We start from the raw sequence: 56,937 nt of genomic DNA on the forward strand, positions 1-56,937 counted from the left end.
TCGCGGGCACGGGGGAGAACAGCCTGCCGATCGGCCGGATGCTCGACGCCCGGTCCTTCGTCAATGGCATCGTCGGCCTGTGCGCCACCGGCGGATCGACCAACCTGACCATCCACCTGATCGCCATGGCGCGCGCCGCCGGCCTCGTCGTCGACTGGGACGACTTCTCCGCTCTTTCAGGGGCGACGCCACTGTTGGTGCGCGCCTATCCGAACGGCAAGGCGGACGTCAACGGCTTCCGCGATGCCGGCGGCGTTCCCTTCCTGGTCCGGGAACTGCGCGGCGCCGGCCTGCTGCACGACGACGCCCTCACTATTCTAGGACAAGGCCTTGCCGCCTATGAGCGCACGCCTGAGCTCGATGCCGACGGCGAACTGGTGTTTGCCGAAACGCCGTTGGCCAGCGGCGACGAGACCGTCATTCGCGCGATCGGCTCGCCTTTCCAGCCAACGGGCGGAATCACGCTTCTTACCGGCAATCTCGGACGTGCGGTGATCAAGTCGTCCGCTGTCGCCACCGCGCACCAGGCGGTTGAGGCGCCTGCGTGCGTCTTCGCCTCCCAGGAAGACTTCCTTGCCGCCTTCAAGGCCGGACTCGACGAAGATTTCGTCGCCATCGTCCGGTTCCAGGGGCCACAGGCCAACGGCATGCCCGAGCTGCATAAACTGACCCCGGCGCTCGGCCTGTTGCAGGATCGCGGCCGCAAGGTGGCTCTCGTCACCGACGGGCGCATGTCAGGTGCCTCCGGCAAGGTGCCGGCAGCCATCCATGTGACGCCTGAGGCGTCGCGCGGCGGTCCCATCGGTCGCGTCCAAGATGGCGATCTGGTCAGGCTCGACGTGGCGACCGGCCGCCTTGACGTGCTCGTCCCCCTTGAAGAGTGGGAGACTCGCCGGCAAGCCATGGCGGAGCCCGGCATCGAAAGCAGCGACAGGCGCCTGTTCGGCGTGCTGCGGAGGGCCGTCGGTACGGCCGAAGAGGGGGCGACGGCTCTCGGCTGAAAGACAGCACGGCGAACAATCCCGGTTCTTGTCGGGCTGCCGCGCGGCGGCCTGTCGCGACCTGTTGACCTCAGGCGTCCAAGATGGAGCCTTTCAAGATCGGCAACACGTTCGCTTTGGGACCAACCAGACACGTCGCCAGACCGAAGCGACGGTGGGCGCTGGCTTCCTCCGGCTGGCCTGATACCCGAAGGTGCCCCTTGTCGGAGCGCGCATCAGCTGTAAGGTAGGTACCTATTAATACGAACATAGATGAGGCCACCATGTCTTTTAAGCCCAGGATCGCCCTTATCATCGGATCCACGCGCCCCACCCGCTTCGCCGACAAGCCGGCACAGTGGATGCTCAAGCAAGCCCAGGCCCGGGAAGACATGGAGGTCGAGCTTGTCGACCTGCGGGACTATGCGCTGCCGTTCTTTGCCGAGAAGGCATCGAACTTGTGGATGCCCAGCGAGGATCCGGCAGCGACCCGCTGGCAGCAGACCATCGCCCGTTTCGATGGCTATATTTTCGTCGTTGCCGAGTACAATCGTTCGATCACGGGCGCCCTCAAGAACGCTCTCGATCAGGCTTACATAGAGTGGAATCGCAAGCCGTTCACCGCCATCGGTTATGGTGGCCTGGGGGCAGCACGAGCCATCGAGCACCTGCGCCTGATTGGCATAGAGTTGCAGATGGTTCCGACCCGCAGCGCCGTTCATATCGGCGGCGGTGACTTCATGGCCGTATCGCCGATGGGAGCGAACAAGCCCATCGAGGATATCGAGGCCAACCTTTTGCCCTCCGCAAAGGCGGCGCTCGACGATTTGGTCTGGTGGGCCAAGGCAACAAAGGCGGCGAGAGCCGGCTGAGGCCCTGGCGCACCTGGAGATGATCCAGCCTTGGACGTACTCAAAAGCCACCGGCCGTCAGCTCGGCGGCCGGCAGCTTCGTTTTCCCATATCACCAATCAGTAGCCGAGGTCGTGCGACACGCTGGCACCGGTGATCTTCAACTGTTCGATGAACGACTTGAACTCGTCCAACGACACATTCTCGACAACCGTCGAAATGGAGATGGCGGCGACCAGCTTTCGGTCGTGGCCCCACACGGGAACGGCGGCGCAGCGGCACCCCCGGACGTTTTCCTGCTCATCGACGGCAAAGCCATCCGTGCGCACCTTGGCGAGCGCCGCTTCATACGCTCCGCGCTCGGTAATGGTGTTCTCGGTGGCGGTTGCGAAGTCGTAGCCATCGAGCGTCCTGCCGATGACGGCAGGCGACTGAAAGGCCAGCAGAACCTTGCCTATGGCCGTCGTGTGGATCGGCATGCGCCGGCCGATCCGCGAGTAGACGATGATCGAACGCGTGCCCTCGACCTTGTCGACGTAAACGCCCGACTTGCCGTCGAGCACGCCAAGATGAACCGTCTGGCCCGTTCTTTCCGACAGCTCTTCGAGGAAGGGCCGCGCAATGGCGATGAAGTCGCGGGAGCGCTGAACGAGGTAGCCGCGTTCGAGAAGCTTCACGCCAAGCCGATATGGGGCGTTGGACTCTGTCTGCTCGATATAGCCCTGGGCCTGCAGTGTCTTCAGAAGCGAGTGGAGGGTGCTCTTGTGCAGCCCGGTCAGCTGGCTGATCTCGGCAAGGTTGAGTTCAACCTTCTGCTCGCTGAAGAGGTCGAGAATGTTAAGGGCACGCTCCACGGCCTGAATCAACGGCATCTCACGGCAACTCCAGCGGCAGATCGCGGTCCTGCGATTCTTGATTTCAGTTCGATTAGTGCGCCTGCGACCACAATCCAAGCGCGGAAAACAGGCCAGGGCACCAGCCAGGCAGGTAGTACCGATGCCTTCTCCTGTGAGAGATTTCCGGAATTACCTTTCACATACAGCACCATAGCCGCTCGTCTCCATAGAAACCCATTGGATGCGGGTCTTTGCCTACACAGCATCCCGGATTTACCGACCCCGTAGCCATCGCTAACGTACGACATTATAAAACATCGTTCTATAATGTAGAACGCCTAGACATGAGGCTCAGGAGTTTCCGATGGCAGAGACGCGTTTCGAAGGCATCATTCCGCCGGTGTCGACCATCTTTACCGAGGCGGGCGTCTTTGACCCCAAGGGGCAGGCGCTGGTGATCGAGAAGCTGATCGCCGCCGGTGTGGATGGCCTCTTCATGTGCGGCACCGGCGGGGAGTTCTCCCAGATGTCGACCGCCGAGCGGAAGACTGTGGCGGAGTTCGCCGTGAAGCAGACCGCCGGCCGGGCCAAGGTGCTCATTGGCGTCGGCTCCAACAACCAGCGCGAAGCCGTCGAGCTCGCCGTCCACGCCGAATCCATCGGCGCCGATGGCATCGTCGCGGTCAATCCGTCCTACTGGAAAGTCACCGAGCCGCGCCTTCTCAACTACTTCACCGACATCGCCGGCGCCACCAAGCTGCCGGTTCTGCTCTACAACATCCCCTTCCTGACCGGTCAGGACTTGACGCCGGCGTTCGTGAAGTCGGTGGTCGAGGCCGCGCCCAATGTGGTCGGCATCAAGGAGACCATCGACTCCATCGGCCATATCCGCGAGATGATCAACGTCGTCGGCACCGTTCAGCCCGGCTTTCAGGTTCTCGCCGGCTATGACGACCACCTGCTGACCACACTGATGCTCGGCGGCGCCGGCGTCATCTCGGCCAGCGGCAACTTCGCGCCGGAGCTTTCCATCGGCATCTACAAGGCCTTCCGGGCCGGCGACTTCGCCAAGGCCGTCGAGCTGCACAGCCGCCTGATCCGCCTTCCGTCGATGTACGGTCTCGACACGCCCTTCGTGAACGTGGTCAAGGAAGCGATGCGCCTCACGGGCCTCGACATCTCCACCTACTGCCTGCCGCCCGCCGGTCCGCTGGCCGCCGACAAGCTGGCCCGCCTAGCCGATCTGCTGAAGCAGGCTGGCCTCGTCAAATAACCAACCAACCGTCGGAGGAAGGCCCAATGTCCATCAAGGAAATCTACGACGAGAGCAACGAGGCCGTCTATGTCGCGGCAACCAATGCTCCCGGCCCCGCCGGCAAATTGCCGCTGACGCCGGACATGCTGATCAACCGCCCGAGCGGCGACATTTTCGGCATGACCCTCAACGCCGGCATGGGTTGGGAACCGGAAAAGCTGAACGGCAAGGAAGTGCTGGTCATCGGCATTACCGGCGGCATCCGTGGCGCGGACGGCAAGCCGATCGCCCTCGGCCTGCACACCGGCCACTATGAGACACCGCTTCAGTTCGAGGCGGCGGCGCTCGAGGTGGCCAAGGCCGGCGGCGTTCCCTACGCCGCTTACGTCAGCGATCCCTGTGACGGCCGCACGCAAGGCACCACGGGCATGTTCGACTCCCTGCCCTACCGCAACGACGCAGCCATCGTCTTCCGTCGGCTGATCCGCTCGACGCCAGTGCGCAAGGCGGTCATCGGCCTTGCGGCCTGCGACAAGGGCCTGCCGGCACTGATGATGGCGTTGGCCGCCCAGCGCGACCTGCCCACCATCCTCGTTCCCGGCGGCGCCACGCTGATGCCGACCAAGGGCGAAGACGCGGGCAAGGTGCAGACTATCGGCGCCCGTTTCGCCAACGGCGAGCTGACGCTGGACGAAGCCAGCGAACTCGGCTGTCGCGCCTGCGCATCGGCCGGTGGCGGTTGCCAGTTCCTCGGCACGGCCGGCACGTCGCAGGTCATCTCCGAGGGTCTCGGCCTTGCCCTGCCGCACTCGGCTCTGTCTCCGTCCGGCCAGCCGGTGTGGCTGGAAGTTGCCCGCCAGTCCGCGCGAGCGGTGCTGCAGCTCGAGGAACGGGGCATCACGACCAAGGACATCGTGACGTCCAAGGCGATCGAGAACGCCATGGTGGTGCATGCCGCTTTCGGTGGCTCGACCAACCTGTTGCTGCATCTGCCGGCCATCGCTCATGCAGCTGGACTGCCCATGCCCACTGTCGAGGACTGGACGGCGGTGAACCGTCGCGTGCCGCGCCTCGTCAGTGTCATTCCCAACGGACCGGTCTATCATCCCACCGTTCGCGCCTTCATGGCCGGCGGCGTGCCGGAAGTAATGCTCCACCTGCGTGAACTCGGCCTGCTCAATCTCGACGTCCTCACCGTGACGGGCGAAACGCTGGGCGCCAACCTCGACTGGTGGCAAACGTCCGAACGCCGCCGCCGCTTCCGCGAAATGCTCGAAAAGCAGGACGGCGTTAGCCCAGACGACGTGATCATGCCGCCCGCCAAGGCGGCGGCCCGTGGCCTCACCTCCACCATCACCTTCCCGATCGGCAACATCGCGCCGGAAGGCTCGGTGATCAAGTCGACGGCCATCGATCCCTCGGTGATCGGCGAGGACGGCGTCTATCGGCACAAGGCCAAGGCGAAGGTTTTCGTCTCCGAGGTCGATGCCATCCACGCCATCAAGTCCGGCAAGATCGTCGCCGGCGATCTGATGGTGTTGATCGGCGCCGGGCCGTCCGGCACCGGCATGGAAGAGACCTACCAAGTCACTTCCGCGCTGAAGCACCTCTCCTACGGCAAGCACGTGGCGCTCGTCACCGACGCCCGCTTCTCCGGCGTGTCCACCGGCGCATGCATCGGCCATGTCGGACCGGAAGCGCTGGCCGGTGGCCCCATCGGCAAGCTGCGTGACGGCGACATCGTCGAGATGATCGTCGACTGCCGCAAGCTGACGGGCTCGCTGAACTTCCTCGGCACCGAGGAAGCGCCAGCCACCGCCGAGGAAGGCGCCGCCATCCTGGCCGCGCGTCAACCGCACCCGGATCTGGCGCCGCAGGCCGAACTGCCCGACGACACCCGTCTCTGGGCGGCGTTGCAGGCGGCAAGCGGCGGCACCTGGCAGGGCTGCGTCTACGACGCCGACAAGATCATCGAAGTGCTGGAAGCCGGTCGCGCCGCACTGGCCGCCAAGAACAGCTGACGAAAACCGGAGAAGAGGCGGCAGCGTCTCTTCTCCATAAAACTGCTGGCGCTATAGCCGGCATGTGGAGGGCACGGCGGCCGAGGGGGCTGGTCGTCCATCCGAACAACGCGACGGACCATAGGCACTGGAACGGCGACATGCCGATCCGGAGCGGGTGGACTGTTGTCTTCGCCGGCATGGCCGGTATCGCTAGCCAAACCAAGGGAAGAGAAATGCCTTTAGTCATCGTCGTGGCCGGCATTGTGCTGCTGCTGCTCCTGATCATGAAGCTGAAACTGAATACGTTCGTTTCGCTGATCATCGTCTCCTTCTGCGTCGCGCTTGCTCTTGGCCTGCCGCTCGACAAGGTGGTGAAGTCCATCGAGAGTGGCCTCGGCGGCACGCTCGGTCACATCGCCCTGATCTTCGGCCTCGGCGCCATGCTCGGCCGTCTGATCTCCGACGCCGGCGGCGCGCAGCGCATCGCCGTCACACTCATTGAGAAGTTCGGCGAGAAGAACGTGCAGTGGGCGGTGGTCGTCGCCTCGTTCATCATCGGCATCGCCCTGTTCTTCGAGGTCGGCCTGGTGCTTCTGGTGCCGATCGTCCTGACCATGGCCAAGCAGATGAAGCTGTCTCCGCTGCACCTCGGCGTGCCGATGTGCGCCGCGCTGCTGGCCACCCATGCCTTCCTGCCGCCGCACCCCGGCCCGACGGTCATCGCCGGCGAGTATGGCGCCGACATCGGCCAGGTTCTGGTCTACGGCATCATGATCGCCATTCCGGCGGTGATCATCGGCGGTCCGATCTACAACGCCATCGCCAAGCGGATCGTGCCGTCGGGCTTTGCCAAGAAAGCCGACCTCGACGCCATCGGGTCCTTCAAGAGCTTCGACCTCGAAAAGACGCCCGCCTTCGGCATCTCCGTGCTCACCGCCATGCTGCCGGTGATCATGATGTCGGCCGCGGCCATCATCGCCGTGATCCGCAGCGAGGCCGGCCTCGCCGACAACTCGGCCTTCGCAATCATCCGCCTCGTGGGCGACGCCTCCGTGGCGATGGTTGTGTCGCTCCTGTTCGCCATGTGGACCATGGGCGCTAGGCGCAACATCCCGGTCAAGGACATCATGGCGTCCTGCACCTCGGCGGCGAGCCACATCGGCATGATGCTGCTGATCATCGGTGGCGGCGGCGCCTTCAAGCAGGTGCTGATCGATGGCGGCGTCGGCAAGTATGTTGCCGAGCTGTTTGCCGGCACGAATGCTTCGCCGCTGATCTTCGCCTGGGGCGTCGCAGCACTTCTGCGCATCTCCCTCGGCTCAGCGACGGTCGCAGCCATCTCGACCGCAGGCTTGGTCATTCCCATGCTCGCGACGCACAACGTCAACCTCGCCCTGGTGACCCTCGCGACGGGTGCCGGATCGGCGGTCTGCAGCCACGTCAACGACGCCGGCTTCTGGATGTTCAAGGAGTATTTCGGCCTGTCGATGAAGGAGACCTTCGGGACGTGGACGGTTCTGTCCACCATTGTCTCTGTGCTCGGCCTGATCGGCGTTCTCCTCCTCGAAGGCTTCGTCGCCTGACCGCGAACGACGCCATCTGAACGCAAGGGCGGCCGCGACAAGCCAGTGTCGCGACCGCCGTTTCTTATTAGAGAACAGCCACTTAGACGGAGACGCGCGCCTCGCCGGGATAGACCACCCCGATCTGCCGTCTGATATCGTCGAGCGTCTCCATGATGGCAACGCTCTGTTCGAGCGGCAAGATGGGACTGGTCCGCTCGCCCGCAGCGACCAGTCGTTCCAGCTCCACGGCCTGGAAGTGCATGCCACGCCCCTTCATGTCGGCAGGCTTGAACTCCTCAAGCAGATTCTTCTGACTGTCATAGATCCGGAAGCTGGTCGGCGTGTACCAGACGCCGTCAATCTCGACATGGCCCTCGGTGCCGTTGATCTCGGCTCTGTTGGCGCCCGGCGCATCGCTGGCCGACACCGTTATGGAAGAGGCGCCATTCGGGTAGCGGAACATGGTCGACACTTCGGCGTCGGCGCCGGTGGACTTGAGGCGCCCCGAAGCAATAACCGTTGACGGTTGCCCCAACATGTCGAAGGCGAAGGAGATGGGGTAGATGCCGAGATCCAGCAGTGCGCCACCGCCGAGCTCCAGCGCATTGAGTCGGTGGCTCGGGTCGTCAGGCAAGTCCTGGGTATGGGTTGCCAGAAGCGTCCGGATCTCGCCGATCATGCCGCTGGCCAGCGCCTCGCGCAGCCGCACCATGTGAGGCAGGAAGCGGGTCCACATGGCTTCGAGCACGACGACGTCATGCTTGCGCGACAAGGCCAGCAAATGCCGCGCCTCGGCGCCATTCAGCGTGAAAGATTTCTCGATCAGGACATGCTTGCCCTCGGTAATACAGAGTTCGGCCGCGCTCGCGTGAAACGGATGCGGCGTCGCGATATAGACGACATCGACTTCCGGATCGGCGGCAAGCGCCTCGTAGCTGCCGTGCGAGCGGGGAATGCCGTGCTTGGTGGCGAAAGCGACCGCTTTCTCGATGGACCGCGAGCCGACCGCCACCACCTCCATGTCGTTGTCGAGGAGATCCTGCACAAAAAGATCGGCGATCCAGCCGGTTGCCAGAATGCCCCAACGTAACTTGGCCATGGACTGCCTCTCCCTTTCAGCTCCTCAGGGCGCATCGGCAGACCGATTGCCTTCACCGAACGCCATTCGGGTGAACCTCGCATTAATCTGACAAAAGGTCGAGGCCCGCGAGAAGGGCTACACGCCAATGTCGATCTCGACCGAAGCCGCCGAGCGGGGGGCTGCCCCCTGGAAGACGGCCTCGACGTTGTTGCCATCCGGATCGAACAGGAAGACTGCGTAATAGCCGGGGTGATACGACCTTATCCCTGGGCCGCCATTATCGCGGCCGCCGGCAGCGAGCCCTGCCTGATAGAACCGCTTGACCGCCTCCTGGTCGCCGGCCTGGAACGCCAGATGCACGTGCGTCGCCTCGCTCTCGTCCTCTCCCAAGGCGTCGATCCAGAGTTCGTCACAGGCGATATGCCAGTCGTCGTCCGCCAGAAGCGGGCAGTCGAGAGCCCCGAGCACTGCGCGGTAGAACTTCGCCGTTGCCGGAAAGTCCCTGGCCCTCAGCTGAACATGGTCGATCAGCCGGCCTCGATGCAGAATCATGCTTCGCTCCTCGCTTGGCACCGCCCTCCGTTCATGAGCGAAGCCCTTCTCCTCAGTTCCGAGACTATCGCATCATCCTGACGGCATCCGTCACCAGTTGCGCGTTGTCGCGGGCCATTTCGCCCGCAGCGCGGCGGCAACCGTCCTCCAGGCCGACGCGAGTGGACCACCGACGCCGCCGCGCCAGCTCGACGAAGTGCCAGACAGTTGCATCGACCCCATGGAGGAGGATCGGCCGGGCCACGCCCGCCTCGCCGAGAATCGCGACGATCCCATCGACCGCAGTCTCCCCTGTCTCGATTTCCTGCTCTTCGATTTCGATCAGGATGCGCAGAACGCGGCGACAGTCCCGCAGGGTAACGAACCGCTTGGCGTCATCGACGCTCGCCAGCCCAGCCTCGACGCCGACACCCATGCCGTGCAATAGGTCGATGATCGCCGGGGAATCCGGCTCGGACAGGTTGACCGAAGCGTAGTCCGGCAGCACCCGCCAGGCGGCGATGTAGTCTCGCGTCCGGCGCTGATCATTTTCGATCCAGGCGCCGGTGGACACGCCGAGGAGCGTCCCCGGACAGGCACGCCGCACGAGGCGGATCGTCTCATCGACAGCCGCGAGGCTTTCGCGACCGTCGGCGGCGCGGGCATGAAGGTGAATCTCGGCCGCTCCTGCGGCGACACAAGCGGCGCTGTCTCGCGCCATGGCCTCGACCGTCAGTGGCAAGGCCGGATGATAGTCGAAGGGGCGGGCTCCGTTGATGCAAGCCTGAACGATCATCGGGGTCTCCATTCTATCGAGACGGCAGGCTCGACATTTCAAACAGAAAATGTGACCTCAAATCGTCAGCAATGCCAGAAAGCTCACCGCCACCCCGGCGCAAGCCGGTATCCAGCGTGAGAACGACGCTCTTCGCCGGGACGAACGGTTGGCCGGCTTCCAGAGGAATCCAAACAAAAAAAGGGGCGGGAAGACGGTCCCGCCCCAGTCGGTCGATCAATCCATCAATTACTTGATGGCGCCCGACTTCTTGTGGATCTCGATGAACTCGGCCACGTTGTCCTTGGTCACCAGCGGACAGTCGATGTCGGTGTCGATCTGCTCGATCTTGCCGGTCAGCAGGTCGTGAGCGACGCTGATGTTCTTGGCAGCGAGGTCATAGGCGTTCTGCAGCGCCGTGGAGGTCATGCGACCTTCCTGGATCAGCAGCATGGCCTCGGCGGTGCCGTCGACGCCGTAGGCGAGCATCTTGTCGAACTTCGGATCGTCCTTGACGACTTCCAGGGCACCGGCGGCCATGTTGTCATTCATGGAAACGACGGCGTCGATCTTGTCGTTGGCCTGGACCCAGTCCTCCATGAAGCGCATGGCTTCTTCCTTGTTCCAGTGCGCGATCTGCTCGCCGACGATCTTCACGTCCGAACGCTTGTCGAAGAACTCCTTCTGCCAGGCATCGCGGCGCATGTCGGCGTGCATGTTGCCCGACGGGCCGTTCAGCACGACGACGCTGGCGCCCTGCGGGACCTGCTCGAGCGCCAGACGGGCGTTCACGGCAGCCTGCTCATACGGATCGGCGTCAACAGACGACGAGCCGGGGATGTCCTTGATGCGAGCGTTCGTCGTGATGACCTTGACGCCATCCTTGACGGCCTGCTCGACATAGGGACGCTGAGCTTCGCCGTTGTTCGGCTGGACGATGATCAGGTCGTACTTGTTGGCGACGGCGTTTTCGATGAACGCGTTCTCCTTGGCGTCGTCAGCCTGGGCGTCCATGACGTCGACCGTCATGTCCGGGTACTTCTTGACTTCGTCCATGATGCCGTTGGCCAGCCAGGCGGCAAAGGAGTCCGCCTGGGCGCGGGCGATGAAGGCAATCTTGTAGTTCTCAGCCTGAGCAACCGTCGTCGCGGCCAGACACAGGGCGGCCACAGCCGTAACGGTGCGGATGGATTTCATGAACTTCATTTGTATCTCCTCCAAGATATCTGCTTGATGGGGCGTCTATCGATCGACGTAAGCCCCGCGTTTCCTCCAAAGCGAACGCACTAAGCTTTTGCCTCCTTTCGCTCATTCGGTAGCTTGGCTGCACCCAGGGTCTTCCGGGTGCGATTGACCTTGGCCCACATGTCGTAACCGACAGCCAGGGCAATGATGCCGCCCTTGATGACTTGCTGCAGATACGAGTCGACGCCGGTCAAATTCATGATGTTGTTGAGGAAGCCGACGATGAACGCGCCAGCGAGGGTTCCACCGGCCGTTCCGAGGCCGCCGGAGAAGCTGGTTCCGCCGATGATGGCGGCGGTCAGCGCCTCGAACTCGTAGCCCTGACCCGCGTTGGGAGCGCCGACGTTGGTGCGGGCCATCAGCAGGATGCCGGCAAGGCCGACGAACGCGCCGTTGATGAGATAGGCGCCGATCTTGATCCGGCCGACGTTGATGCCGGAAGCCCGGGCTGCCTCTTCATTGCCGCCGACAGCGTAGAGCGAGCGGCCGAAGCTGGTGTGACCGAGGATGTACCAGGTCACGATGCCGACGATGATCATGAAGAAGACCGGCAGCGGAACGAAGCCGATCTTGCCCTGCCCGAACCAGACGTAATCGCCGATCTGGTAGAGGTTCTGGCCCTTGGTGAAGAGAAGCGCGATGCCGCGCGCCACCGTCATCATCGCCAGGGTGGCGATGAAGGCCGGAATATTGAAGCGTCGGACAAGGATGCCGTTGACGAAGTTGCAGAGCACGCCGACGATCAGACCGACGGCGAAGGCGAGAGACAGCGAGCCCGTTTCCTTGAAGACATAGACGGACAGGACGCCCGCCAGCGCCAGCACCGAGCCGCAGGAAAGGTCCAGGAGGCCGCCGATGATTAGGATCGTCTCTCCGAAGGCCAGAATCGTCGTCACGGAGATCTGAGCCGAGATATTCGAGAGGTTCCGCGGCGAGAGGAAGTTCTCGTTCAGCAGATTGCAGACGATGATCATCACGATAAGAACCAAGTAAATGGAGTATCGCGACTTGATGGTCTGCCACTTCTCCCTCGTCATCAGGTTGTTCATTTTCCGCCCCTTTTGCATCTCGTCGGCCAGTTAGCGATCAGACCGCTTTCCTGGTCATGTTCATCGCGTAGCGCATGATTGCTTCTTGAGAGAACTCGGCCCTGTCGAGCTCGCCTGTTATCCGCCCCTCTGCCATCACGTACATGCGGTCACACATGCCGATCAGTTCCGGGAGTTCGGAGGAAACCATGATGATCGACTTCCCCTCTTTGACGAGGTTGGTCATCAGCTTGTAGATCTCGAACTTCGCGCCGACGTCGATGCCGCGCGTCGGTTCGTCGAGGATGAGAATGTCCGGGTCCTGGAGCATCCACTTGGACAGGACGACCTTTTGCTGGTTTCCACCGCTCAAGGTGCTGACCTGTACATCGATGGATGCCATCTTCACGTTGATCTTCTTGCAGATCTCCTCGACCCGACTTCTCTCCTTGCTCGCGTTCAGGCGACCCTTCTGGAAGAACTGGTCCATTGAGGCCAGGGTCACGTTCTCCTTGACGTCGCGGATCGGAACGATGCCGTAACGCCGCCGATCCTCCGACAACATCACCACGCCATTGCGGATGCTGTCCTGGACGTTGCGAACCCTGACGGGAGCACCGTGCACCTTGACGGTTCCACCGAACCGCTCGTCGAGCCCGAACAGTGCCCGCATCACCTCGGTACGTCCGGCACCGACAAGGCCAGCGAAGCCGACGATTTCACCCTTCCTGACATTGAACGAGACGTCGCTGAAGCCCGTCGGTCCGCTGAAGCCATCCACTTCCAGCACGACGTCGCCGACCGGAAGCTCCTCCTTTGGATACCCTTGCCCGAGCGCGCGGCCGACCATCAGGGAGATGACCGAGTCGATGTCGAACTGATCCTTCGGCCGTGTCTCGATGACCTTGCCGTCGCGCAGGATCGAGATCTCGTCGGCGATACGGAAGATCTCGTCCATCTTGTGCGAGATGTAGACAATGCCTTTGCCGCGCGCGCGAAGATCGGCGATCTTCTCGAAGAGAATTTCGATTTCCTTGTTCGTGATGGACGACGTCGGTTCATCCATGATGATGATGTCGGCGTCTCGCGAAATCGCCTTCAGGATTTCCAGCATCTGAAGGTTGGAGATCGAAAGGTCCTTGAGCTTCATTTCCGGATCGTAGGGAAGGTTCTCCTGCTCCAGAAGCTTGAGCGTCCGCTGGCGGATGGCCTTCCAGTCGATCCGCCCGAAGCTCTTCTTCGGCCAGCGCCCGGCGAACAGGCTTTCCTCGATGGTCATTTCGGGCGTGTAGTTCAGCTCCTGAAAGATCATCGAAACGCCGAGTTCGCCGGCGCGGATGGGAGAGGTGATCTCCACCTTCTCACCCTTGATCAGCGTCTCGCCGCCATCGGGCTGGTAGATGCCGTTGATGATCTTCATCAAGGTCGACTTGCCGGCGCCGTTTTCGCCGCACAGCACGTGAACCGAGCCTTCCTTCACAGAAAAGCAGACGTCCTCGAGCGCTTTCACGCCCGGAAACGACTTGCTTATGTTTCTGACCTCAAGAAGAGTTTTCTGCATCGGATAGGTCCCTGATCGGCCGGGTGGCGAAATATGAGATCGGCTTGGCGTTCGTCAGTTGACGCCATGCACGTCGGCGAGCCTGGCCCGATAGAGCCCGAAAGCCTCGTCATAGGCGGCCTTGCGGCTCGCAACCGGCGTCGTCGTCTTGTCGGCATCGAGGCTGACGCAGCGATCGGCGATCGCGGCGATGTCCTCGCCGGCTCCCGTGGATCGGCCGTAAGCCCAGATCGCCTGGATAGCTGCGCCCAGGCACCCGGCCTCGTCGCCAGTGGGAACGACGATCTCGGCGCCCGTCATGTCGGCGACCATCTGGCGCCAAGGCTTGCTGCGCGCACCGCCGCCGATCATGAACACGCGCTCGGCGGCCTTGTCGCCACGGATGCGATGAAGTCCGGCCAGCACGCCGAAGGTGACGCCTTCGACCATGGCCCGCATCAGGTTTTCCGGCGTCATGTTGACGGCGGACAGGCCAAGGATGGTCCCGCGAGCGGTGGGCAGGTCAGGGGTGCGCTCGCCGTTGAGGAACGGCAGCATGGTGATGCCGCCGGCGCCCGGCGACGTGCCCTCCAGCGCTTCGGAGACAAACCCGATGTCGCGTCCGAGCAGATGGGCGCCGCCGGATGTGACGTTGGTAGCGTTCATCGTGCAAACCAGAGGCAGCCAACCGCCGCTCGACGAGCAGAAGGGAGCCACGGCGCCGCTCGGGTCGAGAACCGGCGTGTCGGAGTAGGAGAAGACCGTCGCCGACGTCCCAAGGCTGATGGTGACCACGCCCTCACGCACGTTGCCTGTCCCGATGGCGCCCATCATGTTGTCGCCACCGCCGGCTGCCACCAGACAGTCGGTGGTAAGGCCGAGCGCTTCGGCCGCAGCTGGGGTCAGCTGTCCAGCGATGGCATCGGGCGCGATGAGGTCGGGCAACGCGGCGGCGAGACGACCACTACCACGATCGATCAGCGACAGCGCTGCCGGCACCCAGGCACGCTTGCGGACATCGAAGAAACCGGTGCCCGAGGCGTCGCCATATTCGGCGACGAACCGACCGGTGAGCCAGTGGTTGAGATAGTCGTGCGGCAGCAGGATATGCGCGATGCGAGCGAAGTTGTCCGGCTCGCGATCGGCAAGGAAGGCCAGCTTGGAGATGGTATAGCCGGTGAGAGGGATGATGCCGACTTTCTCGAACCAGGCGGCCGGTCCTCCGAACGCATCAACGATCCGCTCGTTGTCGGGCGCCGTCTCGGTATCGCACCAGAGCTTGGCCGGACGGATCACCGCCCCATGGTCGTCGAGCACGGCGAGGCCATGCTGCTGACCGGAGACACCGAGGCATCGGATCGCTTCGGCGGGCAAGGCCGCCTCCTTGAGCGCCATGCGCACGGCGGCCACCATCGCGTCGACCCAGATCGACGGATATTGTTCGCGAGCGCCGCTGTCTCGCTCGATCAAGCCATGGGCGGCATGACCGCGGCCACGTACGCGTCCACTCTCGTCAATGACGAGCGCCTTGGTTCCCTGCGTCCCGCAGTCCACTCCAATGAACATTGCTTTCCCTCCCTACCCCCGGCGGGCAGCCGATCGACAGGCCGCACGATCGGCGGGCCTCCTCTGCCAGACTGCCGATTGCGGTCTTCCATCTCTCGCCACGACCGACTGCTCGTGAGCTGCCGGCGGATCACGCATTCAACGCGTTTCAATTCTCCTGATCGTTCGATTGAGCCCGAATGACCGATCTTCCCTTCGCCTACCGGGAGCGCCTAGCGGCGCGATAATTTCGAACGATTAAGGTTCCGCCCGCATCAGGCGGGCGAGACCATTTCGTCAACCGAGGCGCAAACCGCGCCCAGAGTTTTTCCGGTGAACTCGGGTTCGCCGGAAAACTCTATCTCCTTGTTAAGACGAAGTTCCGGACGCAAAACCGGTACCCACTTTTGCTGGAACTGCTCTAGCGTATCCGAAACAGAGGTCTGCATTCATCATGCATACCTTCTTCAGTCCTGCCCAGGCGGCGCCAAGCGCCGGCCTTGCTCAGAACGTGATCTGGACCTTGACGTCCGATGGGTTCTGCTGGGCGGCGCGTTCGAAGGCCTCGACCGACTTGTCGAAGGGATAACTCGCCGAAATCAGCGGCTTGACGTCGATCTTGCCCGAGCCAAGCAGCGCCAGCGTGCGATCCCACACGTTGGCATAGCGGAAGATGCCCGTCAGGCTGATCTCCTTGACCTCCAGCGCCACCACGTCGAGCGGCACACGGTCCTGCGGCATGCCGACCAGAACCACCCGGCCGCCCTGCGTCACAACGTCCAGCATGTCGTCGAAGGCCTTCGGAGCGCCGCTCGCCTCGAAGAACAGGTCGGCGCCCTTGCCGGCCGTCCGCGCCGCGACTACGTCGGCCAGCTTTTCCCTGGTGAGGTCGACGGCGATGACGCCGGGGACCTTGGCGATGATGTCGAGCTTGGCCTTGGCGACGTCGCTGACGATCACCTCCGAACAGCCCGACGCCAGCGCGGCGAAGGCCACCATCATGCCGATGGTGCCGGCGCCCGCCACAACGGCGATGTCACCGGGACGGATAGCGCCCTTGGCGGCGGCATAGACGCCGATCGCCAGCGGCTCGACCATGGCGCCCTCGGCAAAGGAGACGCTGTCGGGCAGCTTGTAGGTCAGCGCCGCCGGATGAACCACTTCCGGCGTCAGGCAGCCGTGGATCGGCGGCGTCGCCCAGAAGCGCACGGCCGGATCGAGGTTGTAGTGGCCCTCCAGCGTCTGGCGCGAGCCGAAATCGGGAATGCCGGGCTCCATGCAGACGCGATCGCCGACCTTGAGGTGGGACACCTTGGCGCCGACCGCCGTCACCACGCCCGAAGCTTCATGGCCAAGCACCATCGGCTCGTTGACGATGAAGTCGCCGATGCGGCCGTGCTTCAGATAGTGAACGTCGCTGCCGCAGATGCCCACGGCCTTGATGGCGACCCGAACCTCGCCGGCCGCCGGATCAAGAGATCCGGGAAGGTCGATATCGCGAAGACGAATGTCTCCAACACCCTCGAGAACGACGGCTTTTACCTTCATGGCTTTTCCTCCCGAACCGCTGCCCTGCATTCTCAGACGGGCTTACACGGGTCTTGATGGAGGAGAGTATGAACGCCAGAAGCTAATCCCGCTAAGCCAATTCAACAAATCTGTGTGCATTATTTTACATTTTGAAACCTAGACGGGTTCCAAACCAGCATGCAGCCAGATCCTCTCCAGGCCCGAGGCAAAAGCGCGCCCCCGCCGTTCAGTCGTCCTTCGCCTTCACGCAGGTGACAGGCGCCCCGCTCAGAAAAGGCAGGGCGCTTTTGCCGATCATGCCGGTAAGCCTCACCCGGACAGCCCGAGATCGCCAAGATCGGGTCCAAGCGGCACGATGCGCTGCGGGTTAAGCGCCTTCATCGAGTAGTAGCCGTGCTTGATGTGGTCGATGCTGACCGTCTCGCGAATGCCCGGATAGGCCAGAACGCGCTTCAGGTAGCCGCCGAGGCCGGGATAATCGGCGATGCGACGGAGATTGCATTTGAACAGGCCGTGATAGGCGGCATCGAAGCGGATCAGCGTGACGAACAGGCGGACGTCCGTTTCGGTGAAACGATCGTCGTGCAGATAGGGACGACCGTCGGCGAGGCGGACTTCCAACTCGTCGAGCATGCCGAACACATCGGCGAAGGCCTCCTCGTAGGCGACCTGCGTGGTGGCGAAACCCGCACGATAAACGCCATTGTTGAGACGCGGATAGATGCGGTCGTTGAGCGCATCTATCTCGGCAGCGAGGTCCGTCGGATAGAGATCTCGGTCCGAGCTCGCCAGATCGCCGAAGCCTGAGTTGAACATCCTCAGAATGTCGGCCGACTCGTTGTTGACGATCGTGCCACGCTTCTTGTCCCAGAGCACAGGTACGGTGGCGCGGCCGGTGAAATGGGGATCGGCCTTGGTATAGACCTGATGAAGGTAGGTAGCGCCGTTGACCGCGTCCTTGGTCGCGCCGGGATAGTCGCCGAAACGCCACCCCTCGTCAGTGATCGCAGGCTCGACGACCGACAACGATACGGCGTCCTCAAGGCCTTTCAACTTGCGACCGATCAGCGCTCTCGACGCCCAGGGGCAGATCAGCGCGACATAGAGGTGATAGCGGCCGCTCTCGGCGGCAAAGCCCCCTTCGCCAGTCGGGCCGGCCGAGCCGTCGGGTGTTACCCAGTTGCGAAAACTCGAGGTGGGACGAACGAACCCGCCCTTCTCGTCGGTCTTCTGAACCGGCTTCCACTCCGCCGTCCATTTGCCATCGACGAGCATGAAGATCTCCTGTCAGTTTGGGCCCATGGGCACGGGGCAGTTGCCGAAGCCATATGGTGACCATAACGGTTTGTCGCAACCGAGGTTCCACTGCAAGGCAGCTGCCTCGGACAGGCGAAGAGCCGGGAGCTGATGCCGCCCGTTCCAGAGGATTGCGTCGGTGGGATCATCGCCTCGTCCGGCACGCACACCGCCCTCCCCTCTTCCCTTGGTCGCCTGTCATCGGCCTGTAACGATCGCCGTCTATCGAAAGAGCCAAGACAGGACCAACTGCGGGGACGCTTGCACAGCTGTGCAACGCGCAAGATGAATGAGCGACGACGCCTATCTCAACCTTCGAGACCTCGACGCCGGCTATGGCCGGACGCGGGTGCTCGAGGGTATCGACCTCTCTATCGGCAAGGGTGAGTTCGTTGCCCTTCTCGGCGCCTCGGGCTGCGGCAAGACGACGCTGCTCCGCAGCATCGCCGGCTTTGCCCTGCCCAGCGCCGGCAGCATCCATGTCGGGAACCGCGACGTTACCCGTCTGCTGCCCGACAAGCGGGGCATGGCCATGGTGTTCCAGTCCTACGCGCTCTGGCCACACATGACCGCCGCGCGCAACATCGGCTATGGCCTTCGCCTCAAGGGGTGGCGGCGCGATGCGATCGCCGCCCGTGTCGCCGAGATGGAGGCGCTGCTCGGTCTAGAAGGGCTTGGCGCTCGCAAGCCGTCGGAGCTGTCCGGCGGCCAGCGCCAGCGTGTCGCGCTCGGCCGAGCCCTGGCGGTGGATCCGGACATCCTTCTGCTCGACGAGCCGCTGTCCAACCTCGACGCTCGCATCCGTCTGACGGTGCGTCACGAGATCCGCGCCCTGCAGCAGCGGCTCGGCATCACGACCATTCACGTCACCCACGACCGCGAGGAGGCCATGGTGATGGCCGATCGCATCGTCATCCTCGACAAGGGTCACATCGCCCAACTCGGCACGCCGCAAGCGATCTACACTCGGCCGGCATCGGCCTTCGTCGCCGCCTTCATGGGCGCCGAGAATGTCGTCCATCTCAACGCCACCTGCTCGGGCCACCGGGTCGACATCGCCGCCGGGCCGCTCAACAGGGCAGCCAGCCTGTTGCTGGACTGGCCGGCACCCCCCAGCGGCAGGCTCGAGGCACGATTCCGCTCCGAGCGGTTACATCTCCGACGCCTCGACGAGGTGCCCCAGGAAGATGCCAACGCCGTCGAGCTGATCGGCCGCGTCGAAGCCGTCGTCTACCCCGGCGGCGAGTGGCGCCACACCGTCCGCATCGGCGACGGCTCGGTACTCGTCGACGGTACCGAAGCCCTGGCTCCCGGCACCGAAGTGGTCGTCCGGGTCCCGACCAACGGCCTTTTTCTATTCGCCTCGCCGGTCGATGCGCCGACCGGCACCACGCCATCCGCAACCGACGCGCGTTCGCCGGTTCGGGAACGACTGACCGCCTGACAACCAGAATCCAACGATCGAAATCGGAGTCGCGTCATGAACAAGCTGTTGCTCAACTCCACGGTGGCGCTCGCCATCCTCGCCTCGCCGGCCGCCGCCGCCGAGCTGACCGTGATCACCGCCGGCGACCAGAACATGGTCGACTACATCAACGATTACCTGGCCCCGCTGTTCGAGCAGCAGAACCCGGGCAACACCGTCCGCGCCGTCGGCACCGGTCCGGGCGACGCCGGCTCGCAGAAGATCCTCGAGCGCTTCGACGCCCAGGCCAAGGCCGACGCCGCCACCTGGGACACCGACGTCGCCATCGTCCACGAGAAGTTTGCAGGCCCGATGGTCCAGGCTGGCTATCTCGAGGCCTATCGCGACAAGATCGCCACCGGCAAGCTGGTGACGCGCGCCAACGCCGACAATGCCCTGGGCACGGACGTCAAGGGCTACGTCATGCCCATGTTCAACAGCCAGACCGCCATCGCCTACAATCCGGCGCTCGTTCAGAACCCGCCCAAGAGCTACGCCGAGATCGCCGAGTGGGCGAAGGCCCATCCCGGCCAGTTCGGTTACAACGGCATCAAGGGCGGAGCCTCGGGAGTCAGCTTCGTGATGGGCTGGGTCTACGCCTTCTCGGGCAGCGATGCCAAGACGCTGATGTACGGCCCGTTCGACAAGGCCGAAGAAGCCAAGTGGGACGACGCGTTCGCCGGCCTCAAGGAGTTCACCAAGTCGGCCACGCTGACGCCGGGCAATGCCGGAACGCTGGACCTTCTGTCGCGCGGTGAGATCGCCCTCGGGCCGGTGTGGGTCGACATGTTCTACTCCTGGCAGGCTGACGGCCGCCTTCCGCCCGAGCTGAAGCTGGTGCTTCCCGCCCCCGGCATGCCCGGTCAGCCGATGCACTACGTGATCCCGGCCAAGGCCCCGAACAAGGAACTTGCCGAGAAGTTCGTCGAACTCGCCACCTCGCCGAAGGTGCAGGCCGAGGGCATCGTCAAGAAGTTCAACTGGTACCCCGGAATCGACGCCGACAAGGTCAAGGCCGAACTCGACGACGCCACGTGGAACAAGCTGTTCGTCGACATCACGCCGGCGGATCTGGCCGAGAAGGGCAAGCCTTTCCCGCTCGCCCCGTACAACACTGCCATTCTCGAGGCCTACGAGGCCAAGGTCGCCAACTGAGCGACCGATCCATGAGGGACCGCCCCACGGGGGCGGTCTCCTTCACCAAACGCTTTCCGGATAAGCCGATGGCACGTCTTCTCGGTCCGTTGCTGGTCTCGCCGGCTCTGATCATCATCCTCCTTCTCTTCATGCTGCCGCTCGCCGCATCGGTGATTGGCGCGTTCGAAGTGGAAGGAGCCTATGGCCTCGGCAACTTCACCAAAGCCTACGAGTTCTACACGCAGGACATCGTCTTCACGGCGGTGATCGTCGGCCTGTCGGCTCTCCTGACCGGTCTCCTCGCCATCGCCATCGGCGGTTATCTGACGCTGGGCGAGAATCCCACCGCCGTCGCCATTCTGCGCTGGCTCTATCGCTGGCCGATGTTCATTCCGTTCATCGTCGTCGGGCAGATCCTGCGCACCTTCCTGGCCAAAAGCGGTCTCTTCAACTCGACGCTCATCGCGCTCGGCCTCATCGACCCGCTGACCGCCACCAGCTATCTCGACTGGCGCGGGATCGTCATCGCCTTCGTCTGGAAGCAGACGCCCTTCGTGGCGCTGATGGTGGCCGGCGCCATGGCCTCGCTCGATCGCGGCACCATCGAGGCGGCCCGCAACCTCGGCGCTTCCCGCCTGCGCATCCTTGTCGAAATCATCGTGCCGCAGGTGACGACCACGCTGCTGGTCGGGCTCGTCCTGTCCTTCGTGACGATGATGGGCGTGCTGTCGGTCCCGTTGATGATCAACGCCCAGGCGCCGACCATGATCACCGCCGACATCGCCTTCCGTCTCAACACCTACCGCGACTACGGCGTCGCCAACGCGCTTGGCCTGATTTCGCTGGCCATCAGCGGCGTCGCGGCCTGGTTCTATCTCCGCGTCAACATGAGGCAGGGCCGATGAGCGCCGTATTTGCCGCCCCTCGCGATTTCTCCTCCCTGCGCAACTTCCTTTGGTGGGTACCTCGCGCAGCCATTCTTGGCGCGCTGGCTTTCGTCATCTTCGGACCGCTTCTCAACATGCTGGTCTGGACGGTGGCCGAACGCTGGTACTTTCCGCATACGCTGCCGATCGACTACGGCTTCAGCTACTGGGGCCGGGTGTTCTCACCGCGCGGCAACGCGTTGCAGTCGCTTGTCGCCTCGATCAGCATCGCACTGTTCACCGTCGCCGGTTCGCTGGCACTCGCCATCCCCGCCGGCTATGCGCTGGCGCGGTTGAAGCTGCCATTGAGAGGCATTGTGCTCCTCGCCTTCCTGCTGCCGCAGGCGTTTCCCAACCTGCCGGTCTATGTCAACATCGCGAGATTGTTCTACGAGATAGGCCTCAACGGCACGGTCCTCGGCGTCGTGCTGGTGCACGTGACGCATGGTCTCGTCTATGCCGTCTGGATTGCCTCGGCCGCGTTTTCCGCCGTCGACCGGGATCTTGAACTGGCCGCCCGCAACCTCGGCGCCTCCGGCCTCAAGGCTTTTGCCGACGTCACGCTGCCGCTGGCCGCCCCCGGCCTGATGGCCAGCGCGATCTTCGTTTTCCTGGAGTCGCTCGACGAGTTTACCGGCAGCTACTTCGTCGGTGCGCCAGACGTGACGACGCTTCCGCTCTTGCTCTACTCGGCGGGTGCCGGCGGCAACTATCAGATCGCTTCGATCACCGCGCTGCTGCTGCTCGTTCCGTCGATCGCCTTCATGCTGGTGGTGGAGAAATTCCTGCGGGCCGATGTGCTCGCCAAGGTCGGACAGTAGGCTTTCGCCATGACCGACGCGCTCAACGGCAAACCCCATCCCGCCCCGCGCTTCGTGAGCGCACGCGACGTCGCCGAACTCGCCGGCGTCTCGCGTTCGGCCGTCTCGCGCGCCTTTACGCCGGGCGCTTCCGTCGCGCCCGAAACGCGCGAAAAGATCATGGCCGCCGCCGCCCGCCTCGGCTATCAGGTCAACGACCTCGCCCGTGGGCTGCTCGCCAATCGCAGCCGCATCGTCGGTCTGGTTGCGACCAAGCCGGAGGTCGGCTTTCGCGCCCATCTGACGGCGGCGCTGGCCGCCGTGCTGATCCGTCGAGGCTCCGTCCCCGTGCTCATCAACGCCGGCGAGACGGATGAAGAGACCGAAGCCGCTCAGCGCACGCTGTTCGGCCACCGCGCCGAGGCCGTCATCGTCCTGTCGGGCTCGCCGCCCTCTTCTTTCATCGAGCTCGCCCGGTCGAACGGCCTGCCACTGGTCGCCATCGGGCGGGAGGCGACGGAAATCGACCTCATCCAGACCGACAATCCCGCCGCCGCGCGCGCGCTTGCCGGAGCCTTCATCGAGGCCGGACACAAGCGCCTGGCCTTCGCCGGATCGGAGAGCGGCACGCCGGCCATCGTCGAGCGCGAGCAGGCCTTCGTTGCCGAGGCAACCCGCCACGGCGCCGACGTCGCCGTGGCGCGCGGCCCCGATACGGATTACGCGGGCGGCCTTCGGGCGGCGGAGCGCCTGTTCGCGGCGGCCGAGAGACCGAGCGCCGTGTTTGCCGTCAACGATCTCGTCGCCTTTGCACTGATCGACCACCTGAAAGGCCGGCTCGGCCTGCGCATCCCCGAGGATGTGGCGGTGGTCGGGTTTGACGATCTGCCGGAGGCCGCCTGGCTCGGCTATCGCCTCACCACCTTCCGCCAAGACCCGCTTGATCTTGCCGAAAGGGCGGTGGCGCTCCTGGAGAGCCGCGCCGCCGACCCGTCCGCTGCGCCGGTGAGCCTGCGCATCGAAGCCCGGCTGATGATACGCGATACCTTCCGGCCGGTGGCCGATGGAGCACCCGCATCTTGAACACTCCCCATGACGTTCGCGTCCGTCTTGATCTCGCCCGTGACCTCGTTGGTAAGGCCGGCCGGCTGGCGCTCGGGCACTTTGCCGACCGTGCCCATCTCGGAATCGACGCCAAGCTCAATGGACAGGACGTCGTGTCCGCCGCCGACCGAGCGGTCGAGACGCTGATCCGCTCGTCCGTGGCCTCGGCCTTTCCCGACGATGGCTTTCTGGGCGAGGAGTACGGTCTTCAGGAAGGCCGGTCCGGCTGGCGCTGGACCGTCGATCCGATCGACGGCACCAGTTGCTTCGTGCATGGCCTGCCAAGCTGGTGCATTTCCGTCGCGCTGTCGGATACCCATGAACAGACATGCTTCGGTCTGATCCTGGCGCCTGTGACGGGAGAACTCTACGAAGCCGTCTCGGGCGAAGGCGCTCGCCTCAACGGCCAGCCGATCCGCATCGATGAGCAGGCAAGCCTCCAAACCGGTCTCGTCGGCCTTGGCGCCAGTCATCGGGTGACAGCGACCGACATATCTGAAGTGCTTCAGGCGCTGCTTGAGGTTGGCGGCATGTTCGTCCGCTCCGGATCCGGCGCGCTGTCGATCGCCGAGGTCGCTGCCGGACGCCTTTGCGCCTACTATGAGCCGCATATCAATGCCTGGGATTGTCTCGCCGCTCTGTTGATCGTTCGCGAGGCAGGCGGATTTACCGCCGAGTTCCCTGGCGAGGGACGCTCCCTTCTTCAAGGCGGCCCGGTTCTGGCCGCCGCGCCGCAGATCGCCGCACCGATCAACGAACTGATCGCCCATGCCCGCCAACGCACCTCCTGAGGAGCTGAGCATGAAACTGATCCAGGTCACCGATCCGCATCTGCGTGGGGATGGCCAGCCGATTTGCCGGCTGGACCCGGCTGCAAACCTCGCAAAGGCAGTCGCGGACATCAACCGCAATCATGCCGACGCTGATCTCGTCGTGTTCACCGGCGATCTCTCCGACGATGGTTCGCAAGCGTCCTATCGATTGCTCGCCGACCTTCTGGAGCCCTTGATTCCGCCGCCCCGCCTGATGCTCGGCAATCACGACAATCGCGGGGCCTTCCGCGCCGTGTTTCCGGACGCGCCGGCCGAGGACGGTTTCGTTCAGTCGATCCTGGACGCACAGGCCGCCCGGCTCGTGTTCCTCGACACGCTCGACGAGGGCGCCGTCGCCGGCCGGCTCTGCGACCGCCGCCTTGCCTGGCTCGATCGGCAGTTGGGCGAAGCCGACAGTCCGGTCCTCATCTTCATGCACCACCCGCCGTTCGATATCGGCATGCAGCCGCTCGATGGCGTGAAGCTTGCCGATCCCCGGGCCTTCGCCGACGTTCTTGCCCGCCACGGCAAGGTCCGCCACATCTTCGCCGGGCATGTGCATCGCCTTTGCGGCGGCACGTGGAACGGCATTGCCTTCAGCACCGGGCGCGGCACGAACCACCAGAGTGCGCCACTGTTCGGCTCCAAGGACTTCGCCCTCGGCTTCGAAACACCCGCCTACAACGTGATCCTCATCGACGGGCCGGACATTGTCGTTCACGCCCTGGAAGTCACGCAGGCCTGAGGCGGCGCTACTCCTCGGGCGACCAGTCGGGACCGGTGCTGCGCATCCAGGGATAGGCGAAGCTCGCGAACTTCTCCGCGACCTCGGGGGCGCCCGGCCGCTGGCGCGCCACGGCGGCGATCAGGGCCTCGATCAGCGAGAGAATCGCCGTATCGGATGGTGGATGCATGGAGTGATAGGCCGTCACGAATAGCGTCTGGTTGGCCAGTGGGACGAGCGGCGAGTCGAGAAAATCGGTGATGGCCAGGATAGGGATGCCGGCCCGCTTCGCGTAGCGCGTCATGATGATGGTGTCGCGCATGTAGAGCGAGAAGGCGATCGGGATCAGCAAGTCGTTGGGGCCGTATTTGAACAGTTGGCGCGCCACGCCGACCATGCCGCCTCCGTTCTCCGGACTGCGCGTTGGGATGCCCGTCATTTCCAGTCCGCAAGCCAGCATTCCCGATAGCTGGGCGGCATTCTCGAACCCCAGCACGAACACTTTTTCGGCACGGGCGATCATGTCCACGGCCCGCTCGGTCGTAGCCGGATCGAGGGACCGAAGCGTCGCTTCGATATTGGCGATATCCTCCTTGAGGGATGCTTCCAGTACTTCGAAGGCGCTGCCCGCCTCGGCCCGATGCCGCTTCATCGCATCGACGGGCTCGAACAGCTTCTCAAACCCTCGAATGAGCTCGGCACGAAACTCGGCATAGCCGGAAAAGCCGATGAGACGGGCGAAGCGATTGGCCGTGGCAACCGACACGTCGGCTCCCACGACAGCCTCGTGAATGCTCATGCGCGCGACCTTGAGAGGCTCGGCCTTCACGAGATCGGCGAACCGCCTCACGGCTCCGGTCATCTGGTCGTACTTACCGGCAATGCGTTGGGCGACGACCGTGGTGTCCGGCAACCGCCCCAGAGGACTTGATTGAATTTGTGGCATGGCTGCCTTTTCATCGTGCTTGGAATTCTAGTAACATATGCTAGCCTCGGATGTAACAATAACTACAATCGAACATCGACCGCCAGCCCGTCAGATTGGAAAGGACGCCTCCTCGATGCCTGTCGATCCCGTTTTCTCCCCGATGTTGAGCCGCCGCCAGCTCCTGCGCGCCTCGGCGGCCGCCGGCTTTGCCACCATGCTACCTGCCTCGCTGGCGTTTGCCGCCACACCGGTCAAGCTCGCCATGGGCTGGGTGCCCAATGTCGAGCATGCCGGCGTGTGGATCGCGTTGGAAAAGGGATACTTCGCCGCCGAGGGGGTCGATTTCAGCTACAGCCCGGGCGGGCCGAACGCACCCGATCCGTTGGTCGTACTGGAATCGGGCAAGGCCCAACTGGCCGCCAGCGACTGGCTGCCCTTCATGGACGCCTACCAGAAGAACAACGATCTCGTCATCCTGGCTTCGGCCTTCCCGACCAGCCCGGCCGCCCTGCTGTCACTCGCCAAGAAGCCGGTACGCGAGCCCAAGGATCTGGTGGGCGCCCGTATTCTCGGCCAGGGGCCCGGCAACAAGACAGTGGTCGAGATCATCCTCCGCACCGCCGGGCTGCCGCTCGAATACACCATGGTCCCAACCGGCTTCTCGCCGGAGCCGCTGCTTGCCGGCGACGGCGACGCCTATTTCTGTTTTGCCACCAACCAGCCCATCACCCTTGAGAAGATGGGGCTCGTCGAAGGCAAGGACTTCTTCGTCACATTGCAGGATACGCTCGGCTACAAGGCGCCGGGCGGCGTGCTGGTCGCCCACAAGTCCTTCGTCAAGGAGAACCGCGCCGCCCTCGTCAACTACTTCAAGGCCTACATCAAGGGCTGGAAGGAGAACGCCATCGATCCGAAGGTGGCCGCCGAACTGACGGTGAACAAGTTCGGCGCCGACCTCGGTCTCGATATCGACCAGCAGATCCGCCAGAACGAGCTGCAGATACCGCTGACCACCGCCGCCGGCTCGGACAAGCTGTTCTGGTTCGACCCGGCTCTGGTCGACGGACCGATGGCGGAAGTTGCCCGCCTTTCGGGCCACAAGGACGTGCCTCCTGCCAAGGATCTCATCGATCTCGGCCCGCTCGAAGAGGCGCTGGCCGCCACCTGAAGACAGATCCTCAACACCGCCTTCGTCGGCCAATCCCATGGGCCGACGACAGTCGTTCGCAGAACAGGCAGCCATGTCAGACACGCCCGCCATCCGCGTCGATCGCGTCAGCAAAACCTTCCACCTCGCCGATGGTCGCGAGCTGACAGCACTGACCGACATCGACCTGACGATCGCCCCAGGCGAGTTCGTCGCCTTGCTCGGCCCATCGGGCTGCGGCAAAAGCACGATCCTTCGCCTTGTGGCCGCGCTGGAAGAGGCGACGGCCGGTCGCGTCACCATCGAAGGTCGGGCGCCGGCCGAACTCTGTCACAGCCATAGGCTCGGCGTCGCCTTTCAGGACCACGCCCTACTGCCCTGGCTCGACATCGAAGCCAACGTTTCCCTGCCCTTTCACCTGGCCGGGCGGCCGGTGGACGGCCAGCGCGTCAAGGATCTGATCGCTCTCGTCGGCCTCGCCGGCTTCGAGAAGGCTCGCCCCAAGCAACTGTCGGGCGGCATGCGGCAAAGGGCATCCATTGCCCGCGCGCTCGTGCTGGAGCCTGAAGTACTGCTGCTCGACGAGCCGTTCGGCGCCCTCGACGCCGTCACACGTCGTCAGATGAACGTCGAACTGCAACGCATCTGGAGCCGCCACCGCATCACGACGCTGCTGGTCACCCATTCCGTCGATGAGGCGCTGTTCCTCGCCGACCGCGTGGTGGTGATGAGCGGGCGTCCAGGGCGGGTCATTCTCGATCTGCCGGCACCCTTCCCCCGGCCACGCGCCCCCGCCGTGATGCGCGAACCGACGTTCCACGACATGGTGGATCGGCTGACGGAAGCCTTGGAGCCGGAGGGCGCGCACGCATGATCTCCGCTCGCAGCCAGTCCTTCGTACTGGGTTTGATCGGCATATCGCTGTTTCTAGTCGCCTGGGAAGTGATCGGCACCTATCACCTTGCCGGCCTGACGTGGCCGCCCTTGTCGACCGTGCTTGCCTTCCTGACGACGCCGGCCAAGTTGCCGCTGTTCGGCCGAGCCGCCGCCGCAAGCTTCACCTCGGTGGCCATCGGCTATCTTTGCGGCGCCTTTGGCGGGCTTGCCCTGGCGCTTGTCAGTCACCTGGTAGCGCCGGTCCGCCCCGGTCTCGACCGGCTGGTGGCGGTCATCCACGCTATCCCATCGATCGCGCTGGCGCCCTTGCTGATCGTGCTGGCGAGCGCCGATGCGACACCGCCCGTCATTTCAGGCCTGGGCGTCGGCTACATCTTCTACGTCGCCGCCACCTCGGGGCTCGCAACGGCGAGCGCCTCGCATCGCGACCTGTTCGCCGTGCTGGGCGCAAGCCGGCTTTCGGTCACCCTGAGGCTCGATTTGCCATCGGCTTTTCCAGCCATTGCGTCGGCCATGAAGCTCTCTGTGCCGATCGCCTTCATCGGCGCCATCATCGGCGAGTGGTTCGGCGCCTCGCGAGGTCTCGGCCTCTTGATCGTCTCGGCCATGCAAAACTTCCAGATTCCGCTCCTCTGGAGCGCCGTGCTGATCACCGCCATCGCCTCGCTCACGTTGTTCGCCCTGTTCAGCCTTGCGGAGCGCCTGGTGCAGGAGCGCATGCGATGACCGCCACAGCAGCCTCCATCTCTCACCTGCTGAGACGATACTGGGCCGTGGCGCTGGTCGTCGCCGGCTGGCAGATCTGGGTTTCGGCGGCTGGACTGTCGTCGATCGTGCTCCCCGGCCCACTGGCCGTCGCGGCGGACTTCGCAAGCGATCCGCTGAGCTACGCCCAACCCGCCGCCCTTACGTTCGTCGTCGCCCTCGCCGGCCTGCTGTTCGGCTTTGCACTGGGCGCCGGTCTGGCGATACTCAGTTGGTCGTCGCGAATCCTGAATGGCCTGCTGACCCCGCTCGGCCTGATCTTCACCTCGATTCCGGTGGTGACGCTGATCCCCATCATCGCCCGCCTCCTCGGTTATGATCTTCGAACGGTCGTTGCCATCGTCTCGCTGATCTGCTTCTTCCCCGCCTTCGTTTACGTCGGCGCCGGTCTCAGGGCCTTGCCGCCGGGCAGCGACGACTTGTTCCGGGTATTCGGGGGCTCGAAGCTGCAAAAGTTCACGCGTCTGGTGCTGCCGTCGGCGGTGCCAAACCTGATGCTGGCCTTTCGCCTGACCGCGCCGGAGGCCGTGCTCGCAGCCGTCGTCGCCGAGTTTCTCATGGGCACCGACGGCCTCGGCTACATGTTCCGCAAGGCCGCTGGCGAGTTCGACACCGAGCGAGCTCTCGCCACCTCATTGATCGCCACCATAACGTCGGTGGCCTGTTTCGGCTTGGCGCTGGCTGCCGAGCGTCGCGTTCTCCGCCGCTGGACCTGAGCCAGCGCGACAAAAGATCATCCGGACACCGCTTTGACACAACGGGCGCTGGATCGAACCGCGGGCGGTTTGACCACCCGCATCAAGACAGTGAAAGGATAACAAGATGGTCAAGGTTCAACAGCCCCCCGATCCATGGCAGCGCACCACCACCGAGCACGGCTTCTTCGCCGACGAGGTCATCTCCGCCCTGCAGAAGTGCACGCGACGCGGCATGACCGACAACGTTCTGCTCCTCGGCTGGGAGATGTTCATCACCAGCCCGGAAATGGAGGAGATGATGTGGTCGCGCCTGTGCGTGATGGCGGTGGAGGATATCGGTCTCGGAAATCCCAACGCCCCCGTCCTCATCGAGACGCTCTACCAGCAGCACAAGCGCTATCCGCGCCCGGCCGGCGACCGCTTCCTGTTCGCCGCCCACGCCATCCGCGTCCTGACCAAGAGCGAGAAGGACCGCACCTCCGACGACATGGTCAACTGGGCCAAGCGCTCGATCGAACTTGGCGACAACCTGCCAGAGATCCCCGACGTGGCGCTCGACATGCATACCCGACGCGGCCAGGAGATGGGCCGCGACTACCTGTTCTTCATGTCGGAGGCTTCGAAGGTTGTTCCCGAGATCAAGGACAAGGAGCAGAAGTACAAGGACTGGATCATGAAGGCGCTCTCCGACGGGAGGCTGACATGAACCGGCCGCGCGCCTATCTTGCCGGACCCGAGGTGTTCCTCGCCGACGGCGCGGCGATCATCTCCGCCAAGAACGATCTCGCTCTCGCCTATGGCTTCCTGCCCAACGGCATCGCCGAGGACGAGCTCGATCCGACCGGGCTGTCGCTGTTCGAGTTCGGCCACCGCATCAGTCTTGCCAATGAGAAGGCCATGCGGGCGTCGGACCTGATCATTGCCAACCTGACGCCGTTCAGGGGGATTTCGGCCGACATCGGCACGGCCTTCGAGCTCGGCTTCATGTGCGCTCTCGGCCGGGCGGCCTATGGTTATACCAACACCGTGCGCCCCTATTTCGAACGGCTGAAGGACGATTATTACCAAGGAGCCATCGCCAAGGCAGTCGACGGTGCAACGCGCGGCCCCGACGGCATGATGGTTGAAGATCACGGGATGGCGGACAACCTGATGATCGACGGCGGCATCGAGACCCTCGGCGGCATCCTGGTACGGCGGCAGGTCCAGCCGGACCGACTCTGGTCCGATCTCGCCGCCTTCGAGGATTGTCTCCGCGCGGCGGCGGTACGCTTCGGGCTGGCTGTCCCCGCCTGATGAAACCGGTCGTGGCGGCGGCTTGTCGCCGTCACGCCCCCGCCAGTCGACGCAACTGGCGGATCTGTCCGACAAAGCCGGTGACGCCTATGGTGCCGGCGATATCGACGAGCATGCCGGCGTCGGCGAGCAGCCCTCGCCACAGGCCGCGCTTGTCCGACTTCGCCGGGCTCGCAACCTCCGGCCATCGCACGATACGGATCGGCCGCCCCTCTTCGACGAGAAGCTCGTTGAGGAACACCTCGAAGCCGAAGCGACGCAGACGGTCCAGCGCCTCCAGCCGATCGGCGATCAGCGCCGTTGGCAGAACGCGCTCGCCGGAAATGTAGTCGATGCCGATGCGCCGCCAGACCCAGGGCGCGTTGCCGCGCAAGGATACCGAGGCGTATGCAGCCCCCGCAGCGACCGGCGCGATCAGCGAACTGACGACGCCCGGCGTCAGCCCGACAAGGTCGGCATCGATCAGCACGACATGACTTGTGCTGACGGTCTCCAGACCCAGGCGTAGCGCGTGCGTCTTGCCGCCGTTGCAGGGAGTGCGCAGCAACTCGGCGCCGTGACGCAAGGCAACCTCACCGGTACCGTCGGTCGAACCGTCGTCGATTACAACGACCCTGTCGACACTCGGATGACCGACCACGGCGGCGAGCACACCAGGCAAACGCTCCGCCTCGTTGAACGCCGGAACAAGGCACGTGAATCTCGGACCGGTCATCGGCGAACCCGTCTGCGTTGAAGGTAGACCACGGTGAACAAGCCTAGCCCCAGAGCCAGCAAGACCAGAGCCGCCTCGCCCGACAGCCACTTGGCAATGGTTCCATAGGCGCTACCGAACAGGTAGCCGAGAACCAGGAAGAACAGGCTTTTCGGTATGCTCGCCAGCGTGTTGGCGACAAGAAACTCCACGAAGGGCATGCGGGCCGCGCCGGCGGCCGTCAGGGCGGCGAAACCGGCGGCGTGAGTCAGCTTGGCCGCCACGAGAATACGGGTGCCTTTGCGCCGGAAGCCACGCATCAGATAGAAAAGCCGCCGACGCGACAGGCCAAGCCGATCGCGCCAGGCCGGGCTGAGACCACCAAGCGCCAGACGGCCAACGAGATACAGCAGGCTGTCGCCCACGATGTCGGCGATCACGACACATGGAACGATCTGCCATGGACTGAGGATCGACAGACTTGCCAGATAGCCGGCGATGACCGTTACGATCGGCCCCTCGATCACGGCCAGTGGCGTCAGTACCCACAGGCCGTAGCTCGACAGCATCGAGATGAGCTCGCCATGCTCAATCATGATCCACCAGGGCCGGCGCCATGGGCTCGTCGGAGTCGTGTGGCGAAATGGCGTTGCCGCGCCATTCGATGTCGCGTTTCATGAAGGTTGCCAACCAAAGGGCCGGCAAAAGAATATCCCTGAGCGGCAAGGCCAGAACGTCTCGCCAGGACGATGGCCATCCTGCGCATCGCATCAGTATGAACTCGGCGCCATACCAGATGACCGCGACCGCCGGCAGCAGCACGGCCGACATGTCGAGCCCGTAGGCAGCGACCGCCACCAGGATGAACTGCACCATCGGTCCATTGAACGGCTCGGCGGCAAACAGAAGCGGGAAACCGTCGCGGCGGACGCGGCTCCAACGGAGCTGGCGGTTCCACACGTCTCGGAACCGGCGCCGACCGATCGGCTGGGCAAACGGCAGCGGCGTCAGCCGCACCTTGAGGCCAGCCCCGCGTACCAGTTTGGTCGCGTTGACATCCTCTGCGAGATAACGGCCGAGAGCTTCAAGCCCACCGGCGTCGTTCAGCATCTTGCGATTCCAGAACAACGTCTTGCCTTGAGCAAAACCGTTGCCGAGGCTGTCGGAAGCGAGCTGCAAGCGCGCCTGATTGCCGTTGAGAAAGGCGCATTCCAGCGAGCCCGCCAGGCCTTCGGGACGTTCGCCCACCGGTGGCGAAGAGACGAGGCCGGTCTCCTCGTCCCAGGACGCGACGACAGCGCCAAGATAATCGGGCGGAAGACGCAGGTTGCTGTCGGCCATGCAGACCCAATCGGTGTCGGCCGCCTGCCAGCCAGACCACAGATTGTTGAGCTTTGGATTGTGGGTGACCCGATGTTCGTCTGTGAAGAGGCGGGCTGGCCGGTTTGGATACTCGGCGATCAACTCGCGAAGCAGCGGCACGGACGGATCGTCATCAGAGGGAGCACAGAAGATCACTTCATAATCGGGATAATCCTGCTCGAACGAGCTTGCGAGTGTTTCCCGATCGAATGCCTCCCGGCCACAAACCGGGCGCAGCAGCGTCACCCTGGGCACGCCGATCGTACCTTCTTGCGGCAACCGTCGGCGCAGCCGAAAGAGATAGAGGCACACGGTGAGGATATGGGCGGCAAGCAAGGCTGCGGCAAGAACGATCAGGGCTTCTGTCATGCGTGGGCCACCTGGGCTTCAGTGAGGAGGCCAGCACCGAACGTCGACATGGCCCGGCCGTCGATCAGATGCAGGCGGCCATTGTAGTCCTCGGAAAGACAAGTCATACTTGTAACCCAGTCGCCACAGTTGGCATAGAGGAGCCCATATCGGTCGTGCAGACCGGCCATGTGGTAGTGGCCGCAGATCACGCCATCGACGTCGCGTTGGCGCGCGAGATCGACCAAGCGACGCTCATGCCCTCGCCCAAGATGAAGGGCGGCGTTCACCGCAGCGAAGGCGCTGTCGATCTTTCCACCCCAGGTGGGCGAACGATGTTCTTCGCGCGGCATGGCGACTGCGCAGAGCAAGCGAGCGAAACCTTCGAGATAAGTGCCGATCCGCGTCAGAAGATGGCTACGGATGAAGGCGCGATCCTGGTGATGGCCGTGAACCACCAGATAGCGCCGCCCGTCGGCCGCGACATGAACAACCTCATCGCGAGCTTCGACCGGTAAGCGTCGTCCACTCGGGACGAGGGACGGCTCCGGATCATGATTTCCGATGAGATAAATGAGCTTGGCTCCTTCCGAATGCCGACGGCGAAGATGCTCGACCACCGCGTCGCAGGCCGCGGCACGTCCCAGCGAGAACGGAACGCCGGCATCGAGGATGTCGCCGACAAGCATGTAGGTATCGGCCCGGTTCTGCTCAAGGAAGCGAAGAACCAGATCGGCGCGGGCGCCAATCGCGCCAAGATGCAGGTCGGAGAGAAAAAGGCTGCGATGGCGGCGGACTGGCGCCTTCTTCGGGGCGGGTTCGGACAAGACACTCTCCTTCAGTTCCTGAATCTTCTCCATGGACAGAAGATCGACTGATTACCCGCCCAAGAAACTTTGCAGGATGATGACGGTTCCGTCGAAATCGACAATCGACGTATCGGACCTCCGCTAAACTCACAGAAATATTCGCGTTGCTCGAGAGAATACAACTTCGCCGTCGTATACTCACGATGTTGTTCTCAGCAGCCGGTTTCTGCCCGAGCATAGGATTGTTACAATACGGTGACATTGCGGCACCGGCCCGATACGGCTCCTTCTTTCGATGAAATGGATGTGATCGTTCGACGGGAACGGTCCCTTGCCCTTCGAGCGAACATGATCTTTTCTGCGGCCCTGAATGAGATGGGAGCGCCGGCTTGGATATCTTCGAAATCAGGACCCGGCGTCTGCTTGATCTGATCGAAGCGCGCGACGAGCCTCTCATCCTAATTGAAGCGGCGGCCGGCATGGGGAAGTCTCGCCTGCTCGCCGATCTCGCTGCGGCAAGAAATGTGTCGGTCTCGCATGGGCCCCGCCCACCCGAGGCAACTGGTCGCCTTGGTCTTTGGGACGTTCCGTCCGGTTCGAGCATCGAGCGACTGGCCGACGTCGCCGGAATCGGAAAGCTGGTCCTCGCCAAGCGCCCGGAAACCCGGCTGCCCGGCCTCGACCGTCTGGCCGCCTTTGGCGCGGTTTACGTGTTGCCCGACGCAGCGTTGCTCTACGAACCCGATGAGCTCGCAGCCGCGTTCGGCAAGGTGAAGGGGTTGGAGATCGCCACTACGACCGGGGGGTGGCCGCTTCTGGTCGACAAGGCCGGTGTCCGCGCCATCGAGCCGGCGGTTCTTGAGCGCTTCATCGGCGATGAGATCCTGGCCGACCAGCCGGCCGAGACGCTTGTCCGCCTCACCATGATGCTTGCCGGGCGAAAGATGGCGACCGGTGCTCCGCCATTGCCGCTCGCCCGTCTCGACGCGTCTGGCGCCTGGACAATCGGCGGCACCTCCCTTGCCACCCCACTCGCCAACGCTCTTGCAGCAGAACAGAACCACCGCATCGCCGACCCTAAGCTTCGAACGGACCTAGCCGCCGCGAGCGTGAACCTGGGATCCGTCACCGATACCATCCTCGACATGCAGAAGGCGGGCGAGTTCGAGGCTGCCGAGCGCCTGCTGGAGGCGGAGCACAGCTGGTATTTCCTCTACTTTCACGGCACGGAAGCCTTTGACGCCGTCCTGGCCGGCTTTCCCGATGAAGCAAGTCGCCAAAGCGATACGGTTGCGTTCTGTCGAGCCTTGCAGGCGCTGAAGCATGGCGAGGTTTCCCTCGCCCGGCGTTTGCTGGCCGACCGCTTCGGCGGCGAGACACTCGACCCGGCTCGGGTCCTCGGAGATCGCAGGCGCTACTCCGTGGAGTTCCGCAGCTTTCGGCTCGTCATGCTGATCTACGAGGACATCCCTCTCACCGACGAACTCCTGCACCTCGCGTTTGCCATTCTAGCCGACCTGCCGATCGAGGCTCACCTGCTGAGAGGCAGCATCTACAACGCGATCCTCGAGTTTTATCTTCGCTCGCGACGGTTTGCCGAAGCTGACGACGTTGCCGAGCGAGCGCTGCGCCACTATCGCGTTGCCGGCGCCAGCCTGCTGGCCTTCTACATCTCGCTGCATCTGGCCATCATGCGTCTGATGGCGGGCGATGCGACCGCCGCCGGTCAGTGGGTGGCCGAAGCCGAGCGCGACATCTCCAGTCTCGGCTTCGACAGTCCGCATGACGGGCTCCTTCTCAAGCTTCTCAAGGGATGCGTTGGCTACGAGGAAGGCAATGACGAGGCGCTGATCCTGTTTCTCAATCAGGATCTCGAGCTGTTCTCGCATGGCGAGATCTGGCCAACCCTCATCGAGTTCGCGCTCCAATACGGCAGCCAGGCCCTGTCGCGGCGCTATTCGACCATCGCCGCCCGATCATTCCTTGACCGCTGGCGCGTGTATCAGGTTCAGAATCGCCAGTTCCAGATGATGATCGACAGCCGGGAGGTGATGGTGATGCAGAACGGCAACCGGTGGCGCGAAGCTGCCGACCGCCTCGCCCAGCTGCCGACGCCGGTGACGCAGGCCGTCGCCTCGAATGCCCGTCTGCTCGCTCGCCTCGGCGACCGTGACGAGATTGCCGTCGCGCTCTGTTGGCTACGGCACATGGTGTTCGAGACGCCGACACGAGCCGACCTGATCGAGTGCCTCGCCGCCATCGAAGCCAACCTCGCGCTCACTGCGCGCCAGCGGATCGGCGTCCAGATCTGGAGCGCCTATGTCCTCAAGCGGCAACGCGACCTTACGCGGGCGCGCGCCCAACTGCAGACGACCTTCGAAACGGCGGCGCGCAACGGCTGCGTCGGCTCCTTGTCGGAGGAACTGGTGTTCCTTGCTGACCTGCTCGCCAACCGCCGCATCGCCGACTTCCTGTCGACGGTGAGCGAGGCACGACAGGTGTTGCGCCGTCTGCGAGACTTCGGCCTCGGCAACTCGGGGCTCGGGTCGCGCAACGGCCTGTCGCGCCAGGAAACCAAGGTGCTGATCATGGTCACCGAAGGTGCTTCCAACAAGTTCGTCGCCAAGATGCTGCAAATCTCGGAGCCCACGGTGAAGTTCCACCTCGGCAACGTCTACCGCAAGCTCGGCTGCCGCCGACGCAAGGAAGCGATCGCCGCCGCCCGAGCCCTTGGGCTCGTCGGCTAGGGGATCGAAGCCAAGACCTATACCTTTTTGCGCAAAACCTATCCGTCAGGTCACTTGAGAACCGTTCTCGGCTTTCGCAACATCGTCACAAGACAAGAGACGAGAAACGTCCGAAACGACCGCGATCAAGGACGGGACCAACTTGCCCTGTCCGGCAACCAGCGGCGGCCCAAAACCAGCAAGAGGGGTCCCAGTCCATGAACCGCAAGTCTCGCCTTATTTCCGCACTTTTCGTTGCCGCGGCAGCCTCTGCGCTGACCGTCGGCGCAACCCAGGCAAAAACCGTCGTCACCATGAACACCGTGCAGATCTTCGGTTCGATCGATCCGGCCAAGATCTCCGACTACACCGACTACATGGCGGCGGTGAATCTCTACGACGGCCTCGTCAACGTCGACCCGGCCGGCAACCTCGTTCCCGAGCTCGCCGAGAGCTGGACGGTTTCCCCCGACACCAAGGAGGTCACCTTCAAGCTCCGTTCCGACGCCAAGTTCTCCGACGGAACGCCGGTTACCGCCGCCGATGTCGTCTATTCCGTCGAACGCCTGCTGCGGATCAATCAAGGGCCAGCAAACCTGTTCGCCGACGTGCTGAAACCGGGTGCGGTAACCGCCGTCGATGATCTCACGGTCAAGTTCACACTGTCGAAGACCTTCGCGCCGTTCCTGTCGACGGTGCCGGCGATCATGGTCGTCAACTCCAAGATCGTCGAGGCGAACCTCGGCGGCGATGACGGCCAGACCTATCTTGCCACCCATGTCGCCGGCGCCGGCGCCTACACGCTGACGAGCTGGGACCGCGGCTCGCAGATGACCATCGATCGCAATCCCGACTACTACAAGGGTTTCGGTTCCGGCCCGATCGACGAAGTGCGCTGGATCATCACCAACGACGAAGCCACCGTGCGCTCGCTCGCGGCGTCGGGCGAGCTGACCATGTCCTCGCAATACCAGTCGCCCGAGACCTACAAGGCTCTCGAAGCCATGGGGCGCTTCAAGATCGTCGCCGAGGACACGCCCACCGCCTTCTACCTCAAGCTCAACTCCCAGGTGGCGCCGACCGACGACGTGCACATCCGCAAGGCCATCGCGCTTGCGACCGATTACGCCACCATCCGGGAAGTCATCGTGCCGGGTGGCGAACTCAATGGCCCGCTGCCGAAGAACTTCGCCGATTTCTACGCCAGCGATCTTCCGGCTCCCCAGTACGACCTAGAAGCCGCCAAAGCTGAGATCGCCAAGTCCAAGTATGCCGGGCAAAATATCCCGATCACGCTCGGTTATGTCGCCGGCACCAAGTTCGAGGAAGAAATCAGCCTGCTGATGCAGGCCAATCTCGAACAAATCGGGTTTGTCGTGAAGCAGCAGGCCGATCCCTGGAACCGCATCACCGAGCTCGCGAGCAAGGTCGAGACGACTCCGGCGGTCAACCAGATCTTCTTCTCGCCGACCTACCCGTCGCCGGACTCGATGTTCTTCACCCAGTATCATTCCAAGTCCTCCGGCACCTGGGCGTCCATGGAATGGCTGCAGGACCCGGAAGTGGACAAGCTGATCGACGACGCGCGCGCCACCACCGACAAGGCGGAACAGGCGACGCTCTACAAGACGCTCCAGCACAAGCTGGTCGATCTGCAGGCCGACGTCTTCCTGCAGACCCAGACGGTTCAGCACGCCATGGACAAGTGCCTCGACGGGTTCAAGGCAGTGCCGATGCAGTCCTTCGACTACGACTTCACCAAGTATAGCTGGACCTGCCAGTAGGCCAACCGGGTAACCGGCGGGCGTTTGACGCCCGTCTTGTGAGTTCGCGGAAGTGCCCCCTGCTCCCGCGACCATTGGACCGGCGCGAAAGCCGAACCTCGCGCCGGTTCCCTTTCCCGAGGCCCCGGAGATCACTCCTTGGAATTCCTTCGCTTTCTCCTGCGGCGCGTCCTGTGGTCGCTGCTGGTTCTGATCGGGCTGTCGATAGTGATCTTCATCATCGCCCGCGCCGTCCCGGGCGATCCGGCCCGCATGGCTCTGGGACCGACGGCGACACAGGAGCAGGTTGCCGACCTTCAGCAGAAGCTCGGTCTCGATCGACCGATCGTCGAGCAGTATGGCCTGTTCATCGTCGGCCTCGCCCACGGTGACCTCGGCCGCTCCCTGCTGACCGAGCGGCCGGTCAATGACGACATTCGCGACACGTTCGCCGCGACGCTCGAACTGGTCCTGGCGACCATTTTCATCGCAGTTCTGATAGGCGTGCCGCTCGGCGTGGTCGCCGCCTACTGGAAGGATCGCTGGCCCGACAACGTAGTCCGCATAGTCGCCATCTTCTCGGCGGTGACTCCGAGCTTCTTCCTGGCTCTCCTTCTGCAAATCCTTGCCGGCTACGTGCTGCACATCCTGCCGACGACCGGCCGGCTCCCGCCCAACTTCGATTTTGCTCCATCCCACACCGGCTTGGTGCTGATCGATGCGCTGATCGCCGGCCGCCCGGATGCCTTCCTGGAAGGGTTGCGCTACCTGCTGCTGCCGGCCATTGCGTTGGCTGCCGCCACCATGGGGCAAATGGCGCGCATCACCCGCTCATCGATGATCGACGTGTCGAGCCAGGACTACATCGAGGCAAGCCGCGCCTTCGGCGTGCCCGAATGGATCCGCGTCTGCAAGTACATGCTGCGTCCGAGTTTCGTGCCGCCGCTCACCATTCTCGGCCTGGAGTTCGCGTCGCTGATCGGCAACGCCTTCGTGGTTGAGCTGGTATTCGCATGGCCCGGCATGGCCGCCTATGGCATCCGCACCATTCTCCAGAAGGATCTCAACGCCGTCATGGGCGTGGTGATGGTCTCAGGCGTGTTCTTCGTTCTGGTCAACCTCGTCATCGACCTACTGGTGGGCCTCGTCGATCCGCGCGTGCGCATTCGGGGGAGCCGGCAATGAGCGACGACATGGTTCTTCGCGACGACGCGCCGCGTCTCTCCAGCGCCTATCAGAGCTGGTACCGCTTTTCACGCAATCCCACGGCGATGATTGGCCTCGTCATCGTGACCGTCTGCGTCCTGGCCGCCCTGCTGGCGCCCTGGATCACGCCCTACCCCGATCACATCGGCGCCGTGGTCAACTTCCGCGCCCGCCATCTGCCACCGTCGGCAGACTACTGGTTCGGCACCGACAACGTCGGTCGCGACATCTTCACCCGCGTCATCTTCGGCTTCCGCGTGTCGCTGCTGCTGGCGGTGGTGGTGCTGGGAACGGCCATCCCCATCGGGACGATCCTCGGCCTCACCGCCGGCTACTTCGGGGGCTGGGTCGAGATCGTCATCATGCGGTTCACCGATATCGCCCTTGCCATCCCTCCTCTGGTCATGGCGCTGGCGGTCGCGGCCGTCCTGTCGCCGGACCTCGTCAACTCCATGCTGGCCATCGCCGCCCTGTGGTGGACCTGGCACACTCGCCTCATCTACTCGATCACGCGGCAGCTCAGGGCACGGGAGTTCGTGGAAGCGGCGGAAACGCTTGGCGCCAGCAAGTTCCACATCCTGTTCAGAGAGATCCTGCCCAACTGCGTGTCGGCCATCGCGGTGAAGACCTCGCTCGACTGCGGCTTCGTCATTCTGGTCGGCGCCTCTCTGTCCTTCCTCGGCCTAGGCATCCAGCCGCCGACCCCGGACCTCGGGACCATGGTCGCCTCCGGTTCGGCCTTCCTGCCCGACTACTGGTGGGAATCGGTACTGCCAGGCTGCGCCATCCTGTTCATCGCCCTCGGGTTCAACCTGCTCGGCGACGGCTTGCGAGACCTCTACGACGTGGAGAACGTGCGATGAGCGAGGCACTGCTCTCCGTCCGCGACCTGTCGGTCGAGTTCACGACCTATGGTCGCACGCTACCGGTCCTGCGCGGGGTCAATCTCGACGTCCCCGCCAGAAGCCACGTGGCGCTCGTCGGCGAAAGCGGGTCCGGCAAGACGGTGACCATGAAGTCGATCATGGGTCTCCTGCACATGCCGCCGGCCAGCATCAGCTCCGGGACCATCCTCTATGACGGCCGCGACCTCCTGACCATGTCCCGACGCGAGCGCCTGAAACTCACGGGCACCGACATGTCCATGGTGTTCCAGGACCCCATGAGCTCGCTCAATCCAGTCTTCACCATCGCCGACCAGATGTCGACCATCCTGAAATACGCCGACCGGCGGCTAGGACGATCTCGGTCGGGGCGCGAGCGCATGCAGCGCGTGCTGGAGGTGCTGGCCCAGGTGCGGATGCGGGAGCCTGAGCGGGTGGCCCGCTCCTATCCGATCATGCTGTCAGGTGGCATGCGTCAGCGTGTCCTGATCGCCATGGCACTGTTGTCGGAACCGCGCCTGCTGATCGCCGACGAGCCGGGCACGGCGCTCGACGTCACAACCCAGGCGCAGATCCTGAAGCTGCTCAAGGATCTCGTCGAAGAGCGGGGCCTCGCGCTGCTGATGATCACCCATAATCTCGGCGTGGTGCGCGAGACCTCCGACTATGTCTACGTCATGCACAAGGGCGTGGTGGTCGAGGAAGCGAAGACCGCCGACCTGTTCGCCTCGCCGAAGGTGGACTACACGCGGTCGCTGATCGACGCCGTGCCGCGGCTTACTGGTGCTCGACCAACCCTGCCGGTGGAGGCTGCGCCATGAACGCCAGGCAAAGCCCCCTTCTCGAGATCGTCGATCTCGTCAAGACCTTCCCCGTCTACAATGCCTTCGGCAGCCGGGCCGGAGAGGTGACCGCCGTCGACCATGTGTCGTTTTCCATCCGGCGCGGCGGCGTCTATGGCCTTGCCGGCGAGAGCGGATCGGGAAAGTCGACGATCGCCCGGCTGATCATGGGCCTTCTCACGCCCACTGGCGGGGATGTCCTGCTCTCCGGCAACAACATCACGGGAACGCTCGGCACCCGCGCCCATTCGCGGCAGGTGCAGATGGTGTTCCAGAACCCGGGTTCGTCGCTCAACCCGCGCCGGACCATCGGCCAGTCCATCGCCGTGCCGCTCGAAGCGCATAGCCATCCGAGAGCCGATCGGCGGCGACGCATCTCCGAGCTCCTCGAAATGGTGCAACTGCCGGCCAACTTCGCCGAGCGCTATCCGCACGAGTTGTCCGGCGGCCAGAAACAGCGCGTCGCCATCGCCCGGGCACTCGCCGTCGCTCCGCAACTGGTCGTCCTCGACGAGCCGACCTCGGCGCTCGACGTCTCGGTTCAGGCCAAGGTCATCGACCTTCTCACCAGCCTCGGTCGGCAGCTCGACCTCACCTATCTCTTCATTTCCCACGACCTCAGCCTGATGCGCAACTTCGCCGACGAAGTCGGCGTGCTCTATCGCGGCCGTATCGTCGAGAGCGGTCCGACGGCCAAGGTGTTCGAGCATCCGGAGCACGACTACACCCGCCTTCTCATAGCCTCCGTACCCGTGATCTCGGCGGAGGAAGAAGCGCTGAGACCCAAAATCCCACTGATCGACGGAGAAATTCCGACGGCGGAAAAACTGCTCGCCCTACGGGAGAGCCAAAGAACAACCGAAGTTCCCAAGAGGACCTGACAGATGATCAGAATTGGCATCGACGTCGGCGGCACCAATACGGACGCCGTCGTGATGGATGGCGCGCGCGTTCTTGCCGGCGTCAAGTCGGCGACGACATCGGACGTCATGTCCGGCGTGGTCAACGCACTGGCCGATGTGCTCAAGGCGTCCGGCAAGGCCGCGGCCGAGATCGACGTGGTAATGATTGGTACGACCCACTTCACCAATGCCGTGGTGCAACGGCGCGACCTGGCAAAGACCGCAGCGGTTCGCCTCGGCCTGCCCGCGACGGCCTCGCTGCCGCCGATGGTCGACTGGCCGGAGGACCTCCGCGAGGCCATCGGCAACCTCAGCTATCTCGCCCATGGCGGCAACGAGTTCGACGGCCGCAAGATCTCGCCGCTCGACGAAGCCGAGCTGCTCGAAATAGCCCAGGACATCAAGGCCAAGGGCGTCAACACCATCGCCATCACCTCGGTGTTCTCACCGGTCAGCGACGAATGCGAGAAGCAGGCCGCCGCGATCTTCGAGAAGGCCATTCCGGGCGCTCACATCACGCTGTCGTCCGAGATCGGCCGCATCGGCCTCCTCGAACGCGAGAACGCCGCCATCATGAACGCCTGCCTGCGCGACCTGTCGCGGGAGGTGATCGAAGCCTTCCGCAACGCCATCGCCTCGGCCGGCATCAAGGGCAAGTTCTTCCTGACCCAGAACGACGGGACGCTGATGGAGGCGGCCTTCGCCGAAAAGTTCCCGGTCTTGACCTTCGCCTCCGGCCCGACCAACTCGATGCGCGGCGCCGCGTTCCTCTCCGGTGTCAAGGATGCCATCGTCGTCGACATCGGCGGCACCACCTCCGACGTCGGCTCGCTGCAAAAGGGATTTCCCCGCCAGGCGACGGTGGCCGTCGAGGTGGGCGGTGTTCGCACCAACTTCCGCATGCCCGACGTCTTTTCGATCGGGCTTGGCGGCGGTTCGCACGTTGTCGAGACGGACAAGGGGGTCAAGGTCGGCCCGACCTCGGTCGGCTATCGCATCATCACCGAGGCCCTGATCTTTGGCGGCGAGACACTGACCACATCGGACGTGGTGGTCGCCGCCGGCAAGTACGATCTCGGCGACAGCTCGAAGGTGGCCCACCTTTCTCCGGCGCTGATCGCCGCTACCGAGGCGCGTATCGCCGACATGCTCGAAGACTGCGTCGAACGCTCTCGCCTGTCGCCGGACCCGCTACCGGTGATCGTCGTCGGCGGCGGTTCGATCCTGGTCGACAAGCCCATCGCCGGTCTCGAGCTCATCAAGCCCGACCACTTTGCCGTGGCCAACGCCGTCGGCGCCGCCATCGCCCAGGTGTCGGGCGAAGTCGATCGCGTCTACGCACTGGCCGAGATCGGCCGCGACGCCGCCCTTGCCGACGCCAAGGCGCAGGCGATCGAGGCTGCCGTCAGCGCCGGCGCGGCCCGCGACAGCATCGAGATCGTCGACGTCGAGGACGTGCCTCTCGCCTACCTGCCCGGCAATGCGACGCGCGTGCGCGTCAAGGCCGTGGGAGAACTCCATGTCGTCTAAGGGGTATCTTCTGCAGGAGAGCGACCTGCACCCGCTGTCGCTCGGCGCGGCGCTTCTCGGTACGGGCGGCGGCGGCAATCCCTACATCGGCATGCTGCGGGCACGGGAGCTCATCCGGTCCGGCCACGAGATCCGGGTCATCGATCTCGACGCTTTGCCCGATGACGCCTTCATCGGCGAGGTCGGCGGCATCGGCGCTCCCGTGGTCGGCATCGAGAAGTTCGAGGAGGGGCGCGAGTGCTACCACGCCATGCGCGCCGTCGAAGAGGCGGCCGGCGTCAGGATGTCGGCGCTCATCTCGGCTGAGATCGGCGGATCGAACAGCCTGGAGCCGATCATCGCCGCCGCCTATGCCGGTCTGCCGGTCATCGACGGCGACGGCATGGGACGCGCCTTCCCGGAAGTGCAGATGACGACCTTCTTCATCTACGGGGCAGCAACGGCACCGGGAGCCATTGCCGACGAAAAGGGCAATGTCGTCGTCTTCCGCAAGGTGATCGACATGTTCTGGCTGGAGCGCTTCGCCCGTGACGCCGCCGTCGCCATGGGCGCTACCGCCGGGCTCGCCTCGGCGCCGATGACCATGGAGTTCGTTCGCCGCACCGCCGTTCCCGGCACAGTCAGCGAGGCGCTTCGGATCGGGCACACTGTGCTCGACGCCCGGAAGGACCGGCGCAACGTCATCGAAGCCGTGCTCAAAGTGACCGGTGGCGGCCTCTATTTCACCGGCAAGATCACCGACGTCAGACGCGAGCTGACCGGCGGCTTCGCCCGGGGCCACGCCATTCTCACGGGAATCGATGACTTCGCGGGGTCGGAAGCCCGGATCGCCATCCAGAACGAGAATCTCGTTCTCTGGGTCGACGACGAGCCGAAGGTCATGGTGCCCGACCTGATCGTCAATCTCGACCTCGACACCGGCGAGCCGATCACCACCGAAGTGCTGCGCTACGGCCAGCGCGTCGCCGTGCTCGGCCTGCCCGTACACCCGCTCATGAAAACGGAAAAGGCGCTCGAGGTCGTGGGCCCGAAGGCTTTCGGCTATCCCGAGCTCACCTTCGTGCCCATCGTCGCCTCGCAAGCGTCCATCCAAGGATGAAGCCATGAAGATCAAGCGCATCGTTCACGTCGAGGACATGGAAGATATCGCCACCGGTGGCGCCATTCTCGGCACCGGCGGCGGCGGGGATCCCTACGTCGGCAAGCTGATGGCCCAGGAGGCGATCCGCCGGCACGCCCCGGTCAAGATCATCGACGTCGACGAACTCGCCGACGACGCCCTGGTGGTGCCTGTTTGCATGATGGGCGCGCCGACGGTGATGACCGAGAAGATTCCGGCCGGCCGCGAGCTGATCATTGCCTTCCGCAAGCTCGAGGAGCTGCTCGGCCGCAAGATCGACGCCGTGCTCTGCGGCGAGGCCGGCGGCGTCAACTCGACGACCCCCTTCGTGGTGGCCGCCGAAACAGGCTTGCCGCTGGTGGATGGCGACGGCATGGGCCGCGCCTTTCCGGAGCTCCAGATGGAGACCTTCGGCATGTATGGCGTCAAGGCGACGCCGATGGTGCTCTGCGACGACAAGGGGAACTCGCTGGTGCTCGACACCGTGTCGAACGCCTGGACCGAGCGCCTCGCCCGCGCCGCAACGGTGGAAATGGGAGGGTCGGCCCTGCTCGCCTTCTATTCGATGGATGGCGCCACCGCCAAGAAATGCGTTGTCCGCGGCACGCTCAGCCTGACGGCCAAGCTCGGTGAGACGCTCCGCAAGGCCCGCGCCGGCCATCGCGACCCTGTTTCCGCCATCGTCGACGAGCTCGACGCACAGGTGATCTTTCACGGCCGCGTCAAGGACATCGAACGGCGAACGGTGGGTGGCTTCGCCCGTGGCAAGGCGCGTTTCGAGGGCGTCGAGGAATGGAAGGGACACGACTTCAGGCTCGACTTCCAGAACGAGTTCCTGGTGGCCGAACGCGACGGCGAGATCGTCGTGACGACGCCGGACCTGATCACGGCGCTCGAAGCGGAAAGCGGCAACCCCGTCACCGCCGACGCACTGCGCTACGGCCTGCGCCTGAAAGTGCTTGCGCTGCCCTGCAATCCGCTATGGCGCACAGAGCAGGGCATCGACCTCGTCGGGCCGCGCTACTTCGGTTACGAGGTGGACTACCGGCCGCTTGCCTGAGCGGGCGCACCAAACGTTTTGGCCTAGCGCTTTCGTAGCCGAAAAACTTGCGGGCTGCCGCCAGCGGCGACAGCCCTAACGGTAGCACCACTTCCGGGACGCCCCGGAAGTGGTCCTCGGCTTTTCTCAGGCCACCTTGGGCTTCAGCACACGCAGAAGCAACGCGGTGACAATGGTTCCGGCGACCATAGCCACGATGTAGCCGCCGAGGTTGGTGACAGCGTTGGGGATCGGCAGCACGAACACGCCACCGTGCGGGACGCGGAGCTGAGCCCCTACCGCCATCGAGATCATGCCGGCCACGGCCGAGCCGGCCATCAGCGACGGAATGACGCGGAACGGGTCCTTGGCGGCGAAGGGGATGGCGCCTTCGGTGATGAAGGAGATGCCCAGCACCGCGGCGGCGTTGCCCGCCTCATGCTCGTCCGCCGAGAAGCGATCGCGGAACAGCTTGGTGGCCAGAGCCAGGCCGAGCGGCGGCGTCATGCCGGCCACCATGGCGGCGGCCATCGGCTCGTAGAGCTGGCTGGCGATCAGGCCGGTGGCGAAGGTGTAGGCCGCCTTGTTGACCGGGCCGCCCATGTCGAAGGCCATCATCAGACCGATGATCGCTCCGAGAATGATGGCATTGGCGCCCTGCATGCCCTTGAGGAAGTCGGTGAGCCAGGCAAGAGCCACGGCTACCGGTTCTCCGAGGACATAGACCATCAACAGACCGACGATGGTGGTGCCCAGCAGCGGCAGGATCAGCACCGGCTTCAGACCGTCGAGGTTTCGCCCGAGCCTGATGTAGCGGTTGAGGTAGAGCACCACGTAACCGGCCAGGAAGCCAGCGACGATGCCACCCAGGAAGCCGGCACCGATGGTGCCCGCGATGACACCGCCAACGGCACCGGGGGTGATGCCGGGACGGTCGGCGATCGAGTAGGCGATGAAGGCGGCGAGGATCGGCACCATCAGCGAGAAGGACTGCTTGCCGATGTTGAACAGCGCCTGGGCGAGCGTGCCAGCATGGGCGTCGTCGTAGACGTAGATGCCGCCCATGGCGAAGGCGAGCGCGATCAGCAGGCCGCCGGCCACCACGAAGGGCAGCATGTAGGACACGCCGGTCATCAGGTGCTTGTAGGGGCCGGAGCGCTGGGCGGCGCGGGCAGCCTTTTCGGCAGCCACTTCGGCCGCGAGGTCGCGCTTGCCGCTGGCGGCCGCGCCGCCCTGAACGGTCGCTTCGGCGAGCGCCCTCTCGACCAGCGCCTTGCCGTTGCTGATGGCGCCCTTGGTACCGGTGGAGTAGACGCGCTTGCCGGCAAAGCGCGACATGTCGACGTTGGTGTCGGCGGCGATGATTACCAGATCGGCAGCGGCGATCTCTTCAGCCGTCAGCGTGTTCTGGGCGCCGACCGAGCCCTGAGTCTCGATCTTGGCGTCATAACCGAGCGCCTTGGCACCCTGCTCGACGCCCTCGGCGGCCATGAAGGTGTGGGCGATGCCGGTCGGGCAGGACGTGATGCCGACGATCAGCTTCTTTGCCGACGGCGCGCTGGAAACGGCGCCGGCCGGATCGGCCAGAGCGGCGTCGAGCGTCATCTTGCGAACGGTCTTGCCGGCGAAGCGGGCTTCATCGGCAACGTCGCCGAGCAGCACTACCGCGTCGGCGGCGGCGATCGTCGCCGCATCGACCGGCGCGGCCGGCGTTTCAACGCTGAGGGACACGCCGGCCGCTTCCGCCGCCTTCTTCAGGGCCTCGGCGGCGATCAGGGGCTTGCTCCCCGTCTCCTTGACGCCGATCACGACTACCAACTTTGCCATTCTCATCCTCCGATGAAGTTCTTCCCGCTGCCATCCCCCGGCGGGAATTCAGGGATAATCTTGAAACCCGAGTGCTAGAGACGGGTGATTTCCGCCTCTGCGGCGAGCGCCTCAACGACGGCACGCTCAGGCAGATGGGGGCCAACGCGCCGGAGCTTGGCGGCGGCGAAGGCGACGGCCTGCCGGGCGAGGGCCTCAAGCGGCTTGGCCTCGGCAAGCGCGGTGGCAATGCCGGCCACCATGGCGTCGCCGGCGCCGACGGTGCTCAGCGCCTCGACGCGGGGCAGACGGGCGGTCAGCTTCTCGTCGGCGGTGACGAACAGCGCGCCGTCCTCGCCGCAGGAGACGACAACCAGACGTACGCCGCGCTGGACGATGTCCTCGGCGGCGACGATCAGCGCTTTGAAGTCTGGGAGCGGATGACCGACCAGTTCTTCGAGTTCGTGCCGGTTTGGCTTCACCGCGTAAGGCAGTTCCTTGCCGGCGCCGGACAACATCGCCTTGAGCGGGGCGCCGGACGTGTCGGCAACAACGTCGGCGCCAACGCCGTTGAGGGTCGCCACCAGCGGGCTCAAGGCGTCGGGCGCGACTCCGGCCGGCAGCGAGCCTCCAACCACCACCACGGCGCCACCCTTCGCGGCGTCGCGGGCGGCGGCGGTGACACGAGCGAGACTGTCAGCATCGACCACCAGGCCCGGCGTGTTAAGATCGGTGGTCTCACTGGCGGCAGTGTCGGCGATCTTGATGTTGGTGCGCGTGTCGCCGGCAACGCGGATGAACTTGTCCGTGATGCCCTTCACCGCGAACAGTTCGACGAAGGCGCCGTCGTTGCCGCGGCCGAGGACGCCGGTCGCGGTGATCTGCCCGCGCCAATCGGCGGCGCAACCCGCGACGTTGACGCCCTTGCCGCCGGCGTTGGTCTGCGAGCGCGTGGCGCGGTTGACGCCGCCCTTGACGAGACCGGCGACCTCGATGGTCAGGTCGACGGCCGGATTGAGGGTGACAGTGACGATCGGCTTCATGCCGCATCTCCCTGGGGAGCGAACTCGAGCGCCCGGACTTCGCTGGCGGTTCGGGCGGCGATCGCCCTCTGGGCCAACGCCTTCAGCTCGGCCATCGAGGTGGAGCGCAGGCGCACCTTGACGGCGGGGATGTCACGAATGGTCATCGACAGTTCGTTGACGCCGAGACCGGCCAGAAGCGACGCGCCGAACGGATCGCCGGCGATGCCGCCGCAGACGCCGACCCAGCGGCCGTGCTTGGCGGCGCCTTCCACCGTCTTGCCGATCAGCCGCAGCACGGCCGGGTGCAGGCTGTCGGCTTCGGCGGCGAGGTCGGGGTGCTGCCGGTCGATGGCCAGCGTGTACTGGGTGAGGTCGTTGGTGCCGATGGAGAAGAAGTCGACGTATTCGGCGTAGAGGTCGGCCATCACCGCCGTCGACGGCACCTCGACCATGATGCCGAGCGGCACGGCCGGCGCGCCGACCTCGGCGCGGATCTCGTCGGCCACCTTGCGGACGGCCATGATCTCGTCGAGCGAGGTGATCATCGGCAGCATGATCTTGAGGTTGGCGCCGGTCTTGGCGACGCGGTAGAGGGCGCGGAGCTGCGGCCGCATCAGCTCGGGGCGGCGCAGGGTGAGGCGGGTGCCGCGCACGCCGAGGAAGGGGTTCTCCTCGCGCGGCAGCTTCAGATGCGGCGCCTGCTTGTCGCCGCCGATGTCCAGCGTGCGGACGATCAGCGGGCGCCCCCCGAGGTTGTTGGCCATGGCGCTGTAGGTGGCGAACTGCTCGTCCTCGCCGGGCGTCTGGCCGCCGTCGAGGAACAGGAACTCGGTGCGCATCAGGCCGACGCCCTCGGCGCCCTGGTCGAGCGCGCCGGCGACCTCGGTGGGCTTGTTGATGTTGGCGCCGATTTCGATGGTCGTGCCGTCGGTGGTGGTGGCCGGCAGGGCGCGGCCCTCGGCGTCGGTGGCGGCGCGGCGCTGGTCGGCCTCGATGAAGGCGCGGGCGAGGGCCAGGTCGGCTTCGGTCGGGTCGAGATAGAGCCGGCCGGTGGCGCCGTCGAGAATGGCGGTGGTGCCGGACGGCGTGTCGAGAAGGCCGGCGCCCAGCGCCACCACGGCCGGCAGGCCGAGGGTGCGGGCGAGAATGGCGGTGTGCGAGGTCGGGCCGCCCTGGGCGGTGGCGAGGCCGGCGATCAGCGTGGTGTCGAGGCCGATGGTGTCCGACGGCGTCAGATCGGCGGCGATCAAGATCGACGGGGTCGAGGGCAGCTTGACGCCCGAGCCGCTGGCCGCTTCCGGTACCAGCTTGGTCAGCACGCGGTGGCCGACGTCACGCACGTCCGAGGCGCGGGCGGCGAGCAAGGCGTTGGCATTGCCTTCCAGCGAGGCGGCGACCGCCTCGACGGCGGCGCGCCAGGACCAGGCGGGGCCGTGGCCGGCGACAACGAGTGCCGAGGCCTTGGTGAGGAGCTCCGGATCGGCCAGAAGCTCGGCATGGGCTTCGAAAATGGCCGCTTCCGCCTGCCCGACCTTGACGGCGGCCTCGGAGGCAACGGTCTTCAGTTCGGCGAGCGTCGCGGCGATGGCGTCATCGAGCGCCGTGGAGGCGGTGACGAGATCGGTTGGCGTGTCGGCAACCTCCACCGTGGCGCTCTTCAGAACATGCACGGGGGCGACCACCACGCCGGGAGCGGCGGCAACGCCAGAAAACGTTTTCAGACTGCTGGCCGGCGTCCAGCCCTTGCGGCCGGTCGGCTGCGGCGCCTTGGCGGCATCGGCCTTTTCCTCGGCCGATAGGCCTTCGACCACGCGCATGAAGGTGGAGAGGATGACGGCGGCATTGGCGCCTTCGGCGGAAACAGCCACGGTTTCACCGGCGCGAAGGCCCAGCTGCAGCAAGGAAACCAGCCGCGTCGGGTCGGCGACGTCGGCGCCGCGCCGGATCTGGATGCGAGCCCCTGCCGCCTTGGCGGCCTCGACCCAGCGGCTGGCCGGGCGCGCGTGCAGACCGTTGGGATAGTCGACGACCCAGTCGATCTTCAGGTCGAGGTCGTCGGGTACGGAGGTCTCGGCGGAAACGTTGGCGGCTGCGGTCTCGTCAAGCGCGGCGATAATCGCCATGGGGTCGTCGACCTCGAACAAAGCCTCGAGCGCTGCCTCGTCCTGAAACAGACGCGTCAGGCGGCGCAGCACGGCAATGTGGTCGTCCGACTGGGCGGCGATGGCGACAACCAGCTTGACGGTCTGGCCGTCGTTCCAGGTCAAACCGCCGGGAATCTGCAGGATTGCCAGGCCGTTGTGCTTGATGAGGCCGCGATCGGCGTTCATGCCGTGGGGAATGGCGACGCCATGACCGAGATAGGTTTCCGCCACGTCCTCGCGTCGCATCATGCTGTCGGCATAGGCGGGATCGATGTAGCCGCCATCAGCCAGAAGGGTGCAAGCCTCACGAATGGCCGCTTCCTTGTTGGTCGGCGCGGCTTTTATGCGGGTGAGTTCAGGCGCGAGAAGTGGCTTGGTGCTGGTCGACATGTATCTTCCCTCTCCTCCGCATCTCAGAAAACTGAAAACCTTTTCAGACCTTATGACGCAGATATCATGGGCTTGCTTTCCGGGGAAAGCTGGAAAAACCCTTATTGAAGGTCGTCTTTAGACGTGATTGTCTTCGCCGTAAACGGAGAACGATTTTAGCTATGAGCGTTGGCATCAAGGATGTGGCTGTTGCTGCTGGTGTTTCGCCGGCCACGGTTTCGCGTGTTCTCGCCAACCGCCACGTCAAGCCGGAGCTGCGCGAACGTGTGGAAACCGCCATTCGGCTGACCGGCTACCGGCCGAATCTGTCGGCGCGGCGCCTGCGCTCGCAGCATTCCAACACCATCGGCCTGATCGTTCCCGACATCCGCAATCCGTTTTTCACGACACTGAGTCGCGCCGTCGAGGATGCCGCCTATCTCGCCAACATGCGGGTGGTGCTGTGCAACACCGACGAGAACCCGTCGCGCGAGACCATGTATCTGCGCCTGATGCAGGAAGAGCGGGTGACCGGCGTCATCTACGCGCCGACGCGCGAGACGGCGGCCCAGCTCGACCGGCTGAATTTTGATTTTCCGGTGGTGCTGGTCGACCGGCACGGCCCGCCCGGCCGGCATGACTCGGTGGTGCTCGACAATCGTCAGGCGGCGGCCATGCTGGTTTCGCACCTGCAGTCGCGCGGCTTCCGGACCATCGAGGGGCTGTTCGGCAACACCTCGTCCACCGCGCGCGACCGTCTCAGCGGCTACACCGAGGCGATGAACGATTGCGGCCTGACGCCGCGCGCCAACTTCGTGGCGCCCAATCCCGAGGCGGCGGTGGTGGCTGCACGCGAGATCCTGTCGCGCAAGGACAAGCCGGAGGCGCTGATCGCCTCCAACGGTCTGATCCTCCTGGGCATTGCCCAAGCGATGCAGGAGCTAGAGCTGCGGGCGCCGCAGGACATCGCACTGGCCGGTTTCGACAACGAGATCTGGACCGGCCTGATCGGCTCCGGCATCACCGTGATCCAGCAGCCGGTGGCCGACATCGGCCTTTCGGCCATGCGCCTGCTGTTCGAGCGCATAGAGACTCCCGACATGGCGCCAAGGGTGGTGATGCTCTCGGGCAAGCTCATCGAGCGTAACTCGACGAAGCGCCCCGCCTGACCGACGACCTCGACTGCCAATGCCCGGTAACATGGCGGGTGGCGTCGCCCCCGCCTCGCGGGTCCGGAAGTCCTTGGAAAGTCGATGCTTCGATCCAAGGACCACCGGTTACCGGTCAATGGGCTATCCAAACACCTTCTTTGCCCGTTCCGCAGTAATGTAGCCATTCTTGATGTCGGCAGCGACCTTGGTCGGATCTCGCCGCTTCGGATCGCCGAAGCCACCGCCGGTGGCAGTGTAGATCTCGATCACCTCGCCCTCGTCGACGCGGATGCCCGAGCCGTAGGCGTAGCGCGTCCGTGTGCCATCCTTCTTGGCGACGATCGCATAGTTGGCGCTGCCCTCGTTGCCGCCCTTCAGCGACCATGGCAGCACGCGCGAACGGGTGTAGCCGAGCGTCAGGAAGCTGTCGTCGCGCCGGATGCGATAGTCGACGCGGATGCCGCGACCGCCGCACCACTCGCCCTCACCGCCATCGGCGATGTTCAGCTCCATCCGATCGACGATCAGGCCGTTGCGCGCCTCCGAAATCTCGGCCGGGCAGTTGTAGGTCTCGCCGTGAACGGCCGAGAAGATGGCATTGTTGCCGTCGCGCCCCTCGGCCGCGCCCCAGCCGCCGATCTGCGGCTCGATGATCGTGTACTGACGTCCAGTGTCCGGATGCGTGCCGCCGATAAAGGTACCGGCGATCGACGAGAAGTGGCCGGACGGAAGCTTGTGCGGCACATGCGGCGCCAGGCAGCGCCAGATGAGGTCGGTGACGCGGATGCCGATCTCGTAATAGAAGCCGATCGCCGCCGGCTCCTTGGCGTGGAAGGTGGTCCCTTCGGTGGTCAGCACCTTGAGCGGCCGGAAGGTGCCCTCGTTGGCCGGCGACAGCGGGTCGGTCAGCGCCTTGAAGATCACCTGCACCGACACCAGAACGTCGTCGCGGCTGGCATTGTTGGGACCGGCGTCCTGGGGCGGATTGTCGCGCAGGTCGACCACGAACTCGCTTTCCGAGATCATCAGCTTGACGTTGAACAGCCGGCCGTCATCCTGCTCCTCGGTCAGCTCGAAGGTGCCGCGTGGCAGCTTGGCCAGCTCCTTCAGCGTCACTTCCTCGCCGTAGTCCATGAAAGAGGCCATCGCCTTCTCGAAGGTCTCGACGCCGTATTTCTCGGCCAACTCCGTCAGCCGGCGCGCGCCGATGCGCACCGAGGCGATGGCGGCCCAGAGGTCGCCGCGCAGGTAGTCCGGCATGCGCGAGTTGACGGTGATGATGTCGAAGATGCCGGCGATCGGCTCGCCCTTCGAGATCATCTTGATGGCCGGCAGACGCAGGCCCTCCTGGAAGATGTCGGTCGCATCGGCCGACAGCGAGCCCGGCGACTTGCCGCCGACATCGGAGTTGTGGGCGATGTTGGCCGTCCAGGCGATCAGCTTGCCGCCGGCGAACACCGGCATCGCCACCACCAGGTCGTTGAGGTGGGTGACGCCGCCATAATAGGGATCGTTAGTGATGAACACGTCGCCGGGTTCGATGTCGCCGGGCTTGTCGAACTTGCCGACCAGCACCTTCACCGACTTGTCGAGCACGCCGACGAAGCCGGGAATGCCGGCGCCCGAGCTGGCAAGCTGCCCCTTGGCGTCGAGAATGCCGGTGCCCATGTCGAGCACCTCGTAGATGATCGAACTCATCGCCGTCTTGCGCATGGCGGCGAACATTTCGTCAGCCGTCGCCTGCAGCGAGTTCTGGATGATTTCGAGCGTGATGGGATCATCGTGTGTCATGGTTGGCTCGCGCTCAGAGTTCGATGTGGATGTTGCCGTAGGCGTCGATCGACACCCGGTTGTCGGGGTGGATCACCACGGTGGTGCCAGGGTCCTCGATGATCGCCGGCCCGACGAACTGCATGCCCGGCATCAGCTTCTCGCCGTCGTAGATGGCGGCCTGATGCACGCCTTCGAGCGCATAGTCGACCGATCGCCGGCCCTTGAGGGCGCTCGCCGCCGGGGCGTTCGACAGCGGCCGCGCCTCCATGGTCAGCTTGCCTACCTCGGCCGATGCCACGATGTGGATGCCGACCAGTTCGACCGGAGCATCGAGGCGATAGGTGTACTCGCGCTTGTAGGCCTCGTGGAAGGCGGCCTCGATCTCGCTGAGCCGCGCGTCGGACACCGCGCCGCCGTCGATCAGCACCTCGGTGGTGTGCTCCTGGTTCTGGTAGCGGAACTTGCCGTAGCGCAGGAAACCGACCTTGTCGGCCGCAATGCCCTCGCTCTCGAACTGCTTGAGCGCCGTGGCTTCCGCCTCCTTGAACAACCCCTCGATCTCGTCGGCCGCGCCCGGCCCGAGATCGGCTAGATGGGTGACGAAATAGTCGCGCCGGAGGTCCGACATCATCATGCCCCAGGCCGAGAACACCGAGGCGCCGGCGGGGATCACCACCTTCTTCGCCCCCAGCTCGCTGCCGAGCGCCGCCGCGTGCATGGCGCCGCCGCCGCCGAAGGCGACCAGCGTGAAGTCGCGCGGGTCGAACCCCCGGTTGAGCGACACCAGCTTCAGGGCGTTGACCATGTTGTTGTTGGCGATGCGGATGATGCCGCGCGCCGCCTCGTCGGCCGAAACGCCCAACTTGGTGCCAAGCTCGGTCATGGCCATGCTGGCCGCGTCCATGTCGGCCTTCACCGCCCCACCGCAGAAATAGTCGCGATTGATGCGGCCGAGCCAGAGGTTGGCGTCGGTGGTGGTGGCGCTGGTGCCGCCGCGCCCATAGGCGGCAGGTCCCGGCTGGGCGCCGGCCGACTGCGGCCCGACGTGCAGCTTGCCGAAATCGTCGACCCAGGCGATCGAGCCGCCGCCGTTGCCGATCTCCACCAGATCGACCACCGGCACCATGATCGGATAGCCGGCCGAGGTACGGCTCTTCTCGATCCAGTAGTCGGTCATGATCCGGACCTTGCCGTCTTCGATCAGCGAGCATTTGGCGGTGGTGCCGCCGATGTCGAGGGCCAGCACGTTCGATTCGCCGATCAGCTTGCCGAGTTCGGCGGCACCCCAGAAGCCGGAGGCCGGGCCGGATTCCACCATGGTGATCGGAATGCGCGATACGCTGTCCAGCGTGTCGACGCCGCAGTTCGACTGCATGACGTAAAGACTACCGTCAAAGCCCCGCTCGGCGAGCCCCGAGGCCAACCGCTTCAGGTAGCGCTCGGCGGTCGGCTGGACATAGGCCGACATCACCGCCGTGCTCGTGCGCTCATACTCGCGCCATTCGCGGCTGATCTGGTGCGAGGCCACCGTGGCCACCTCCGGCCACAGCCGGGCGATCTCGGCCTGCGCCGCCTGCTCGTGCGCCGGGTTGGCGTAGGAGTGCAGGAAGCAGATGGCCACCGCCTCGACGCCCTCGGCCTTGAAGTCGGCGATGATGCCGGCGAGCGGCGCGAGATCGAGCGGCTCGGTCTCCAGCCCCTTGTAGGTCATGCGGCCGGGCAACTCGCGGCGCAGGTGGCGCGGCACGAACACCGGAGGCTTCTTGTAATAGAGGTTGAAGAAATCGGGCCGGTTGCCTCGGGCGATTTCCAGGCTGTCGCGGAAGCCGAGCGTGGTGACGAGGCCGACCTTGCCACCCTTGCGTTCGGTCAGCGCGTTGATCACCACGGTGGTGCCGTGGGCAAGGAAATCGATGGCCGCCGGATCGACGCCGCCCTTCTCCAACACATTGAGAACGCCAGCCTCGAAGTTCGGCGGCGTCGTGTCGGTCTTGGCGGTGACGATGCGTGACCGTCCGGTCGCTGTGTCGGTCTCGAAGGCCACGAGGTCGGTGAAGGTTCCGCCGACGTCGGTGGCAACGCGCAACGTTTTCTCAGACATGAGCGGCCTCCTCGGCCTTGAGCTTGGAGTTGAACAGGACGCAGACCGTACCGGCTAGTTTGAGAGCCTCGGCGGCGGCCACGCGGTCCGGCGTGTAATAACCGGCATCGTGCAGGCAGTTGAGCGTGCCGATCACCCGGCCGTCGACGATCAGCGGCACGTTGATGCAGGATTCGCAGCCCAGCGACTGGATCAGCTCGCTGTCGAAGAACACCTTGGCGATGTCGTCGATGGTGTTGGCGACGAAGGTGCGCTTGCCGCGCAGCACCACCTCGGTCCAGTCGTTCTCCTCGTAGGGCTTGAGGCCGTAGACCGGATAGACGTCGGGCATGTTGGAGTAGAGGCGTTCCGAATGCATGGTGCCGGTCTCGACCGTGGTCACGGTGAACAGCTTGGCGCCAACCTCTTTGACCACCAGGTCCTTCAGGGCCTCGAAGGCCGCGTGTGGGTGGTTGCCCGGCTCGGCGAGGCGGGCAAGGAAGGCGTCTTGGTCAAAGGTCGGCATCGAGAGGCTCCTGAAGCCGGTCGCGCAATTCCGCTTCGCGCCGGCTGGTCACGGGAACCGCCGAGATCAGGCGGCGGG

At 64.6% G+C, this 56,937-nt stretch carries 51 protein-coding genes (2 of these 51 only partly in view); 28 read left to right on the top strand and 23 right to left on the bottom strand.

The window, feature by feature from the left end; all coding sequences use genetic code 11:
* Together edd and M4J40_RS14470 are read left to right on the top strand one after the other, a co-directional pair.
* Positions 1-1,001 carry the 3' portion of a phosphogluconate dehydratase gene (gene edd / locus M4J40_RS14465; protein ID WP_251754881.1) on the top strand. The gene continues 820 nt to the left of window position 1, outside the view, so 1,001 of the gene's 1,821 nt are visible here — the last part of the coding sequence; its start codon lies beyond the left edge, outside the window; its stop codon occupies positions 999-1,001.
* 263 nt (positions 1,002-1,264) lie between these two features.
* Positions 1,265-1,852 carry an NADPH-dependent FMN reductase gene (locus tag M4J40_RS14470; protein WP_251754882.1) on the top strand — a complete coding sequence of 196 codons (588 nt, stop codon included), beginning with the start codon at positions 1,265-1,267 and terminating at the stop codon, positions 1,850-1,852.
* 98 nt (positions 1,853-1,950) lie between these two features.
* On the opposite strand, the gene M4J40_RS14475 is transcribed toward M4J40_RS14470, so the two are convergent.
* Positions 1,951-2,703, bottom strand: coding sequence for an IclR family transcriptional regulator (locus M4J40_RS14475; RefSeq protein ID WP_251754884.1), 753 nt, complete (start codon positions 2,701-2,703; stop codon positions 1,951-1,953).
* Positions 2,704-3,031: 328 nt separating this feature from the next.
* Between M4J40_RS14475 and M4J40_RS14480 the strand changes: the two genes are divergently transcribed.
* The 3 genes from M4J40_RS14480 (at position 3,032) to M4J40_RS14490 (ending at position 7,508) form a co-directional block, all read left to right on the top strand.
* Positions 3,032-3,940, top strand: coding sequence for a dihydrodipicolinate synthase family protein (locus tag M4J40_RS14480; protein ID WP_251754886.1), 909 nt, complete (start codon positions 3,032-3,034; stop codon positions 3,938-3,940).
* Positions 3,941-3,966: 26 nt separating this feature from the next.
* Complete coding sequence (locus M4J40_RS14485; RefSeq protein ID WP_251754887.1) at positions 3,967-5,943, top strand: YjhG/YagF family D-xylonate dehydratase; 1,977 nt, start codon at positions 3,967-3,969, stop codon at positions 5,941-5,943.
* Between the two features lie 215 nt (positions 5,944-6,158).
* The gene (locus M4J40_RS14490) at positions 6,159-7,508 is read left to right on the top strand and encodes a gluconate:H+ symporter (RefSeq protein ID WP_251754888.1); all 1,350 of its coding nucleotides are present in this window, start codon (positions 6,159-6,161) and stop codon (positions 7,506-7,508) included.
* 82 nt (positions 7,509-7,590) lie between these two features.
* Here the strand turns inward: M4J40_RS14490 and M4J40_RS14495 are convergent, their stop codons facing one another.
* From M4J40_RS14495 to M4J40_RS14540, 10 genes are all read right to left on the bottom strand, one after another.
* Positions 7,591-8,589, bottom strand: a complete 999-nt coding sequence (locus tag M4J40_RS14495) for a Gfo/Idh/MocA family protein (RefSeq protein ID WP_251754890.1) — start codon at positions 8,587-8,589, stop codon at positions 7,591-7,593.
* A gap of 117 nt (positions 8,590-8,706) precedes the next feature.
* Positions 8,707-9,123: a VOC family protein gene (locus tag M4J40_RS14500; protein ID WP_251754891.1), complete on the bottom strand. Its 417-nt coding sequence runs from the start codon at positions 9,121-9,123 to the stop codon at positions 8,707-8,709.
* Between the two features lie 64 nt (positions 9,124-9,187).
* Positions 9,188-9,898, bottom strand: coding sequence for a 3-keto-5-aminohexanoate cleavage protein (locus M4J40_RS14505; RefSeq protein WP_251754893.1), 711 nt, complete (start codon positions 9,896-9,898; stop codon positions 9,188-9,190).
* Positions 9,899-10,126: 228 nt separating this feature from the next.
* A complete protein-coding gene (locus tag M4J40_RS14510; protein ID WP_251754894.1) occupies positions 10,127-11,083 on the bottom strand; it encodes a sugar ABC transporter substrate-binding protein in 957 nt (318 codons plus the stop codon).
* Positions 11,084-11,163: 80 nt separating this feature from the next.
* A complete protein-coding gene (locus M4J40_RS14515) occupies positions 11,164-12,171 on the bottom strand; it encodes an ABC transporter permease (RefSeq protein WP_251754897.1) in 1,008 nt (335 codons plus the stop codon).
* A 37-nt stretch (positions 12,172-12,208) separates the two neighbouring features.
* On the bottom strand, positions 12,209-13,711 hold the full coding sequence (locus tag M4J40_RS14520; protein ID WP_251754898.1) for a sugar ABC transporter ATP-binding protein: 1,503 nt from the start codon (positions 13,709-13,711) through the stop codon (positions 12,209-12,211).
* A 54-nt stretch (positions 13,712-13,765) separates the two neighbouring features.
* Positions 13,766-15,256, bottom strand: a complete 1,491-nt coding sequence (gene xylB, locus M4J40_RS14525) for a xylulokinase (RefSeq protein ID WP_251754900.1) — start codon at positions 15,254-15,256, stop codon at positions 13,766-13,768.
* Between the two features lie 254 nt (positions 15,257-15,510).
* Positions 15,511-15,684: a hypothetical protein gene (locus tag M4J40_RS14530; protein WP_251754902.1), complete on the bottom strand. Its 174-nt coding sequence runs from the start codon at positions 15,682-15,684 to the stop codon at positions 15,511-15,513.
* 55 nt (positions 15,685-15,739) lie between these two features.
* A complete protein-coding gene (locus tag M4J40_RS14535; RefSeq protein WP_251754903.1) occupies positions 15,740-16,783 on the bottom strand; it encodes an NAD(P)-dependent alcohol dehydrogenase in 1,044 nt (347 codons plus the stop codon).
* 291 nt (positions 16,784-17,074) lie between these two features.
* Positions 17,075-18,040 carry a glutathione S-transferase family protein gene (locus tag M4J40_RS14540; RefSeq protein ID WP_251754905.1) on the bottom strand — a complete coding sequence of 322 codons (966 nt, stop codon included), beginning with the start codon at positions 18,038-18,040 and terminating at the stop codon, positions 17,075-17,077.
* Positions 18,041-18,350: 310 nt separating this feature from the next.
* Here M4J40_RS14540 and M4J40_RS14545 point away from each other — a divergent pair, with 310 nt between their 5' ends.
* From M4J40_RS14545 to M4J40_RS14575, 7 genes are all read left to right on the top strand, one after another.
* Positions 18,351-19,505 carry an ABC transporter ATP-binding protein gene (locus M4J40_RS14545; RefSeq protein WP_251754906.1) on the top strand — a complete coding sequence of 385 codons (1,155 nt, stop codon included), beginning with the start codon at positions 18,351-18,353 and terminating at the stop codon, positions 19,503-19,505.
* Positions 19,506-19,541: 36 nt separating this feature from the next.
* Positions 19,542-20,681, top strand: coding sequence for an extracellular solute-binding protein (locus M4J40_RS14550; RefSeq protein WP_251754908.1), 1,140 nt, complete (start codon positions 19,542-19,544; stop codon positions 20,679-20,681).
* Between the two features lie 68 nt (positions 20,682-20,749).
* The gene (locus tag M4J40_RS14555; RefSeq protein WP_251754909.1) at positions 20,750-21,568 is read left to right on the top strand and encodes an ABC transporter permease; all 819 of its coding nucleotides are present in this window, start codon (positions 20,750-20,752) and stop codon (positions 21,566-21,568) included.
* On the top strand, positions 21,565-22,410 hold the full coding sequence (locus M4J40_RS14560; protein ID WP_405030754.1) for an ABC transporter permease: 846 nt from the start codon (positions 21,565-21,567) through the stop codon (positions 22,408-22,410). The genes M4J40_RS14555 and M4J40_RS14560 overlap by 4 nt, the downstream gene beginning before the upstream one ends.
* A 9-nt stretch (positions 22,411-22,419) precedes the next feature.
* Complete coding sequence (locus M4J40_RS14565) at positions 22,420-23,472, top strand: LacI family DNA-binding transcriptional regulator (RefSeq protein WP_251754910.1); 1,053 nt, start codon at positions 22,420-22,422, stop codon at positions 23,470-23,472.
* Positions 23,469-24,284 carry an inositol monophosphatase gene (locus M4J40_RS14570; protein WP_251754912.1) on the top strand — a complete coding sequence of 272 codons (816 nt, stop codon included), beginning with the start codon at positions 23,469-23,471 and terminating at the stop codon, positions 24,282-24,284. The genes M4J40_RS14565 and M4J40_RS14570 overlap by 4 nt, the downstream gene beginning before the upstream one ends.
* Positions 24,285-24,294: 10 nt before the next feature.
* Positions 24,295-25,050 carry a phosphodiesterase gene (locus M4J40_RS14575; protein WP_251754914.1) on the top strand — a complete coding sequence of 252 codons (756 nt, stop codon included), beginning with the start codon at positions 24,295-24,297 and terminating at the stop codon, positions 25,048-25,050.
* Positions 25,051-25,057: 7 nt separating this feature from the next.
* Here the strand turns inward: M4J40_RS14575 and M4J40_RS14580 are convergent, their stop codons facing one another.
* Entirely contained in the window at positions 25,058-25,975 is a 918-nt protein-coding gene (locus tag M4J40_RS14580) for a MurR/RpiR family transcriptional regulator (RefSeq protein WP_251754917.1), read from the bottom strand.
* Between the two features lie 115 nt (positions 25,976-26,090).
* Between M4J40_RS14580 and M4J40_RS14585 the strand changes: the two genes are divergently transcribed.
* The 6 genes from M4J40_RS14585 (at position 26,091) to M4J40_RS14610 (ending at position 30,760) form a co-directional block, all read left to right on the top strand.
* Entirely contained in the window at positions 26,091-27,125 is a 1,035-nt protein-coding gene (locus M4J40_RS14585; RefSeq protein WP_251754918.1) for an ABC transporter substrate-binding protein, read from the top strand.
* Between the two features lie 73 nt (positions 27,126-27,198).
* Complete coding sequence (locus M4J40_RS14590; protein ID WP_251754920.1) at positions 27,199-27,978, top strand: ABC transporter ATP-binding protein; 780 nt, start codon at positions 27,199-27,201, stop codon at positions 27,976-27,978.
* Positions 27,975-28,727 (top strand): ABC transporter permease, encoded by a 753-nt coding sequence (locus tag M4J40_RS14595; protein WP_251754922.1) that lies wholly within the window; start codon positions 27,975-27,977, stop codon positions 28,725-28,727. The genes M4J40_RS14590 and M4J40_RS14595 overlap by 4 nt, the downstream gene beginning before the upstream one ends.
* Entirely contained in the window at positions 28,724-29,482 is a 759-nt protein-coding gene (locus M4J40_RS14600; RefSeq protein ID WP_251754924.1) for an ABC transporter permease, read from the top strand. The genes M4J40_RS14595 and M4J40_RS14600 overlap by 4 nt, the downstream gene beginning before the upstream one ends.
* A 106-nt stretch (positions 29,483-29,588) precedes the next feature.
* Complete coding sequence (locus tag M4J40_RS14605) at positions 29,589-30,170, top strand: AAA family ATPase (RefSeq protein ID WP_251754925.1); 582 nt, start codon at positions 29,589-29,591, stop codon at positions 30,168-30,170.
* Entirely contained in the window at positions 30,167-30,760 is a 594-nt protein-coding gene (locus M4J40_RS14610) for a nucleoside 2-deoxyribosyltransferase (RefSeq protein ID WP_251754927.1), read from the top strand. Before M4J40_RS14605 ends, M4J40_RS14610 begins: the two co-directional genes overlap by 4 nt.
* A 31-nt stretch (positions 30,761-30,791) precedes the next feature.
* Here M4J40_RS14610 and M4J40_RS14615 read toward each other — a convergent pair whose 3' ends face one another.
* Genes M4J40_RS14615 through M4J40_RS14630 form a run of 4 tightly spaced genes read right to left on the bottom strand, consistent with a single transcriptional unit; the run spans position 30,792 to position 33,991 of the window.
* Complete coding sequence (locus M4J40_RS14615) at positions 30,792-31,475, bottom strand: glycosyltransferase family 2 protein (RefSeq protein ID WP_251754928.1); 684 nt, start codon at positions 31,473-31,475, stop codon at positions 30,792-30,794.
* The gene (locus M4J40_RS14620) at positions 31,472-32,050 is read right to left on the bottom strand and encodes a DedA family protein (RefSeq protein ID WP_251754930.1); all 579 of its coding nucleotides are present in this window, start codon (positions 32,048-32,050) and stop codon (positions 31,472-31,474) included. Before M4J40_RS14620 ends, M4J40_RS14615 begins: the two co-directional genes overlap by 4 nt.
* Complete coding sequence (locus M4J40_RS14625) at positions 32,043-33,185, bottom strand: ceramide glucosyltransferase (RefSeq protein WP_251754931.1); 1,143 nt, start codon at positions 33,183-33,185, stop codon at positions 32,043-32,045. The genes M4J40_RS14620 and M4J40_RS14625 overlap by 8 nt, the downstream gene beginning before the upstream one ends.
* Positions 33,182-33,991 carry a UDP-2,3-diacylglucosamine diphosphatase gene (locus M4J40_RS14630; RefSeq protein WP_251754933.1) on the bottom strand — a complete coding sequence of 270 codons (810 nt, stop codon included), beginning with the start codon at positions 33,989-33,991 and terminating at the stop codon, positions 33,182-33,184. Before M4J40_RS14630 ends, M4J40_RS14625 begins: the two co-directional genes overlap by 4 nt.
* A 371-nt stretch (positions 33,992-34,362) precedes the next feature.
* Here M4J40_RS14630 and M4J40_RS14635 point away from each other — a divergent pair, with 371 nt between their 5' ends.
* The 9 genes from M4J40_RS14635 to M4J40_RS14675 all read left to right on the top strand — a co-directional run bounded on the left by M4J40_RS14635 (position 34,363) and on the right by M4J40_RS14675 (position 46,006).
* On the top strand, positions 34,363-36,720 hold the full coding sequence (locus M4J40_RS14635; RefSeq protein ID WP_251754934.1) for a LuxR C-terminal-related transcriptional regulator: 2,358 nt from the start codon (positions 34,363-34,365) through the stop codon (positions 36,718-36,720).
* Positions 36,721-36,917: 197 nt separating this feature from the next.
* Positions 36,918-38,483: an ABC transporter substrate-binding protein gene (locus M4J40_RS14640; RefSeq protein ID WP_251754936.1), complete on the top strand. Its 1,566-nt coding sequence runs from the start codon at positions 36,918-36,920 to the stop codon at positions 38,481-38,483.
* 138 nt (positions 38,484-38,621) lie between these two features.
* Positions 38,622-39,647: an ABC transporter permease gene (locus M4J40_RS14645; protein WP_251754938.1), complete on the top strand. Its 1,026-nt coding sequence runs from the start codon at positions 38,622-38,624 to the stop codon at positions 39,645-39,647.
* Entirely contained in the window at positions 39,644-40,531 is an 888-nt protein-coding gene (locus M4J40_RS14650) for an ABC transporter permease (RefSeq protein ID WP_251754939.1), read from the top strand. The genes M4J40_RS14645 and M4J40_RS14650 overlap by 4 nt, the downstream gene beginning before the upstream one ends.
* Entirely contained in the window at positions 40,528-41,373 is an 846-nt protein-coding gene (locus M4J40_RS14655) for an ABC transporter ATP-binding protein (protein WP_251754941.1), read from the top strand. The genes M4J40_RS14650 and M4J40_RS14655 overlap by 4 nt, the downstream gene beginning before the upstream one ends.
* On the top strand, positions 41,370-42,275 hold the full coding sequence (locus M4J40_RS14660; protein WP_251754943.1) for an ATP-binding cassette domain-containing protein: 906 nt from the start codon (positions 41,370-41,372) through the stop codon (positions 42,273-42,275). The genes M4J40_RS14655 and M4J40_RS14660 overlap by 4 nt, the downstream gene beginning before the upstream one ends.
* A 3-nt stretch (positions 42,276-42,278) precedes the next feature.
* A complete protein-coding gene (locus M4J40_RS14665) occupies positions 42,279-43,826 on the top strand; it encodes a hydantoinase/oxoprolinase family protein (protein WP_251754945.1) in 1,548 nt (515 codons plus the stop codon).
* The gene (locus M4J40_RS14670; protein WP_251754947.1) at positions 43,816-44,925 is read left to right on the top strand and encodes a DUF917 domain-containing protein; all 1,110 of its coding nucleotides are present in this window, start codon (positions 43,816-43,818) and stop codon (positions 44,923-44,925) included. The genes M4J40_RS14665 and M4J40_RS14670 overlap by 11 nt, the downstream gene beginning before the upstream one ends.
* Before the next feature lie 4 nt (positions 44,926-44,929).
* The gene (locus M4J40_RS14675; protein ID WP_251754949.1) at positions 44,930-46,006 is read left to right on the top strand and encodes a DUF917 domain-containing protein; all 1,077 of its coding nucleotides are present in this window, start codon (positions 44,930-44,932) and stop codon (positions 46,004-46,006) included.
* 126 nt (positions 46,007-46,132) lie between these two features.
* Here M4J40_RS14675 and M4J40_RS14680 read toward each other — a convergent pair whose 3' ends face one another.
* The 3 genes from M4J40_RS14680 to ptsP all read right to left on the bottom strand — a co-directional run bounded on the left by M4J40_RS14680 (position 46,133) and on the right by ptsP (position 51,350).
* Complete coding sequence (locus M4J40_RS14680; RefSeq protein ID WP_251754950.1) at positions 46,133-47,812, bottom strand: PTS fructose transporter subunit IIC; 1,680 nt, start codon at positions 47,810-47,812, stop codon at positions 46,133-46,135.
* Positions 47,813-47,886: 74 nt separating this feature from the next.
* Complete coding sequence (locus M4J40_RS14685) at positions 47,887-48,834, bottom strand: 1-phosphofructokinase family hexose kinase (protein WP_251754952.1); 948 nt, start codon at positions 48,832-48,834, stop codon at positions 47,887-47,889.
* Positions 48,831-51,350, bottom strand: a complete 2,520-nt coding sequence (ptsP, locus tag M4J40_RS14690) for a phosphoenolpyruvate--protein phosphotransferase (RefSeq protein WP_251754954.1) — start codon at positions 51,348-51,350, stop codon at positions 48,831-48,833. The genes M4J40_RS14685 and ptsP overlap by 4 nt, the downstream gene beginning before the upstream one ends.
* Positions 51,351-51,511: 161 nt before the next feature.
* Here ptsP and M4J40_RS14695 point away from each other — a divergent pair, with 161 nt between their 5' ends.
* Entirely contained in the window at positions 51,512-52,498 is a 987-nt protein-coding gene (locus tag M4J40_RS14695) for a LacI family DNA-binding transcriptional regulator (protein WP_251754955.1), read from the top strand.
* Between the two features lie 123 nt (positions 52,499-52,621).
* On the opposite strand, the gene M4J40_RS14700 is transcribed toward M4J40_RS14695, so the two are convergent.
* The 4 genes in view from M4J40_RS14700 to M4J40_RS14715 are tightly spaced (at most 13 nt apart) and all read right to left on the bottom strand, a layout consistent with a single transcriptional unit that may run on beyond the window.
* A complete protein-coding gene (locus tag M4J40_RS14700; RefSeq protein WP_251754957.1) occupies positions 52,622-54,271 on the bottom strand; it encodes a hydantoinase B/oxoprolinase family protein in 1,650 nt (549 codons plus the stop codon).
* A 13-nt stretch (positions 54,272-54,284) separates the two neighbouring features.
* Complete coding sequence (locus M4J40_RS14705) at positions 54,285-56,354, bottom strand: hydantoinase/oxoprolinase family protein (RefSeq protein ID WP_251754958.1); 2,070 nt, start codon at positions 56,352-56,354, stop codon at positions 54,285-54,287.
* On the bottom strand, positions 56,347-56,859 hold the full coding sequence (locus M4J40_RS14710; RefSeq protein WP_251754959.1) for a GAF domain-containing protein: 513 nt from the start codon (positions 56,857-56,859) through the stop codon (positions 56,347-56,349). Before M4J40_RS14710 ends, M4J40_RS14705 begins: the two co-directional genes overlap by 8 nt.
* Positions 56,846-56,937: the end of an ATP-binding cassette domain-containing protein gene (locus tag M4J40_RS14715; RefSeq protein ID WP_251754961.1), read on the bottom strand. 721 nt of this gene lie beyond the right edge of the window; only the last 92 of its 813 coding nucleotides appear in the window; its start codon lies beyond the right edge, outside the window — the gene reads right to left on this strand; it ends in the stop codon at positions 56,846-56,848. Before M4J40_RS14715 ends, M4J40_RS14710 begins: the two co-directional genes overlap by 14 nt.

The sequence above is a fragment of the Pleomorphomonas sp. JP5 genome, assembly GCF_023721815.1.
Classification (GTDB): Bacteria; Pseudomonadota; Alphaproteobacteria; order Rhizobiales; family Pleomorphomonadaceae; genus Pleomorphomonas.

Excerpts from the sequence above, each read along its gene's own strand:
- M4J40_RS14470 (WP_251754882.1), top strand. The coding sequence starts at position 1,265 with ATGTCTTTTAAGCCCAGGATCGCCCTTATCATCGGATCCACGCGCCCC.
- M4J40_RS14475 (WP_251754884.1), bottom strand. The coding sequence starts at position 2,703 with ATGCCGTTGATTCAGGCCGTGGAGCGTGCCCTTAACATTCTCGACCTC.
- M4J40_RS14480 (WP_251754886.1), top strand. The coding sequence starts at position 3,032 with ATGGCAGAGACGCGTTTCGAAGGCATCATTCCGCCGGTGTCGACCATC.
- M4J40_RS14485 (WP_251754887.1), top strand. The coding sequence starts at position 3,967 with ATGTCCATCAAGGAAATCTACGACGAGAGCAACGAGGCCGTCTATGTC.
- M4J40_RS14490 (WP_251754888.1), top strand. The coding sequence starts at position 6,159 with ATGCCTTTAGTCATCGTCGTGGCCGGCATTGTGCTGCTGCTGCTCCTG.
- M4J40_RS14495 (WP_251754890.1), bottom strand. The coding sequence starts at position 8,589 with ATGGCCAAGTTACGTTGGGGCATTCTGGCAACCGGCTGGATCGCCGAT.
- M4J40_RS14500 (WP_251754891.1), bottom strand. The coding sequence starts at position 9,123 with ATGATTCTGCATCGAGGCCGGCTGATCGACCATGTTCAGCTGAGGGCC.
- M4J40_RS14505 (WP_251754893.1), bottom strand. The coding sequence starts at position 9,898 with ATGATCGTTCAGGCTTGCATCAACGGAGCCCGCCCCTTCGACTATCAT.
- M4J40_RS14510 (WP_251754894.1), bottom strand. The coding sequence starts at position 11,083 with ATGAAGTTCATGAAATCCATCCGCACCGTTACGGCTGTGGCCGCCCTG.
- M4J40_RS14515 (WP_251754897.1), bottom strand. The coding sequence starts at position 12,171 with ATGAACAACCTGATGACGAGGGAGAAGTGGCAGACCATCAAGTCGCGA.
- M4J40_RS14520 (WP_251754898.1), bottom strand. The coding sequence starts at position 13,711 with ATGCAGAAAACTCTTCTTGAGGTCAGAAACATAAGCAAGTCGTTTCCG.
- xylB (WP_251754900.1), bottom strand. The coding sequence starts at position 15,256 with ATGTTCATTGGAGTGGACTGCGGGACGCAGGGAACCAAGGCGCTCGTC.
- M4J40_RS14530 (WP_251754902.1), bottom strand. The coding sequence starts at position 15,684 with ATGCAGACCTCTGTTTCGGATACGCTAGAGCAGTTCCAGCAAAAGTGG.
- M4J40_RS14535 (WP_251754903.1), bottom strand. The coding sequence starts at position 16,783 with ATGAAGGTAAAAGCCGTCGTTCTCGAGGGTGTTGGAGACATTCGTCTT.
- M4J40_RS14540 (WP_251754905.1), bottom strand. The coding sequence starts at position 18,040 with ATGCTCGTCGATGGCAAATGGACGGCGGAGTGGAAGCCGGTTCAGAAG.
- M4J40_RS14545 (WP_251754906.1), top strand. The coding sequence starts at position 18,351 with ATGAGCGACGACGCCTATCTCAACCTTCGAGACCTCGACGCCGGCTAT.
- M4J40_RS14550 (WP_251754908.1), top strand. The coding sequence starts at position 19,542 with ATGAACAAGCTGTTGCTCAACTCCACGGTGGCGCTCGCCATCCTCGCC.
- M4J40_RS14555 (WP_251754909.1), top strand. The coding sequence starts at position 20,750 with ATGGCACGTCTTCTCGGTCCGTTGCTGGTCTCGCCGGCTCTGATCATC.
- M4J40_RS14560 (WP_405030754.1), top strand. The coding sequence starts at position 21,565 with ATGAGCGCCGTATTTGCCGCCCCTCGCGATTTCTCCTCCCTGCGCAAC.
- M4J40_RS14565 (WP_251754910.1), top strand. The coding sequence starts at position 22,420 with ATGACCGACGCGCTCAACGGCAAACCCCATCCCGCCCCGCGCTTCGTG.
- M4J40_RS14575 (WP_251754914.1), top strand. The coding sequence starts at position 24,295 with ATGAAACTGATCCAGGTCACCGATCCGCATCTGCGTGGGGATGGCCAG.
- M4J40_RS14580 (WP_251754917.1), bottom strand. The coding sequence starts at position 25,975 with ATGCCACAAATTCAATCAAGTCCTCTGGGGCGGTTGCCGGACACCACG.
- M4J40_RS14585 (WP_251754918.1), top strand. The coding sequence starts at position 26,091 with ATGCCTGTCGATCCCGTTTTCTCCCCGATGTTGAGCCGCCGCCAGCTC.
- M4J40_RS14590 (WP_251754920.1), top strand. The coding sequence starts at position 27,199 with ATGTCAGACACGCCCGCCATCCGCGTCGATCGCGTCAGCAAAACCTTC.
- M4J40_RS14595 (WP_251754922.1), top strand. The coding sequence starts at position 27,975 with ATGATCTCCGCTCGCAGCCAGTCCTTCGTACTGGGTTTGATCGGCATA.
- M4J40_RS14600 (WP_251754924.1), top strand. The coding sequence starts at position 28,724 with ATGACCGCCACAGCAGCCTCCATCTCTCACCTGCTGAGACGATACTGG.
- M4J40_RS14605 (WP_251754925.1), top strand. The coding sequence starts at position 29,589 with ATGGTCAAGGTTCAACAGCCCCCCGATCCATGGCAGCGCACCACCACC.
- M4J40_RS14610 (WP_251754927.1), top strand. The coding sequence starts at position 30,167 with ATGAACCGGCCGCGCGCCTATCTTGCCGGACCCGAGGTGTTCCTCGCC.
- M4J40_RS14615 (WP_251754928.1), bottom strand. The coding sequence starts at position 31,475 with ATGACCGGTCCGAGATTCACGTGCCTTGTTCCGGCGTTCAACGAGGCG.
- M4J40_RS14620 (WP_251754930.1), bottom strand. The coding sequence starts at position 32,050 with ATGATTGAGCATGGCGAGCTCATCTCGATGCTGTCGAGCTACGGCCTG.
- M4J40_RS14625 (WP_251754931.1), bottom strand. The coding sequence starts at position 33,185 with ATGACAGAAGCCCTGATCGTTCTTGCCGCAGCCTTGCTTGCCGCCCAT.
- M4J40_RS14640 (WP_251754936.1), top strand. The coding sequence starts at position 36,918 with ATGAACCGCAAGTCTCGCCTTATTTCCGCACTTTTCGTTGCCGCGGCA.
- M4J40_RS14650 (WP_251754939.1), top strand. The coding sequence starts at position 39,644 with ATGAGCGACGACATGGTTCTTCGCGACGACGCGCCGCGTCTCTCCAGC.
- M4J40_RS14655 (WP_251754941.1), top strand. The coding sequence starts at position 40,528 with ATGAGCGAGGCACTGCTCTCCGTCCGCGACCTGTCGGTCGAGTTCACG.
- M4J40_RS14660 (WP_251754943.1), top strand. The coding sequence starts at position 41,370 with ATGAACGCCAGGCAAAGCCCCCTTCTCGAGATCGTCGATCTCGTCAAG.
- M4J40_RS14665 (WP_251754945.1), top strand. The coding sequence starts at position 42,279 with ATGATCAGAATTGGCATCGACGTCGGCGGCACCAATACGGACGCCGTC.
- M4J40_RS14670 (WP_251754947.1), top strand. The coding sequence starts at position 43,816 with ATGTCGTCTAAGGGGTATCTTCTGCAGGAGAGCGACCTGCACCCGCTG.
- M4J40_RS14675 (WP_251754949.1), top strand. The coding sequence starts at position 44,930 with ATGAAGATCAAGCGCATCGTTCACGTCGAGGACATGGAAGATATCGCC.
- M4J40_RS14680 (WP_251754950.1), bottom strand. The coding sequence starts at position 47,812 with ATGGCAAAGTTGGTAGTCGTGATCGGCGTCAAGGAGACGGGGAGCAAG.
- M4J40_RS14685 (WP_251754952.1), bottom strand. The coding sequence starts at position 48,834 with ATGAAGCCGATCGTCACTGTCACCCTCAATCCGGCCGTCGACCTGACC.
- ptsP (WP_251754954.1), bottom strand. The coding sequence starts at position 51,350 with ATGTCGACCAGCACCAAGCCACTTCTCGCGCCTGAACTCACCCGCATA.
- M4J40_RS14695 (WP_251754955.1), top strand. The coding sequence starts at position 51,512 with ATGAGCGTTGGCATCAAGGATGTGGCTGTTGCTGCTGGTGTTTCGCCG.
- M4J40_RS14700 (WP_251754957.1), bottom strand. The coding sequence starts at position 54,271 with ATGACACACGATGATCCCATCACGCTCGAAATCATCCAGAACTCGCTG.
- M4J40_RS14705 (WP_251754958.1), bottom strand. The coding sequence starts at position 56,354 with ATGTCTGAGAAAACGTTGCGCGTTGCCACCGACGTCGGCGGAACCTTC.
- M4J40_RS14710 (WP_251754959.1), bottom strand. The coding sequence starts at position 56,859 with ATGCCGACCTTTGACCAAGACGCCTTCCTTGCCCGCCTCGCCGAGCCG.